General features: G+C 44.3%; 59 protein-coding genes and 2 pseudogenes (1 of these 61 cut by a window edge). 45 read left to right on the forward strand and 16 right to left on the reverse strand.

The window, feature by feature from the left end:
- Together JOJ89_RS08015 and JOJ89_RS08020 are read right to left on the reverse strand one after the other, a co-directional pair.
- Positions 1 to 1023, reverse strand: partial view of an MFS transporter gene (locus JOJ89_RS08015; RefSeq protein WP_203290074.1) — the 5' portion only. Its footprint begins 267 nt before the window's first position; only the first 1023 of its 1290 coding nucleotides appear in the window; it begins with the start codon at positions 1021 to 1023; its stop codon lies beyond the left edge, outside the window.
- A gap of 89 nt (positions 1024 to 1112) precedes the next feature.
- A complete protein-coding gene (locus JOJ89_RS08020; protein WP_203290075.1) occupies positions 1113 to 1607 on the reverse strand; it encodes a L,D-transpeptidase family protein in 495 nt (164 codons plus the stop codon).
- Positions 1608 to 1795: 188 nt separating this feature from the next.
- Between JOJ89_RS08020 and JOJ89_RS08025 the strand changes: the two genes are divergently transcribed.
- The 3 genes from JOJ89_RS08025 to JOJ89_RS08035 all read left to right on the forward strand — a co-directional run bounded on the left by JOJ89_RS08025 (position 1796) and on the right by JOJ89_RS08035 (position 7858).
- Complete coding sequence (locus tag JOJ89_RS08025; RefSeq protein WP_029281580.1) at positions 1796 to 3322, forward strand: Ppx/GppA family phosphatase; 1527 nt, start codon at positions 1796 to 1798, stop codon at positions 3320 to 3322.
- Between the two features lie 156 nt (positions 3323 to 3478).
- A complete protein-coding gene (locus tag JOJ89_RS08030; protein WP_203290076.1) occupies positions 3479 to 5590 on the forward strand; it encodes an RNA degradosome polyphosphate kinase in 2112 nt (703 codons plus the stop codon).
- Between the two features lie 168 nt (positions 5591 to 5758).
- Complete coding sequence (locus tag JOJ89_RS08035; protein WP_203290077.1) at positions 5759 to 7858, forward strand: sensor domain-containing protein; 2100 nt, start codon at positions 5759 to 5761, stop codon at positions 7856 to 7858.
- A gap of 1 nt (position 7859) precedes the next feature.
- On the opposite strand, the gene JOJ89_RS08040 is transcribed toward JOJ89_RS08035, so the two are convergent.
- Entirely contained in the window at positions 7860 to 8672 is an 813-nt protein-coding gene (locus JOJ89_RS08040; RefSeq protein WP_203290078.1) for a metallophosphoesterase, read from the reverse strand.
- A gap of 157 nt (positions 8673 to 8829) precedes the next feature.
- On the opposite strand from JOJ89_RS08040, the gene fadH reads away from it, so the two are divergent.
- From fadH to JOJ89_RS08065, 5 genes and pseudogenes are all read left to right on the forward strand, one after another.
- Positions 8830 to 9636 carry a 2,4-dienoyl-CoA reductase gene (fadH, locus tag JOJ89_RS08045; RefSeq protein WP_203290079.1) on the forward strand — a complete coding sequence of 269 codons (807 nt, stop codon included), beginning with the start codon at positions 8830 to 8832 and terminating at the stop codon, positions 9634 to 9636.
- Between the two features lie 145 nt (positions 9637 to 9781).
- Positions 9782 to 10983: pseudogene (locus JOJ89_RS08050) on the forward strand (EAL-associated domain-containing protein).
- A 56-nt stretch (positions 10984 to 11039) separates the two neighbouring features.
- A complete protein-coding gene (locus JOJ89_RS08055; protein ID WP_029565497.1) occupies positions 11040 to 11279 on the forward strand; it encodes a hypothetical protein in 240 nt (79 codons plus the stop codon).
- Between the two features lie 183 nt (positions 11280 to 11462).
- Positions 11463 to 12122, forward strand: coding sequence for a DUF3993 domain-containing protein (locus JOJ89_RS08060; protein WP_203290080.1), 660 nt, complete (start codon positions 11463 to 11465; stop codon positions 12120 to 12122).
- Positions 12123 to 12219: 97 nt separating this feature from the next.
- On the forward strand, positions 12220 to 13116 hold the full coding sequence (locus JOJ89_RS08065) for a manganese catalase family protein (protein ID WP_203290081.1): 897 nt from the start codon (positions 12220 to 12222) through the stop codon (positions 13114 to 13116).
- Positions 13117 to 13162: 46 nt separating this feature from the next.
- Here JOJ89_RS08065 and JOJ89_RS08070 read toward each other — a convergent pair whose 3' ends face one another.
- Both JOJ89_RS08070 and JOJ89_RS08075 read right to left on the reverse strand, forming a co-directional pair.
- Positions 13163 to 13399 (reverse strand): glutaredoxin domain-containing protein, encoded by a 237-nt coding sequence (locus JOJ89_RS08070; RefSeq protein ID WP_029565500.1) that lies wholly within the window; start codon positions 13397 to 13399, stop codon positions 13163 to 13165.
- Positions 13400 to 13418: 19 nt separating this feature from the next.
- Positions 13419 to 14381 (reverse strand): MBL fold metallo-hydrolase, encoded by a 963-nt coding sequence (locus JOJ89_RS08075; RefSeq protein ID WP_242524678.1) that lies wholly within the window; start codon positions 14379 to 14381, stop codon positions 13419 to 13421.
- Positions 14382 to 14558: 177 nt separating this feature from the next.
- Here JOJ89_RS08075 and JOJ89_RS08080 point away from each other — a divergent pair, with 177 nt between their 5' ends.
- The 6 genes from JOJ89_RS08080 to JOJ89_RS08105 all read left to right on the forward strand — a co-directional run bounded on the left by JOJ89_RS08080 (position 14559) and on the right by JOJ89_RS08105 (position 18275).
- Positions 14559 to 14795, forward strand: a complete 237-nt coding sequence (locus JOJ89_RS08080; RefSeq protein ID WP_029281554.1) for a YkuJ family protein — start codon at positions 14559 to 14561, stop codon at positions 14793 to 14795.
- Between the two features lie 14 nt (positions 14796 to 14809).
- Entirely contained in the window at positions 14810 to 14959 is a 150-nt protein-coding gene (locus JOJ89_RS08085; RefSeq protein WP_087946297.1) for a hypothetical protein, read from the forward strand.
- Between the two features lie 303 nt (positions 14960 to 15262).
- On the forward strand, positions 15263 to 15781 hold the full coding sequence (locus JOJ89_RS08090; protein ID WP_029565503.1) for a ribonuclease H-like YkuK family protein: 519 nt from the start codon (positions 15263 to 15265) through the stop codon (positions 15779 to 15781).
- Positions 15782 to 15854: 73 nt separating this feature from the next.
- On the forward strand, positions 15855 to 16049 hold the full coding sequence (abbA, locus tag JOJ89_RS08095) for an antirepressor AbbA (RefSeq protein WP_029281550.1): 195 nt from the start codon (positions 15855 to 15857) through the stop codon (positions 16047 to 16049).
- 197 nt (positions 16050 to 16246) lie between these two features.
- A complete protein-coding gene (gene cbpB, locus JOJ89_RS08100; RefSeq protein ID WP_029565505.1) occupies positions 16247 to 16681 on the forward strand; it encodes a cyclic-di-AMP-binding protein CbpB in 435 nt (144 codons plus the stop codon).
- Positions 16682 to 16745: 64 nt separating this feature from the next.
- Positions 16746 to 18275: an MDR family MFS transporter gene (locus JOJ89_RS08105; RefSeq protein WP_051865146.1), complete on the forward strand. Its 1530-nt coding sequence runs from the start codon at positions 16746 to 16748 to the stop codon at positions 18273 to 18275.
- Positions 18276 to 18295: 20 nt separating this feature from the next.
- On the opposite strand, the gene JOJ89_RS08110 is transcribed toward JOJ89_RS08105, so the two are convergent.
- Together JOJ89_RS08110 and JOJ89_RS08115 are read right to left on the reverse strand one after the other, a co-directional pair.
- Positions 18296 to 18658, reverse strand: a complete 363-nt coding sequence (locus JOJ89_RS08110; RefSeq protein ID WP_029281544.1) for a VOC family protein — start codon at positions 18656 to 18658, stop codon at positions 18296 to 18298.
- Between the two features lie 11 nt (positions 18659 to 18669).
- Positions 18670 to 19401: a sulfite exporter TauE/SafE family protein gene (locus JOJ89_RS08115; RefSeq protein ID WP_029281542.1), complete on the reverse strand. Its 732-nt coding sequence runs from the start codon at positions 19399 to 19401 to the stop codon at positions 18670 to 18672.
- Between the two features lie 126 nt (positions 19402 to 19527).
- Between JOJ89_RS08115 and JOJ89_RS08120 the strand changes: the two genes are divergently transcribed.
- From JOJ89_RS08120 to JOJ89_RS08135, 4 genes are all read left to right on the forward strand, one after another.
- Positions 19528 to 20400, forward strand: a complete 873-nt coding sequence (locus JOJ89_RS08120; protein WP_029281541.1) for a transcriptional regulator CcpC — start codon at positions 19528 to 19530, stop codon at positions 20398 to 20400.
- Between the two features lie 187 nt (positions 20401 to 20587).
- The gene (gene dapD, locus JOJ89_RS08125) at positions 20588 to 21298 is read left to right on the forward strand and encodes a 2,3,4,5-tetrahydropyridine-2,6-dicarboxylate N-acetyltransferase (protein WP_029281540.1); all 711 of its coding nucleotides are present in this window, start codon (positions 20588 to 20590) and stop codon (positions 21296 to 21298) included.
- 79 nt (positions 21299 to 21377) lie between these two features.
- Entirely contained in the window at positions 21378 to 22508 is a 1131-nt protein-coding gene (locus JOJ89_RS08130; protein ID WP_029281539.1) for an N-acetyldiaminopimelate deacetylase, read from the forward strand.
- Positions 22509 to 22551: 43 nt separating this feature from the next.
- The gene (locus JOJ89_RS08135) at positions 22552 to 22794 is read left to right on the forward strand and encodes a YkuS family protein (RefSeq protein WP_029281537.1); all 243 of its coding nucleotides are present in this window, start codon (positions 22552 to 22554) and stop codon (positions 22792 to 22794) included.
- A 44-nt stretch (positions 22795 to 22838) separates the two neighbouring features.
- Here JOJ89_RS08135 and JOJ89_RS08140 read toward each other — a convergent pair whose 3' ends face one another.
- Positions 22839 to 23681 (reverse strand): mechanosensitive ion channel family protein, encoded by an 843-nt coding sequence (locus tag JOJ89_RS08140; RefSeq protein ID WP_029281535.1) that lies wholly within the window; start codon positions 23679 to 23681, stop codon positions 22839 to 22841.
- Between the two features lie 331 nt (positions 23682 to 24012).
- Between JOJ89_RS08140 and JOJ89_RS08145 the strand changes: the two genes are divergently transcribed.
- The 4 genes from JOJ89_RS08145 (at position 24013) to JOJ89_RS08160 (ending at position 26908) form a co-directional block, all read left to right on the forward strand.
- Positions 24013 to 24555, forward strand: a complete 543-nt coding sequence (locus tag JOJ89_RS08145) for a peroxiredoxin (RefSeq protein WP_029281532.1) — start codon at positions 24013 to 24015, stop codon at positions 24553 to 24555.
- Positions 24556 to 24622: 67 nt separating this feature from the next.
- Complete coding sequence (locus tag JOJ89_RS08150) at positions 24623 to 25078, forward strand: TlpA disulfide reductase family protein (RefSeq protein ID WP_029281531.1); 456 nt, start codon at positions 24623 to 24625, stop codon at positions 25076 to 25078.
- A 460-nt stretch (positions 25079 to 25538) separates the two neighbouring features.
- A complete protein-coding gene (gene cspD / locus JOJ89_RS08155) occupies positions 25539 to 25739 on the forward strand; it encodes a cold-shock protein CspD (RefSeq protein ID WP_029281530.1) in 201 nt (66 codons plus the stop codon).
- 551 nt (positions 25740 to 26290) lie between these two features.
- Positions 26291 to 26908 carry an acetate uptake transporter gene (locus tag JOJ89_RS08160; protein ID WP_029281529.1) on the forward strand — a complete coding sequence of 206 codons (618 nt, stop codon included), beginning with the start codon at positions 26291 to 26293 and terminating at the stop codon, positions 26906 to 26908.
- Positions 26909 to 26952: 44 nt separating this feature from the next.
- Here JOJ89_RS08160 and JOJ89_RS08165 read toward each other — a convergent pair whose 3' ends face one another.
- Positions 26953 to 27243 (reverse strand): DUF6509 family protein, encoded by a 291-nt coding sequence (locus JOJ89_RS08165; protein WP_029281528.1) that lies wholly within the window; start codon positions 27241 to 27243, stop codon positions 26953 to 26955.
- A 254-nt stretch (positions 27244 to 27497) separates the two neighbouring features.
- Here JOJ89_RS08165 and JOJ89_RS08170 point away from each other — a divergent pair, with 254 nt between their 5' ends.
- The 10 genes from JOJ89_RS08170 (at position 27498) to JOJ89_RS08215 (ending at position 40284) form a co-directional block, all read left to right on the forward strand.
- Positions 27498 to 28388, forward strand: a complete 891-nt coding sequence (locus JOJ89_RS08170; protein WP_029281527.1) for a nitrilase-related carbon-nitrogen hydrolase — start codon at positions 27498 to 27500, stop codon at positions 28386 to 28388.
- A gap of 19 nt (positions 28389 to 28407) precedes the next feature.
- A complete protein-coding gene (locus JOJ89_RS08175; RefSeq protein WP_035206488.1) occupies positions 28408 to 29766 on the forward strand; it encodes an NAD(P)-dependent oxidoreductase in 1359 nt (452 codons plus the stop codon).
- Positions 29767 to 29918: 152 nt separating this feature from the next.
- Positions 29919 to 31199: an NAD-dependent dihydropyrimidine dehydrogenase subunit PreA gene (gene preA, locus JOJ89_RS08180; RefSeq protein ID WP_029565509.1), complete on the forward strand. Its 1281-nt coding sequence runs from the start codon at positions 29919 to 29921 to the stop codon at positions 31197 to 31199.
- A 15-nt stretch (positions 31200 to 31214) separates the two neighbouring features.
- Positions 31215 to 32633, forward strand: coding sequence for a dihydropyrimidinase (gene hydA, locus JOJ89_RS08185; protein ID WP_203290082.1), 1419 nt, complete (start codon positions 31215 to 31217; stop codon positions 32631 to 32633).
- Between the two features lie 50 nt (positions 32634 to 32683).
- Positions 32684 to 34159 (forward strand): NCS1 family transporter, encoded by a 1476-nt coding sequence (locus tag JOJ89_RS08190; RefSeq protein ID WP_234703366.1) that lies wholly within the window; start codon positions 32684 to 32686, stop codon positions 34157 to 34159.
- A gap of 13 nt (positions 34160 to 34172) precedes the next feature.
- Complete coding sequence (locus JOJ89_RS08195) at positions 34173 to 34382, forward strand: hypothetical protein (RefSeq protein WP_029281518.1); 210 nt, start codon at positions 34173 to 34175, stop codon at positions 34380 to 34382.
- A gap of 127 nt (positions 34383 to 34509) precedes the next feature.
- Positions 34510 to 36126 carry a PucR family transcriptional regulator gene (locus tag JOJ89_RS08200; protein ID WP_203290083.1) on the forward strand — a complete coding sequence of 539 codons (1617 nt, stop codon included), beginning with the start codon at positions 34510 to 34512 and terminating at the stop codon, positions 36124 to 36126.
- A gap of 638 nt (positions 36127 to 36764) precedes the next feature.
- Complete coding sequence (locus JOJ89_RS08205) at positions 36765 to 38228, forward strand: CoA-acylating methylmalonate-semialdehyde dehydrogenase (protein ID WP_029285285.1); 1464 nt, start codon at positions 36765 to 36767, stop codon at positions 38226 to 38228.
- Positions 38229 to 38246: 18 nt separating this feature from the next.
- Positions 38247 to 39611, forward strand: a complete 1365-nt coding sequence (locus tag JOJ89_RS08210; protein WP_029565510.1) for an aspartate aminotransferase family protein — start codon at positions 38247 to 38249, stop codon at positions 39609 to 39611.
- A 112-nt stretch (positions 39612 to 39723) separates the two neighbouring features.
- On the forward strand, positions 39724 to 40284 hold the full coding sequence (locus tag JOJ89_RS08215) for a maltose acetyltransferase domain-containing protein (protein WP_029565511.1): 561 nt from the start codon (positions 39724 to 39726) through the stop codon (positions 40282 to 40284).
- A gap of 72 nt (positions 40285 to 40356) precedes the next feature.
- Here JOJ89_RS08215 and JOJ89_RS08220 read toward each other — a convergent pair whose 3' ends face one another.
- From JOJ89_RS08220 to JOJ89_RS08240, 5 genes and pseudogenes are all read right to left on the reverse strand, one after another.
- Positions 40357 to 40755: a hypothetical protein gene (locus JOJ89_RS08220; protein WP_051827067.1), complete on the reverse strand. Its 399-nt coding sequence runs from the start codon at positions 40753 to 40755 to the stop codon at positions 40357 to 40359.
- A 12-nt stretch (positions 40756 to 40767) separates the two neighbouring features.
- Entirely contained in the window at positions 40768 to 41211 is a 444-nt protein-coding gene (locus tag JOJ89_RS08225) for an Hsp20/alpha crystallin family protein (RefSeq protein WP_029285277.1), read from the reverse strand.
- A 24-nt stretch (positions 41212 to 41235) separates the two neighbouring features.
- Positions 41236 to 41478, reverse strand: a complete 243-nt coding sequence (locus JOJ89_RS08230; protein WP_029285275.1) for a spore germination protein — start codon at positions 41476 to 41478, stop codon at positions 41236 to 41238.
- Between the two features lie 120 nt (positions 41479 to 41598).
- Positions 41599 to 41859, reverse strand: a pseudogene (locus JOJ89_RS21130) (spore germination protein); the annotation flags it as partial.
- 103 nt (positions 41860 to 41962) lie between these two features.
- Entirely contained in the window at positions 41963 to 42280 is a 318-nt protein-coding gene (locus tag JOJ89_RS08240; protein ID WP_051865481.1) for a hypothetical protein, read from the reverse strand.
- Positions 42281 to 42500: 220 nt separating this feature from the next.
- Between JOJ89_RS08240 and JOJ89_RS08245 the strand changes: the two genes are divergently transcribed.
- The 10 genes from JOJ89_RS08245 (at position 42501) to JOJ89_RS08290 (ending at position 52866) form a co-directional block, all read left to right on the forward strand.
- On the forward strand, positions 42501 to 43094 hold the full coding sequence (locus JOJ89_RS08245) for a GrpB family protein (protein WP_161781194.1): 594 nt from the start codon (positions 42501 to 42503) through the stop codon (positions 43092 to 43094).
- A 2-nt stretch (positions 43095 to 43096) separates the two neighbouring features.
- The gene (locus JOJ89_RS08250) at positions 43097 to 43639 is read left to right on the forward strand and encodes a flavodoxin family protein (RefSeq protein ID WP_087946313.1); all 543 of its coding nucleotides are present in this window, start codon (positions 43097 to 43099) and stop codon (positions 43637 to 43639) included.
- A 223-nt stretch (positions 43640 to 43862) separates the two neighbouring features.
- On the forward strand, positions 43863 to 45617 hold the full coding sequence (locus tag JOJ89_RS08255; RefSeq protein WP_029285266.1) for an ABC transporter ATP-binding protein: 1755 nt from the start codon (positions 43863 to 43865) through the stop codon (positions 45615 to 45617).
- A gap of 8 nt (positions 45618 to 45625) precedes the next feature.
- A complete protein-coding gene (locus JOJ89_RS08260) occupies positions 45626 to 47446 on the forward strand; it encodes an ABC transporter ATP-binding protein (RefSeq protein WP_029285264.1) in 1821 nt (606 codons plus the stop codon).
- Positions 47447 to 47573: 127 nt separating this feature from the next.
- The gene (locus JOJ89_RS08265) at positions 47574 to 48122 is read left to right on the forward strand and encodes a hypothetical protein (protein WP_029285262.1); all 549 of its coding nucleotides are present in this window, start codon (positions 47574 to 47576) and stop codon (positions 48120 to 48122) included.
- A 137-nt stretch (positions 48123 to 48259) separates the two neighbouring features.
- A complete protein-coding gene (yknW, locus tag JOJ89_RS08270; RefSeq protein WP_051827071.1) occupies positions 48260 to 48967 on the forward strand; it encodes a YknW family membrane protein in 708 nt (235 codons plus the stop codon).
- Positions 48964 to 50088: an efflux RND transporter periplasmic adaptor subunit gene (locus JOJ89_RS08275; RefSeq protein ID WP_203290084.1), complete on the forward strand. Its 1125-nt coding sequence runs from the start codon at positions 48964 to 48966 to the stop codon at positions 50086 to 50088. Before yknW ends, JOJ89_RS08275 begins: the two co-directional genes overlap by 4 nt.
- Positions 50085 to 50771: an ABC transporter ATP-binding protein gene (locus tag JOJ89_RS08280; RefSeq protein WP_029285256.1), complete on the forward strand. Its 687-nt coding sequence runs from the start codon at positions 50085 to 50087 to the stop codon at positions 50769 to 50771. The genes JOJ89_RS08275 and JOJ89_RS08280 overlap by 4 nt, the downstream gene beginning before the upstream one ends.
- Positions 50768 to 51961, forward strand: a complete 1194-nt coding sequence (locus tag JOJ89_RS08285) for an ABC transporter permease (protein ID WP_029565517.1) — start codon at positions 50768 to 50770, stop codon at positions 51959 to 51961. Before JOJ89_RS08280 ends, JOJ89_RS08285 begins: the two co-directional genes overlap by 4 nt.
- Before the next feature lie 278 nt (positions 51962 to 52239).
- Positions 52240 to 52866 (forward strand): YdcF family protein, encoded by a 627-nt coding sequence (locus tag JOJ89_RS08290; RefSeq protein ID WP_029285252.1) that lies wholly within the window; start codon positions 52240 to 52242, stop codon positions 52864 to 52866.
- Positions 52867 to 52880: 14 nt separating this feature from the next.
- Here JOJ89_RS08290 and JOJ89_RS08295 read toward each other — a convergent pair whose 3' ends face one another.
- Positions 52881 to 53528: a LysE family transporter gene (locus JOJ89_RS08295; RefSeq protein WP_081870131.1), complete on the reverse strand. Its 648-nt coding sequence runs from the start codon at positions 53526 to 53528 to the stop codon at positions 52881 to 52883.
- Between the two features lie 194 nt (positions 53529 to 53722).
- Between JOJ89_RS08295 and lepB the strand changes: the two genes are divergently transcribed.
- The 3 genes from lepB to JOJ89_RS08310 all read left to right on the forward strand — a co-directional run bounded on the left by lepB (position 53723) and on the right by JOJ89_RS08310 (position 55686).
- Positions 53723 to 54274, forward strand: a complete 552-nt coding sequence (lepB, locus tag JOJ89_RS08300; RefSeq protein WP_203290085.1) for a signal peptidase I — start codon at positions 53723 to 53725, stop codon at positions 54272 to 54274.
- Between the two features lie 69 nt (positions 54275 to 54343).
- The gene (locus JOJ89_RS08305) at positions 54344 to 55267 is read left to right on the forward strand and encodes a DUF4349 domain-containing protein (protein WP_203290086.1); all 924 of its coding nucleotides are present in this window, start codon (positions 54344 to 54346) and stop codon (positions 55265 to 55267) included.
- A gap of 56 nt (positions 55268 to 55323) precedes the next feature.
- A complete protein-coding gene (locus tag JOJ89_RS08310) occupies positions 55324 to 55686 on the forward strand; it encodes a DUF1499 domain-containing protein (protein WP_203290087.1) in 363 nt (120 codons plus the stop codon).
- 25 nt (positions 55687 to 55711) lie between these two features.
- Here the strand turns inward: JOJ89_RS08310 and JOJ89_RS08315 are convergent, their stop codons facing one another.
- Entirely contained in the window at positions 55712 to 55972 is a 261-nt protein-coding gene (locus tag JOJ89_RS08315) for a hypothetical protein (protein ID WP_029285242.1), read from the reverse strand.
- Positions 55973 to 56040: the final 68 nt, after the last annotated feature.

Raw genomic sequence — 56040 nt, forward strand, 5'->3', positions numbered from 1 at the left:
TTTAGGCATCCAGCCTCCAATGGCCACATTAATTGGTCCAATGCATGTCCCAATAATGAACACAGTGGCAAGAAAAATGCCAAGATGATCGGTCAGACCAAGCATAAAAATCAGAATGCCGCTTACGAAAATCGGATAAATCATCATTTGATGCGGCTTAAATCTTGAAGACAGGAATGTACCGATGAGGCTTCCGGCAAGAAGTCCGGCTCCAAGGGAAATGGCGAAAAATGAAGCATACTTTTCGTAATTGTCAGGCGACAGCTCGTACTTCATAGTAAAGATCGGAAGGATGGAAAAAGCACCATTCACAAACCCGAATACAAAGAAACCGAACACGAGCGAAGCGAGCAATTTGTTTTTTACAATATACAGAATGCCGTCTTTAAAGTCACGGTAAGTGGAAGAAAGACTGAAATCCTTCCATTTCGCTTTTCCATTTGGAAGTCTTGTCTCCATGGGGATTTTGCAGCGCCGGATGAGTATTGCTGAGATGACAAAGCTGATAAAGTCGAAAACCACGGCGCCCTTTAGTCCGATTGTCTGATAGGCGATTGCACCGAGCCCCACTCCAAAAACCATGAAGATACTGAACAGAATCTGGTTCAGCCCTGCAGCCTGAGCATACTGCTCTTTACTTAAAATTCCCTGCACGAGGCTTGCTTCTGCAGGATAGAAAAATTTTGTCACTGCACTTCTTAAAAAGAGCAGGAAGAAGATGAGCGGGATGGAATTTAAAAACAGGGAACCAAACAGAATCACAGTCAGAAAGGCTCTGATCCAGTCACAGTTTTCAGCTACTTTTTTTCTGTCAAAACGGTCTGCTACCACCCCGACCAAAAAGAAAACAAACAGCGTTGGAAGTGAATACATCAGTTCTGCCAGTGTCGCATAGGACGGCTGGTGGCTGAAGCGGTCCAATAAGTAAAAGGCAAAGGCCATATTTCCGATTGTAGTGCCCATTTGCGAAGCGAGTGCTGCAAAAAAGAGCTTCACAAAATTTCTGTTTTCAAAGATTTTCATTATGCTGCTCCTTATTTTGCAGGATAGTAGTCACAGTAGTTATTATAATAGAAACATGTTCGTTTTAACATAAAGTTTTTGTAAAAATTTTACTGGCGAATGGATACCCTTGTTCCGTTCGGGACAAGGGACCCGAGCTCAAGGACATCTTTGTTCTGCATGCGGATGCAGCCTCTTGAAACAGCCTTTCCGATTGAGCTTGGATCGTTCGTGCCGTGTATGCCGTAATGAATTTTTGACAGGCTGAGCCAAAGCACTCCAAATGGACCTCCAGGATTCGGCTGTCGGTTGACAATGACAAATTCTCCAATAGGGGTTCTTGAAAGAATCTTCCCGACAGCTATCGGATAGACTTTCATCACTTGTCCTCTATTCAGCAGAGTCAGCTGTCTGCGGCCAATCGATATCATGATGCTGTATGGAATGGAAGAAGGCTCAGGCAGCCCGGGAATAATCAGAGGCTGTCCGGCGGTTAATTTATTTGGATCTGACAGCTGGTTGGCAGTAATGAGAACCGTCGGACTGATGCGGAAGTCCTGGGCAATAGAGGTGAGGGTCTCACCGGGTTTTACAAGATAGATCATCTGTTTTCACCGCTTTATTTGTGATGAATACTTCGTTTCACATGACTAGGCTCCGGTTTCTTGAGGCATTTGCTCAGTTCCGGCGTGTTAAAGCATCATATGTGCACATATGGATTTTGTTTCCGCCCGCTGTGCCACTCCGTTTCTTCGATGTGGTATAATTTTCTATATTCAGAGGAGTTGAGCAGATGATTAAGGAAAAATATGCGATTATTGACATTGGCTCTAACACAATGAGACTGGTTATTTATCAGCGTGATAAAAGCCGGAGACTCAAAGAAATTGAAAATGTAAAGATATCGGCGAGGCTCCGGAACTATCTAACAGATGAGTCTTTCTTAAACGACGAAGGAATCAGCGTTTTAGTTTCATCTCTGCTCAGTTTTCAGGAAGTAACGAGGCATCATGACCTTAAAGATGTGAAGTGTGCAGCAACGGCGACCATCAGACAGGCTGTCAATAAGGACGCCGTATTAGGATTAGTCAAAGAAAAGACAGATTTTACCATCCGCATTCTCTCCGAATATGAAGAGGCTTATTACGGTTTCCTCGCAGCCGTAAATTCCACTCAGATCAGGAGCGGAATCACCATTGATATCGGCGGGGGGAGTACGGAGATTACCTACTTTGAAAACCGCAGCCTCATAAATTATCACAGCTTTCCTTTCGGAGCCCTGTCTTTGAAAAAAGAGTTTGTAAAAGGGGAAAAACCGACAAAGACAGAATTGCATGAGCTCAGGCTATATCTTGAAGAAAACTTCAGAACACTGCCTTGGCTTATGAATAAAGGTCTGCCGGTAGTGGCAATAGGGGGAAGTGCGCGCAATATCGTACAAATCCACCAGGCCATGCAGGAATATCCGCTTGCAGGCGTCCACTTATATGAAATGTCAGGAAACGATCTCCTGGACGTTCAGCAATTTCTTTCCCCCATGACCATGCATGAGCTGCAACGAACGGAGGGACTGTCAAAAGACAGGGCTGATATTATTCTTCCGGCAGCGCAGGTTTTTGTCACGCTGACAGCCATTACGGCTTCAGACCGGTTTATTTTGAGCCGAAAGGGCCTGAGGGACGGCGTTTTTTATGAAGAGCTTACGAGAGGCACAGGAACAGCCATTTTTCCGAGTGTCATTGAAGAAAGCTTTCACGAATTGCTGAGTGATTATGACATTGACCTTGATCACGTGCAGCATGTCACAAAAATTGCCCTTGAGCTGTATTCCGGTTTAGCTGCAGCGGGGAAAATTTCTTATACAGAAGAAGATATCCGCCTGATCAGGAGAGGATCGTTCGTTTATAATCTGGGGCAGTACATTGATTCGGAATCAAGCAGCCAGCATACCTTTTACCTGATTGCCAATCGGACGATAGACGGTCTGTCCCACAGAGACAGACTGAAGCTTGCGCTGATCGCCTCCTTTAAAAGCAAGTCTGCCTACAAACAATATTCAGCTCCTTTCAAACACTGGTTTTCAAAAGTTGAACAGCACAAGATCATGCTGCTTGGAGCCATCATTAAATTTGCCTACAGTCTGAATGCAACAAAAAGAAATGTTGTCCGTTCTGTCAGCCTGCAGGATGAAATTGACCGCACAGTCTGCATCATCACATGTGACGGCAATTATATGCCTGAGGAGTATCAGGCAGAAAAACAAAAAAAGAATCTTGAAAAATTTCTGAAGAAAAACATTCAATTAAAGTTTCAGCAATAGATTAGTAAAAGGAAAAGAAGAGGAGAAGCTCTTCTTTTTTCTGCAGCATTTACATAAACCACATATAATCTTTACACACCATTTACTTTCCTCTAAACCTCAAGTGCTATCATTACAAATGAATCCAAATGACTAATTCAAAAGGGTGACTTTTTTATGAGCACATTGCACACCGATGAAGCAAAACTTGGCAGCCCTCACTATTACAATAACCGGGAGCTCAGCTGGCTTGCCTTTAACAAAAGAGTGCTCGAAGAGGCGATTGACAGCAGAAACCCACTTTTGGAACGCTTGAAGTTCCTTGCGATTTTCAGCTCAAACCTTGATGAGTTTTTTATGGTCAGGGTTGCGGGTCTAAAGGACCAGGTGAAGGCGGGTTTCGGCAAACCTGAGAACAAAGCAGGACTTACCCCGAAACAGCAGCTGAAGCAAATATCAGAACTGAATCATAAACTTGTTGATCTCCAGGCAGGCACCTATAATGACGTGATTCTACCCGCATTGAAGAAGGAAGGGATTGTATTCTTAAGCTTAGAAAGCCTTAAGGAGGACCAGCTTGTCATTATTGAAAAACACTTTGACGAGCACATTTTTCCCGTGCTGACCCCAATGGCTGTTGATGCATACAGGCCATTTCCCATGCTTCTGAATAAGAGCCTCAATTTGGTCGTGAAGCTTGAAGATCATTCTGAAACAGAAGAATTCAGGGCGAAAACGGCCATAGTGCAGGTTCCGGCCGTGCTCGACCGGTTTATTCCCATCCCTTCAGGCGAAAAAGACTGCTCATATGTATTATTGGAAGATGTAATCACCCGCTATATACATAAACTGTTCCACGGCTATCACGTCCAGTCGGTCACACCTTTCCGCATTACCCGAAACGCCGATATGACCATACACGAAGAAGGGGCAAGAGACCTTCTGAAGGAAATAGAAAAAGAACTGAAGAAAAGAAAATGGGGTGCAGCCGTCCGGCTTGAAGTGAGAAAGAACGGCTTTGATTCGCACGTTTTGGATTATCTCCTTGAAGAACTTGAGATCCACAGCGGCGATGTTTATGAAATTGACGGACCGCTCGATTTTACTTTTCTGTTTGGTTTTTACAAAGAGCTGAGTTCTAAATTTGAACATCTGACTTATGAAACGTTTATTCCGCAGCCGCCTAAAGATCTTCTTGCTGATGATGATGTTTTTCAGACCGCAGCCGTCCAGGACCTGTTTTTGCACCATCCCTATGAATCTTTCGAACCTGTGATTGATTTTGTCAGAGACGCTGCAGAAGACCCTGATGTATTAGCCATCAAGCAGACTCTTTATAGGGTAAGCGGCGGATCGCCTGTTATTGAAGCGCTGAAAAAAGCGGCTGAAAATGGCAAGCAGGTAACCGTCCTAGTTGAACTTAAAGCAAGGTTTGATGAAGAGAATAATGTTCAGTGGGCAAAAGAACTGGAAAAAGCGGGATGTCATGTTATTTACGGGATGACCTATTTAAAAACCCACAGCAAAATTACGCTTGTTGTCAGACGGAAAAACAGCCTGATTGAACGGTTTGTTCATCTGGGGACCGGAAATTACAACGATCAGACAGCGAAAATTTACACGGACATGAGTTTGATTACCTCTGACTACCACTTTGGAATTGATGCGACCAATTTCTTCAATTATTTAAGCGGCTACACAGAAAAGCCGGAATTTCATCACATTTCAGTCGCGCCATTCGATATTAGAACCGATTTTTTAAAGCTTGTTGATCAGGAAATTGATTACCACCGTCATTTCGGAAACGGAAGAATTATTGCGAAGATGAATTCACTCACAGATAAAGCGATTATTATGAAGCTTTATGAGGCTTCGATTGCAGGAGTGAAGATTGACTTGATTGTGCGGGGCACATGCTGCCTGAGACCGGGAATTGAGGGAATCAGTGAAAAGATCCGGGTAAGAAGCATTGTCGGCAGGTTTTTGGAGCACAGCCGGATTTACTCTTTTCATCACAACGGCGAAAATAAGATGTTTTTATCCTCAGCAGACATGATGACCAGAAATATGGAAAAGCGGGTTGAAATACTCTTTCCGGTGTTTGATGTGAAAATTAAGACGAGAATCTTTTCAATGCTTGATATTATGCTGTCTGATAATGTCAAAGCCAGAGAACAGGATGCGTCCGGTGATTATCATTATGTATCCCGGCTCCCCCATGAAGAGGAGATTGACAGCCAGGCAATATTGCGAAAATTGTCCTACAGAGTATCAGAGGATGAGGAATGATAAGGAGAGTGCCGTTCAGGTGCTCTTTTTTTGCGTGGAGTAAATAGCAACAGCCCACTTTCACAGAAGGAATCATAGTACAGGCAGTGCAGGATATGATACTATGAAAAAAGACTAATTAAAAACGGTGAAGTGCGTGATAAAGATCATGCTGAGAATGAGGGTATCATGAATAAATTAAAGAAAGCCATTACAGAAGATTTCAGTTCAGAAGAAAACATTGAAAAAATAGAATCCATCATTTTTGCCATCATTCTTGAACATATAAAAGATCTTGTTTTTCTGATGAAGGTTGATGAGGGGCAGCTGCGGTATGTATTTGTCAATGACGAAGGAGTGAGGCATGCCGGTCTTCCTGATCATTACGGGGGTATGGCGCTTTCGGATGTGATGGATAAAAGCACCTCCCTTCTCCTCACGGAAATGTATAGGACCGTCATTGAGTTAAAAGAACCTTATTCCTTCCAGGATCAAGTGCAGTTATCGGATGGATCGGTCATGTTCGGTGAATCGATGCTGACGCCGATTTTAAACGATAGAGGAGACGTCATCTATATTATTTCAGTCACAAGGGATATTTCAGATCGAATGCTTGAAAGGCAAAAGCTCATTGAGAGCGAGCAGAGATACAGGTCCCTGTTCGATCACACGAATGACAGCATCCTCTCACTCAATTTGAACGGCACAATCCTGTCGGCAAATCCCGCTGCAATTAATCTTTTTAAAAGAGTAACGATTTCAATTACAGGAAAGTCCATATTCAAACTGTTTGAACAAAATGCAGCTGAAACTGAAAAGCTGTTATCGGAAGCCTCTGAAGGAAGAACGTTTGAAACAGATGTCAAGCTGACAGTGAAAAGCAAGGAATGGCACCTTCACTTGAAAACATTTCCGATTATCTTAAATGGAAGCGTTCAGGGCATCTATCTGTTTGCTAAAGACGTTTCTGACCAGAAGCGGCATGAGGCCCTGATCAGTCATATGGCTTTTCATGATGCACTTACCGGACTTTTGAACCGGACGGCTCTTGAAAAACATCTTAAAGATTGTCTCAGCAGTGATGCGGGCTCTGTTCATGCGCTCATGTATATTGACCTTGACAGGTTTAAATGGCTGAATGATACAGCAGGCCACTCGGCAGGAGATCTTCTCCTGCAAAAAGTGAGTGATCGCCTGCAGTCCATTGAAGCACCGTCCTTCAGTGTATACCGCCATGGAGGGGACGAATTTATCCTGTTATTCAGAAAAACGGATAAATTGGAGGCAACCTCCTTCGCTAAGCAAATTCTTGATTTGTTTGCCGAACCTTATTATCTCAATGAGCTTGTTTATTTTGTCAGTCCGAGCATCGGAATCAGCCTGTACCCTGAGCATGGAATAAGCGGGGAAGAACTGATTGCGGGGGCCGACCTTGCCCTGTACGAAGCCAAGCATCAGGGAAGGGGACAGTTTCAAGTATTTCACGCCGGGCTCCACCACCGGTCAAAAAGGCTCCTTGATATGGATTCAGGCCTCAGGCAGGCGATTGAAAACGATGAACTTCACCTCGTCTATCAGCCTCAAATTAACCTTGAAACGGGCGAGACAGAGGGTTTTGAAGCTCTTGTCAGGTGGGAAAGCGAGGTGCTTGGAAACGTTTCTCCTGCCGAATTCATTCCTGCTGCAGAAGAATCCGGACTAATTATTCCCATTGGAGAATGGATAATGGAAGAAGCGTTCAGGCAGCTTGCAGAGTGGAGATTTGAGGGATTCGGGAACCAATGCATTTCCATTAACCTGTCTTCCAAACAATTTCAGCAGCGCAACCTTCCTGAAATGATCAGGTCGCTGCTTCGGACCTATCAGATTTTGCCCCGGCAAATTACACTTGAAGTGACTGAAAGCGCGCTTCATCACCAAAAAGAAGCTTCACTTGCCTTAAAGAAGCTGAAAGAAATCGGTGTGAGGATTGCGATTGATGATTTTGGGAGCGGATTAACTTCGCTGCAAAGCCTTAAAACGTATCCTGTGGACCTTTTAAAAATAGACCCGGCATTTATTAAAGGCGGAATCAGCGATGGCAAAGATGCCGCTGTCATTGCTTCAATCGTTCACTTTGCTCAAAGTCTTTCTCTTGAAGTTCTCGCAGAAGGAATTGAGACTGAGAATCAGGCGGAGTGGCTGCTTTCGCTGAATTGCAACAGGGGCCAGGGATTTTATTTTTCAGGCCCGCTTTTACCGTCAGAAATATCGTCCGGGTTCAGCTGCAGCACCAAAAAAGCACCTTAATTCAGGTGCTTTTTTCTTTTGTTCTTAATGTGAAAACAGTGATTTCAGGGACAGAAAGAAATCGGAAAGGAAGCCTCGTCGTACCAAGCCCCCTGTTCACATAAAGGGTCAGCCCATCCTCTTCATACATGCCCTCTGTATAGACAGAAGCAAAGGGAGGAGTTATGAGCGGGCCATAAAGGGGCAGCTGGACCTGTCCGCCGTGGCTGTGGCCTGAAAGCTGCCAGTCTGCAGGGTGCTTTTTCGCTTCCAGTGCAGCATCCGGCTCATGTGCAAGAAGGAGAGTGAAATGACTGCTGTCTGCACCGGCAAGCGCCTGCTCATAATCAGGTTTTCCAAGCATCAAATCATCGATCCCGGCCAAATAGATGAATGAACCATCCAGCAAAGAAATCTTTTTGCCGCTGTTTTTCAGCAGAGAAAAACCGGATTCATCCATTATGGCCTTATAAACGTCTGTCCCGTATCCCCCATGGTCGTGATTTCCATATATGGAGTATTTTCCTAGCGGTGCTTTTAATTTTTTCAGTTCAGGGGCAATTTTGTGCAAATATTCATATTGATTCGGTTTATCGACTAGATCTCCCGTAAATAAAATGATGTCTGGAGAAAGCTGGTTTATTTTACTGACAACTTTGACCAGCTGGGCAATTGAATAATCATGACCCAGATGGGTATCGCTGAATTGAACCAATCTAAGGCCATCAAAGGCCGGAGGGATTTTGCCGTTTTTCATAGTGATTTGAGTCACTTTCATCAATTTTGGCTCAATATAACGTGCATAACCATAGCCGAAAAAAAGAGCAAACAGCATTCCTGCAGCTGCCGATAAAAAAAATTTGAGAAAACTTCTCCTCGAATGGGTGTGTTCCAGACTGCCCGCCCCCTTTCAAAAAAACTGCCCCTACTACTTTTAGAAAGAAGGTCTGTTTTCCTCTTTTTGAGATAATTATTTTAATTGTTAGAAAACTATGGTAAAATATGAATGGTCATTCATTTTGGGGGTGTTTTTGTTGAAGGATAAAGTAATTATAGTTACAGGCGGTTCCAGCGGGATGGGAAAAGCAATGGCGGGTAAGTTTGCGGCACAAGGTGCGAACGTTGTCATTACAGGAAGATCACTTGAAAATTTAGAAGCAGCCAAAGAAGAAATGACAGGTCTTGAAGGGACAATCACTCCATTTCAGATGGATGTGAGAGTGCCTGAAATGTCAGAAGAGCTGATCCGCAAAACCGATGAAGCATTCGGACGCATTGACGGTCTCGTCAACAATGCTGCGGGTAATTTCATCTGTCCGGCTGAACAGCTTTCGGTTAATGGCTGGAACTCCGTTATCAATATTGTCTTGAACGGAACGTTTTACTGCAGCAGTGCAGCAGGGAAGTACTGGATTGAAAAGCAGCAAAAAGGATCGATTTTGAACATGGTTGCTACATATGCTTGGGGAGCAGGAGCGGGTGTCATTCACTCTGCTGCAGCGAAAGCAGGCGTGCTGTCCATGACAAGAACGCTTGCTGTTGAGTGGGGAAGAAAATACGGCATTCGGGTAAATGCCATCGCACCGGGTCCTATTGAGAGAACTGGGGGAGCGGACAAGCTGTTTCAATCTGAGGAAGCAGCTAAAAGAACGCTGAAAAGTGTACCGCTTGGACGTCTTGGAACTCCTGAGGAAATCGCAGCCCTTGCTTCGTTCATCCTTTCTGATGAAGCTTCATACATGAACGGAGAATGCATTACATTAGACGGCGGACAATGGCTGAATCAGCACCCGTTTTAATCACTGACGATACATTCAAAAAGATGCTCGCCTCAGAGCATCTTTTTTCATTTCTTAAGCACCATTAAACCGTCCTCTCACTATGGTATAATCATACAAAACAAAGAGAGAAAGCGGGGAATGGGATTTGGATCCATTGGATATTATGTCAAACCTGGAGGACGCCAGACCGTTCTACCAGGCCATTTTCAGTGCAGACGAACAAAAGGCAATCGGGTATGAGATCGTAGGGAGAATCAACCTAAACAATGAATGGAAGAGCATGGGGCCTTTCTTTAGAGATGATTCCATTCCTGATGAATACAGACTTGAGGCAGACTGCCACATTTTACATAAAGCTCTTGATGATTTTCTAGATCCGGCTGATGATACCCTGATATTTATTAACAGAGATGCAAATCTGCTTATGCTCGATCACGGGGAAAGTCTTCTCGAATTATTGTTTCAATGGCAGGAAAAGGGCGGAAATCTTGAACGGATCGTGATAGAAATTACAGAGCATACATTTACAGGTGATATTCGGCAGCTTACACATGTTTTTACCTATTACCGGACATACGGCATTAAAATGGCGGTTGAAAATGTAGGGAAAGCAAGCAGCAATTTGGACAGAATTGCTCTTCTGATGCCCAATATCCTGAAAATTGATCTGCAGCCACTCAGGTTAACGTCGCCCCTGCAAACGTATCACGATGTTCTGTATTCCATATCCCTGCTTGCAAGAAAAATAGGTGCAGCCATTTTGTACAGCGAAATTGACCTTCACTTCCAATTTCAGTACGCCTGGAAAAATGGCGGCCGCTTTTTTCAGGGGGATTATCTTCAGCCGCCAAGAGAAGGCAAAATAGAACCTTACCTCCTGAAAGAGAAAATGACAGGAGAGTTTCAGGCGTTTATCAGGTATGAAAAGAAAAAACCGCAGCATTTCTATGACCTGTCTGAACAGTTTCATCAAAGAATCAGTCTTCTGTTTGCAAAAGAATCCAAGCATGCTGCAGGTTCATTTGATGAACTCATTAAAAAACTCGCGGAAGAACTGAACGATTGCTGTTTCAGGATCTACGTCTGCGACGGGGACGGTTTTCAGCAAAGCTCGAACTTCCTGAAAAAAGACGATGAATGGAAAATTCAGCCTCATTATAACCAAAAAACTGGAGCTGGCGCCCTTATTTTCTTGAAAATATCATGAAAATGCAGATCAGGAAAAAAGGCTTTTTCAGTGATGTGTACAGCGACATTGAAACAGGTGAATCCATCAGAACATTCTCCTACCCGATTGATCAAAAGCATTACCTGTTCCTCGATCTGCCCTATTCCTATCTTTACGAAAATGAGGGGCTGCTGTAATAAATTTTGTTCATTGCGCCATCCTAGATAGAAAGAACACTCTAAGGGGTGACAATATGGACAAATTCACACTCGCTCTGGCTATTCTGGCATTTATGATTGCTGGAGGCGGACTGCTGTACACAATTGGTGTAGGGCGGCTTGTGGACACTAGAAAGAGCGAACACGATACCCAGATGAATGAGAAAATTCAGGCGCATCCCTATATTAGGAATCCTGTATTTCTGGCCTGCCTGATAGCAGCAGCTTTCATTGCGGTCTACATTTTTTATCTTGCTTTCACACGTACATGGTAAACAGCAGCAATCAGCTGCTGTTTTTGTTTTGACAAGAAATACGATTAACCTTTTTTCAATAGGGTAAGGAATAAAATAAGAGAAATTGTCAGAAAATGATGGTATTTTGTGGATTATCGTTGGATAAAAACGACACAGACTCTGATAAAATTTAAGCACAGATATTAGCGGGAGGGTAATGACATGAAACTTCTTTTAAGCACACTCGTCGCACTTATATTATTTCTGGGTTACGGACATGCAGGTTCTGCTGAGGAACTGCTGACTGAGGAACAGTCGGTTCAGGCAGTGCAGGAGGCATCAGAGGTACAAGCCTCTCTCACCGAAAAGGAACGGCCTTTAAATGAAATAAAGGCTATGATGAAACCTTATTTCACTCATTCCTTTATTGAAACCTACGTAAAAGAGAACGTAAAAGAGACTGAAAACGGCTATATTGTATACGGCAGTGATTTTATCCCGTACAGCATGCCATATTTCAATTATGAGGAAGAGCTGACGTTCGGTGCCGAGAAAAACACGTATAAATTATTTCAGTTTTTTCCTGCTGAAGAGGAAGGACCTGTGAGCTATGATGACCAATATGAGGCTGTCCTGTTTGTGAAGGAGAACGGCGAGTATAAAATTGATGATGTCATCTTTTCAGAAACTGAGCCGAAAACTGAATCTCCCGAAAAGAAACAAAATCTGCTTAATGTCAGCCTGATTTTCAATCAGCCTGAGGGCGTTCTATTTGGAAATGAGGGCGGTTTCAGTTTTGTTTTAAACCCTTATTTTCAGATGAAAACTCTGCTGAGCGCTTACGCCTATGACGTTAAGAGTGCTGCTGTAAATGCAGAGTGATAAGAAAGACATCTTCCAGTTCTCAGTCAGGTAATAAGACAAATTCCGGCCTGCATAACCTCTAAAGGGAACCACTCTTTTAAAGGGGGATTACGGGATGATAAAGCGGTTTAACCGGCTGCTGATTGAGCTGCCAAAGCCGAAGTATGCGGATCCAAATGCGGCAGCTGCCGTTCAGGAGCTGCTCGGCGGAAAATTCGGTGAGATGTCAACGCTTAATAATTATATGTTTCAGTCCTTCAATTTCAGGCAGAAGAAAAAGCTGAAGCCTTTTTATGATCTGGTTTCAAGCATAACGGCCGAGGAGTTTGGCCATGTTGAGCTCGTTTCCAATACGATCAATTTAATCCTGAGCGGCTCCACTTATCCTGCACCTCCTGATGCGACACCTATGCAGGGGGCAAAGGACAAGAGGAACAGCCAGCATTTTATTCAGACGGCACAGACCTCCTATCCCTTTGACTCTATGGGAAAACCATGGACGGGAGAAAATGTATTCAACAGCGGGAACCTGGTCCTTGATCTGCTTCATAACTTTTTCCTTGAATGCGGGGCGAGGACGCATAAAATGAGAGTGTATGAGATGACGGACCACCCGGTAGCCAGAGAGATGATCGGGTACTTGCTCGTCCGTGGCGGGGTGCATGTCGTTGCATATGCAAAAGCTCTTGAAGTCATTACCGGTGTTGATGTCGGAAAAATGCTGCCGATACCTAATCTTGATAATAAAGCCTTTGCCGATGCGAAAAAATTTGAGGACATGGGCATCCATCTGAGGCTTTATACGTTCAGTGATACGGATTATAAAGACATAAATAAAATCTGGAAGGGACAGCATCCGATTGACGGCCAGCCTCTAAAAGTATTTGACGGCATGCCATCAGGAGCGCCGGTGCCGGATCTGGAAGAAATACCAGAAGAATTCGCCCCGGGTATTTCTAAAGAGGATTTTGATGAAATTGCTAAGAGGCTTATGAGGTCAGCAGGTATATAAAAAGGATGTCCCAAAAATAAAACTTTGGGACATCCTTTTTGCTCGTTCAGCCAATTTCAAGCAGTTTTTCAAGCTTCTGCAAATCGAATCCTGCTACTGTTTTCCCGTCTACCGTCACTGTTGGTGTAGAAAAAGAGTTTAATTTTCCTGTCATTCTTTTTCTTGCTTCCGCGTCTTCCGCTACATTGAAAACACTGTATTCAATCCCGTGATGATCTAAATATTGCTTGACAACCTGACACGGCGGACAGTCGGGCTGTGTATAGACATGAACTTCTTTCATTCCTGTCATGCTCCTTTTTTCAGCTCTTTATCTTTTTGGCATATGCATCAACAAGACCCATGGCACAAACGGACAGATCAAGATCGAGTATTCTGTATACGCTGTGTGTTCTTGGAATGCCTTTTTGATCAAGATAAGAATAAATTTCTTTTTGAAGTTCCATTTTAACATGTTCTGCTGCTTTTTCTAAAGACTGAACCCCGGTTTGACCGGCGCCTGTTTCCACTGCCCTGATAAAGACGGGTAGCCATTCCCTGAGTGCAGCCGTAGCGGCTTTTGGATTGCGGCTCACTCCGAAATGACTGAAATGGATTGCATTTAAGTCCAAACTGTCAAATAAATCAGCGGCTTTAAGCATCGCTTCCGGGTTAAACTGATTCGGGGAAGTGGAAGGCAAATAAAATTCAAGCCCCTCAGAAAGCAGTTCCTGATAGTAAATGCCGATTGTATCCCCTGTATACATACTCATGCTTTTATGGTCTAAAATGCTGAAATGATGATTGGCATGCCCCGGTGTATCATAAAAAGTGAGCTTTGAATCCGGTCCGATCCAAATGGATTCACCATCTGACATGGTGAGAATCCTGTCTTCAGGCACTGGTACTATCGGCGAAAAAAGACCGTCAAACTGTTCACCGTACACCGCTTTTGCACCGGCAATAAGTCTGCCGGGATCAATTAAATGCCTGGCCCCTTTTGGATGCACGACAACCTTTGCATTCGGGCAGCTCTCAAGGAGCAGACCCGCTCCGCCTGCATGGTCAAGGTGGACATGGGTAACAATAATATAGGAAATATCTTCAAGCCGGATGCCAAGGTCATTCAACCCATTTTTAATATGTGGAACAGAAGGACTTGATGAAGGCTCAAAGAGTGTGATATTCTCTTCAAGTAATACATAGGAACTTGTACGACCCGTCATCCCTAAATCATGACTGTCGATGATTGCTGAACGTTCATCCATTTTGGTTACAAGCGACACGTTTTTACCCCCTTGTGATCATTTTATTTCTCCCATCATACTCATTTTATGTTTGCCCGGACACGATGTAAAGAATTTTCAGGCAGCTGTAAATCTGATGGATAGAATAAAGAAGGACGCACAAACTAGAGGCGAAGGCGGACCTCAAGTTGACTCACTCTGTTGGAGGTGATACTAATGTCACAGCTTTTAGGTATCATAACAAGACTTCAAAGTCTGCAGGAAAATGCCGTTTCGAATGAACCAAGCCAGCGCTTCTTTGAAGTTGAGGGTGAAAAACGCTGCAGTGTTAAATATTTTGATAAAACGGATACGTTCGAACTTGAAGTATTCCAAAAAGATGAAAAGCCCCAGTCTTATCAATTTGACAACATCGATATGATCGCAATTGAAATTTTTGATTTGCTCCAATAAACGGGAGGGAACCGATGAATACGAAACCAAGCGTCATTTGTCCGAATTGCCATGAGCAGCAGCCGCTAAGTGAAGTGCTGACCGCTCTGTCGAATCAGAATGTCAATTATTCGTGTTCCAGCTGCCATTATCATATGCGTAATATTCAAACGAAAAAAGGGTAAACAGCCAAAATCATTGGCTGTTTTTTTTGCGTTCATTTTCTAGCTATAACCAACATTTGGTTAAATGAAAAAAGTTTTTATAAATTTGTGTGAAAATCCGAAACCTTCATTCAATTTCAATCGTTATATATAGTGACCCGGGAAAAGGAGGAGGATCTGTCCAGCGGAAAACAGCGGACTGTTTAAAAAGAGTGCTTTGAGGAAAAAATATACTATAAAATTTACGCCAATTTGCTCAATACTCTCTTCAGCCAAGCATATAATATCTTGGTTCTGTAATTTCCGCTGAAAAGGAGCTGTCATATGACTGACCATTTTGCCTTTTACAATGTCTCTGAAGGAAACATGTCATTTGAAGCTATGATCCATAAAATTAAATCCTTCCTGAAGAAAGACCCGAGAAGCACCTATCTTCTGTCAATCGGCACAGATTCACAGGTTCATCAGACAGAAACAAAGTTTATCACTGCTGTTCATGTTCACCGTCTTGGAAAAGGAGCGTGGGGCTGCCTGAAGAATACGGTCATCCCGCGGCCAATGACGAGCCTTCATGAGAAAATATCCATGGAAACGACTTTAAGCCAGGAGCTTGCCTATGCGTTTACTTCCGTTTATTTAGCAGAGCTTGCAGAAATTCTTATTCCTTATTCGGATGAAGGAGCAGATCTTACATTTGAAATTCATCTGGATATTGGGAGGAAGGGTGTGACAAAGGACCTTATTCAGGAGATGACCGGAAGAATTCAGGCTATGGGCCTGGAAGCAAAAATCAAGCCTGACTCCTATACTGCATTCAGCTATGCCAATCGGTTCACAAAATAATGAATCTGTCGGAATTTGCGGTTGACGCAGTGCTTTTTCTTTGATTAATCTACCATTAAGGGGGCAATCTATTATGAATTCTGCAGCAGAAATTCTTTCACAGGACGACCAAAAATTTTTAGTTGAGCTTCTTCTTAAACAGCAATATGCTCTGGAACTTGTCAGCAGTGAGATTTATGAAATTGAAAACGGCACAAAACAGTCCGATCATGCAACTTATCAAAAACTGATCCGGCTTTATGACCGAATCCGATTTGAAGTGAAATGATTACATACACCTGGTACTCTTAGCAAGAGTATCTTTTTTTTGCTTTTCATGTTGGAAGATGCAAATAAGAGGATGGCAGAGGGAAGATGAGTCCGCATTTCTTTGCCTCTTTGTGGTAGAATAAAAAGGTGGTTTGAACATTATTAAAGCGGGGTAAATGGGTTCGGTGTGAACTTTTTTAGAGAGGGAGAACAAATGTGATCAGCATACATACAAAGAATGAATCAACGATAGAAGAATATATGATACCTTCAGATAAGGTTGCACATGTACAGATTGGGAATAACCTTGAGCATGCGCTGCTTGTTTTGACAAAAACAGGCTACACGGCGGTGCCGGTTCTTGATCCTTTCTTTAAACTGCATGGACTTCTTGGCACAAACATGATGATGGATGCTATCTTAGGCCTCCAGCGAATCGAATTTGAAAAGCTTGAACATATGAAGGTTGAAGAAGCAATGAATGCGGATATTCCAAGGCTGCATTTGAAAGATCCAATATCAAAAGGGCTGGATTTAGTCATTGATCACTCTTTTGTCTGCGTTGTCGATGATGACGGCATATTTGAGGGAATCTTGACAAGACGCGCCATTTTGAAAGAACTGCAAAAACAAATGACTGAAAACAGATAAATTCCGGGAGAGAAGGAGAGGTATATTTGCTCCTTCTTTTGCTTTTTTAAAGAAAAGGGAGACGATGAAGGTGGCACAGGCTATTCTTGAAAAAGAAGAAATCAAGCAGCAGTCTTCGAATATGAAGCGCCCATTTATCCTGGCTGCGGTTATGCTCGCAATGTTTATGGCTGCCATCGAGGCCACGATTGTATCTACAGCCATGCCTGCGATTGTAGGGGAGCTTGGAGGATTTTCATTATACAGCTGGGTTTTTTCATCCTATTTGCTGATGAATGCTGTTACCGTATTGATTTATGGAAAGTTATCCGATCTATTCGGCAGAAAGCCTGTTCTAATATTCGGCATTTCTGTTTTTCTCGCCGGTTCTGCAATGTGCGGGATGGTCAGCTCGATGGAGTGGCTGATTGCAGCACGTTTTATTCAGGGGTTTGGTGCTGGCGCTGTCATGCCGATTGCATCGACAATTGTCGGGGATATTTATACAAAAGAAGAACGGGCTAAAATTCAGGGATATTTATCAAGCGTATGGGGGATTTCAGCCATTATGGGACCGGCAATCGGCGGGCTGTTAGTCCAGTTTGTGAGCTGGAGATTCGTCTTTTGGGTCAATATTCCGCTTGGGCTTTTAGCGATTGCAGGGCTTGTTTTATATCTCCATGAAAATGTGGAGCGGAAAAAACATGAAATTGATTACAAAGGAGCCCTATTCTTATTTCTTTCCATAAGCACAGCGATGATTGTTCTTGTAGAAGGAGGCATCAGATGGCCATGGATGTCAAGTCCGGTGCTGCTGATCTCATCGGCAGCCATTCTTACTTTTGTCCTATTTATTCGACAGGAAAAACGAGCAAAAGAGCCTATGATGCCGTTTAGTATCTGGAAAGAAAAAAGCATTTTCATCGCAAATATGACCTCATTAACAACAGGTGTCATGCTGATTGGAATCTCTTCTTTTCTGCCGGCATTTGTACAGGCTGTGATGGGACAGACTCCGATTGTAGCGGGATTCACTCTTACCGCTATGTCCATTGGCTGGCCAATCGCATCAACTATATCAGGCCGGCTTCTTTTTAAAATTGGTTTTAGAACCACCTCGGTTATCGGGGGTGCAGCCCTGATTGCCGGAAGTGCTGTTTTCTTCACGCTGACACCTGACGACGGCCCTCTCTGGGCTGCCTTTGGTTCCTTCCTGGTCGGCATAGGGATGGGAATGACCACAACGGCTTTCATTGTCTCTATTCAAAGTACAGTCAGCTGGGAGCAGCGGGGTTCGGCAACAGCGGCAAACATGTTTATGCGAACGCTGGGCAATACGATCGGCGCTGCTCTGCTTGGAGGCATTTTAAATACCCGGCTGCAGTCTTATTTCAGAGAAGAAGGAATTGGCGAAACAATCGATCTAGATTCCGTGAACAGGCTCCTCAGCCCTGAGGAAGCATCAAAGCTTTCTGCTGATGCTATGCAGGCTTTAAAAGAAGGGCTGACCTACTCCCTGCACAGTGTCTATATCATGGTGTTTGTATTTGCTGTTATCAGTTTCGCGCTTATATTGAGGCTTCCGAAAGAAAAGAAAGAGGCGCAGGAGAAATAACTCCCGCGCCTTTTTGCTATTTAATTCAGTTCAAGCAGTTCAATCCGGTTTCCGAACGGATCGTAAAATGAAAATCTGTTAACACCCGGAACCCCAATTTCTTCTTTTATCTCTACAGAAAGCTTAGTCAGAAAATCCCTGGCACCTTCAAGATCTTCTACTTCAAAGGCAGGATGCCGCTTGCTTTTGGTGCCGTCCGTTTCCTCAAGGCCGATATGAAGTTCTATTTCTCCTGCCCGGCACCAGAAACCGCCATTTTTCAGAAGGGCAGGCGGCTTGGGTATCTCTTCAAATCCGAGCTCTTGAATGTAAAACTTTCGGGCATGTTCTTCTTCTGCAGGAGAAACGCACAGCTGCAGATGATGGAGTCTTTTTATTTTCATTAGAAAACCTCCTATACGATAAGGTTATAGAATAACTGCAGAATGAGGAGAACAGTGATCAGGCGTATCAGCCAAGCCGCCTGTTTAAAACTGAGCTTTGCTGCAAAACGTACGGCAATCTGTGCTCCAAGTATGCTTCCTGCAGCAAGGCTCAGCGCAATATTCCAGTTCATGATGCCTGAGAAGGCGTAGGCTGTGAATGCCCCGGTGCAGCTTAAGAAAGTCTGAAAACGTGTAAAGGCAACCGATTTAATATAGGTAAATCCGTTATGCAAAAAAGTGTACATAAGGAGAGTTCCCTGTCCGGGGCCGAACATGCCGTCATACGCTCCAATTCCAAATACAAGCGGGTAAAGCCGTTTCTTCAGCCGGGGTTCGGCCATTTTCTGTTCCTGCGGTTTTTTCAAAAGATTGAGCCCTAAAGCGAAAAGGAGGAGAAAAAGAGCGATGACAGTCATCACTTCCCCGTTCAGCTGACTTGTGAAGTAAGCCCCGAGTATGCCTCCGCCAATCGTAAAAGGCGCAGTTGCCGCCATTTCTTTTACGTTCGCTTCCTTTTTTTTCACAAGGACAGCAAAGCTTGAAAACGAACTTAGCGTATTTGCAAATTTGTTGGAGGAGATAATGGTGTGAATAGGCAGTCCGTACATGAGCATAAGGGGCATGTTAATCATCCCGCCGCTTCCTGCAAGTGTTCCGATGAAGGTTGCTGCAGTACCGATGAAAAAAATCGGCCATTCCATAAAGCATCACATCTTCCTGAGGAGTTAAAGCGCGCTTTTCAACCTTAGTATATTCTTCGAGTGACAATAATGAAATTATGAATAAATTAGCATATAATATAAGGAAAACTTATAGAGGAGGTATTTATGCAGCTGACTGAATTAAAAATGCTCGTAGTTCTATCTGAAGAAATGAATATGAGAAAAGCATCCGAACGGCTTTTTGTTTCCCAGCCTGCGCTGTCACAAAGGCTGCAGTCCATCGAGAAGTCATGGGGCTTTCAAATTTTTATCCGTTCACAAAAAGGGCTGACGCTTACGCCTGCGGGAGAAAAGATTGTAGCATTCGCAAAAGAAGTGACAAAGAAAGAAGAAAAACTGCGTGAAGAAATTTCAGAGCTTGAAGGAGAAGTGCACGGAACGCTGAAAATCGCTGTGGCATCCATCATTGGACAGCACTGGCTGCCTAACATCCTAAAAAAATATGTCAGCAAATATCCTCATGCAAAGATTTCCCTTGTTACGGGGTGGAGCAGCGAGATTTTAAAAAGCATGTATGAAGATCACGTTCACCTTGGCATCATCAGAGGAAATCCGGAGTGGAAAGGGGTCAAGAAGCACTTGCTGACAGACACCCTGTACTTAGTGGATTCAGAAATTCATAAGGTTGAGGATTTAATTGATACCGAGCGGCCCTTTATTCAGTTTAAAAGCGACTCATCCTATTATCAGGAGATTCAGGATTGGTGGCATAAACATTTTCAGAGCAGTCCAAAGCGCACGATTGTTGTCGACCAGATTGAAACGTGCAAACAAATGGCCTACAACGGAATCGGATATGCGATACTTCCGTCAGTCACGCTTGTGGACGACAATCGGGACATTCATAAAATCCCATTATTAAACGAGCACGGAGATCCAATAGTAAGGGATACATGGCTGCTTGGGTTTGAGTCATCGTTTAAATTGAAACAAGTGCAGGCATTTCTCGATATTCTGAACGAAGAAGGGATATCGTAAAAGTGACGATTTTTTTGCAAGCAGCTGATAAAGCTGTTTTTTTATTTCAGCTAATGTTTGCAGATACAGCTGCAGAAGGGAGGCTGCCGGAAAATCAATGATAGGAATGCAGCGCCAGGTTTCAGCTTGTCAACAAACCCGTCCTTTGATACAGTAATGAGGTATATAGTCTGAAGGAGGAATACATATGAAAATGATGGATGCGAATGAGATTATCTCGTTCATTCAAAATAGTACAAAATCGACACCTGTGAAAGTTTATGTGAAAGGTGATCTTGAAGGAATCGATTTTGGATCTTCTTCACAAACATTCATAAACGGCAACAGCGGTGTTGTTTTTGGCGAATGGGCTGAAATTCAAACGGTTCTTTCTCAAAATCAAGCGAAAATAGATGATTTTGTTGTGGAAAATGACCGCCGCAATTCAGCGATTCCGCTTCTTGACATGAAAAACATCAAAGCGCGAATTGAGCCAGGCGCAATTATCCGCGACCAAGTGGAAATCGGCGATAACGCTGTTATTATGATGGGAGCTTCCATCAACATCGGTTCAGTAATCGGCGAAGGCACGATGATTGATATGAACGTTGTTCTTGGCGGCCGTGCTACAGTAGGGAAAAACTGCCATATTGGAGCGGGATCTGTTCTTGCAGGCGTCATCGAACCGCCATCTGCAAAGCCGGTTGTCATCGAAGATGATGTTGTTATCGGAGCCAATGCCGTTGTATTAGAAGGTGTTACTGTAGGTAAAGGCGCTGTCGTTGCTGCAGGCGCAATCGTCATTGATGATGTTGAGCCTTATACAGTTGTAGCAGGTACGCCTGCCCGCAAAATTAAAGAAATCGATGAAAAAACAAAATCAAAAACTGAAATCAAACAAGAGCTTAGACAGCTTTAATACTTGAATGATTGACCGGCGTGGGTGTTTTAGCACCCACGCCTTCTCTATAGAATCAGGGGGGATACGATTGGATCAAATGCACCTATTGTCAAAAATCAGACAGGATCTGCACCGCATTCCTGAGCTTGGCTTCCAGGAGTTTAAAACTCAAGCCTACCTTTTGGAACATCTCGGGCATTTACCGGCAGAAAGACTCGAAATCAAAAAGTGGAAAACCGGTTTGTTTGTAAAAGTGAAAGGAACAGCTCCTTTGAAAACACTTGCTTACCGTGCAGATATTGACGGACTTCCCATCCGGGAGGAAACAGGCTATGAGTTCAAGTCCCATCATCCTGAGCTCATGCACGCTTGCGGCCATGATTTCCATATGACGATTGCGCTTGGAATCATTCAGTATTTCGTCAAGCACCCTGTAAGAGATGATCTGCTGTTTCTTTTTCAGCCTGCAGAGGAAGGTCCCGGAGGAGCTGAACCGATGCTAAGGAGCGAAATAATGAAGGAGTGGAAGCCTGATTTCATTACGGCTCTTCACATTGCCCCTGAATATCCTGTCGGGACAATCGCTACACGTCCCGGTCTTTTATTTGCGAATACATCGGAATTATTCATTGACTTAAAGGGGAAAGGCGGACATGCAGCCTATCCGCATACGGCTCAAGACATGATTGTAGCGGCTGCATCACTTGTCACCCAGCTTCAGACGGTTGTTTCAAGAAACGTTGATCCGCTTGACAGTGCGGTGATTACGTTCGGGAAGATAACAGGAGGCACCGTTCAGAACATTATTGCAGAGAACGCAAGGCTTGAAGGAACAATCCGGACACTGTCCGTAGAGTCGATGGATAAAGTGAAAGAACGGATTGAAGCCCTTGTGAGAGGGCTTGAGGTCGGCTATTCCTGCAGCGCGTCCATTGATTACGGTTCGATGTACCATCAGGTATACAACCATCATGAGCTGACGGAAGAATTCATGGAATTTGCAAAAGTGAACACAGATACTGAGGTTGTACTGTGCAGAGAGGCCATGACGGGCGAAGATTTTGGATATATGCTGGATGAGATTCCGGGATTTATGTTCTGGCTCGGAGTGGACTCCCCGTTTGGACTTCATCATTCAAAGCTTCAGCCTAAAGAGGAAGCAATAGGGGCGGCTGTTGACCTTATGTGCAGATATTTTCTCTACAAAGCGAACGGCTTATCAGAATAAAGGTCCCTCCTATGAGACACATTAGTCTTAGGAGGTGGATGAGATGCCAAAAATCGGTGTTGAACAATCATTATCAGACGTAACAGCTGCACTTCAGTCAAAGGGGTATGATGTTGTAGAACTCCGCAATGAAGAGGATGCAAAAGGCTGTGACTGCTGCATTATTACAGGCCAGGATTCCAACATTATGGGAATCAGCAATGCTGTAACAAGCGGTTCTGTTTTTACAGCAAGCGGTTATACAGCTGATGAAATCTGCCAGCAGGTAGAGAGCAGGCTTCAATAAAAAAGAAATGAGCTGCCGAAGCCGGCAGCTCATTTGCTGTTTTTTTACTGTTTCTTCTCAATATAAACCTGATGAGGAAACGGGATTTCAATTCCGTGTGCATCAAGTGTTTCTTTCACTTTTTTACGAAGATTGCGCTCTACGCCCCATTGCATCATATTCTCTGTCTTGGCGATAATCCGGATCACAACATCCGATGCGCCAAGGCTTTGAACACCGATCACACTTGGTCCTTCAATGATCGATGCATCCTCGGCGGCCATTTCATCACACGCCTTTTGAATAACCGATATAGCCTCATCGATATTATCATCGTATGAAATGCCGATATCAACGAGAGCACGCATGTTGCCTCTTGAATGATTGCTTAAGCTGATGATCTCTCTGTTCGGCACATAATTAAGCGTCCCGTCAAAGCTTCTGATCTGAGTGGTCCGAAGGCCAACCTGCTCAACGATTCCAGAATATCCTGCTGTTGTTACATAATCCTCCACATCAAGCTGTTTTTCAAGGAGCAGGAAGAAGCCTGTCACCACATCGCTGACAAGTCCCTGTGCGCCGAAACCGATGGCAAGTCCTACAACTCCAGCCCCTGCGAGAAGAGCAGTTGCATCGTATTCAAATACTTCAAACACCATCACGACAAAAATAAAGATCAGAATATATGAGAAGAGATTGAGTGTCAGACTCTGCAGCGTTCTGGATCTCCCAATTGAAATGGACTGACGCTCCTGAACCCTCTTAAACGTCTTTTCAACCACTCTTGTGCCAATAGCCCTTACAACCAAAAAAGCAATAAGTATGCCGATCAGCTTGAGTGTGATGACACCGGCTGCAGTCAAAATGCCAACCCAGTTTACTCTGCTGATTAAATCAAAAAATTCCATGAACCAACATCCTTCCTGTACTAATAAAGTAAGACTAATTATTTGGTTACCCCAAGGACATCATGTTAAACTTGATTTTGTAGAATTTAATCAGAAATTGCTGAGATTTGGTGATTGTTTTCAATCTGAAAAGGGAATACCAATACATGTGCTCCTATTTAGGCACAGAGCCTTTTTAAATTAATTATTATTTAACATTGACTAAAAATAGTCGTTGCACTATAATGGTCAATGTGAAATAAACAAGACAACAATTGAGAAAATCGATTTGTGATTCTCAATTAAGCTGATATCGATACCAGATATCAATTACATATTGGAGGGATACATCATGGCAGAACGCATGGTAGGTAAACAAGCACCGCGCTTTGAAATGGATGCGGTAATGGCTGACAAGGAATTTGGAAAAGTAAGCCTTGAAGAAAATATGAAAAACGACAAATGGACAGTGCTGTTCTTTTATCCAATGGACTTCACGTTCGTTTGCCCGACTGAAATTACATCAATGTCAGACCGTTATGATGAGTTTGAAGATCTTGATGCTGAAGTAATCGGCGTTTCTACTGATACAATTCACACTCATCTTGCATGGATCAACACAGACCGCAAAGAAAACGGCCTTGGCGATCTTAAATTCCCGCTTGCAGCGGATACAAACCATATGGTTTCACGCGAATACGGCGTCCTTATTGAAGAAGAAGGCGTAGCTCTTCGCGGACTATTCATCATCAATCCTGACGGCGAACTTCAATACGCTGTTGTTAACCACAACAACATCGGCCGTGACGTAGATGAAACACTTCGTGTGCTTCAGGCTCTTCAAACTGGCGGACTTTGCCCGGCTAACTGGAAACCTGGACAAGCTACACTTTAATAAACGGTTGATGAGAGGTCTAACTATTTGTTAGGCCTTTTTTAAACAAGCAATGGAGGGAAACACAATGAAATTACGTGCACAAATGCCGGAATTAAGCGGCGCGACTGAATGGCTGAACGGCCAGCAGACGAAAGAAGATTTAATTGGAGAAAAACCTACACTGATTCACTTCTGGTCAGTAAGCTGCCACCTCTGCAAAGAAGCAATGCCTCAGGTAAATGAATTCAGAGACCAGTATAAAGACAAACTGAATGTAGTGGCTGTTCACATGCCAAGATCAGAAGACGACCTGAACCTTGAGGACATCAAAAAAGTTGCGGCTGAGCATGATATTACACAGCCAATCTTTGTTGACAGTGAGCATAAGCTTACAGATGCATTCGAAAATCAGTATGTTCCTGCTTATTATGTATTTGACAAAACAGGAGCACTCCGTCACTTCCAGGCAGGCGGAAGCGGCATGAAAATGCTTGAGAAACGTGTAAACCGCGTGCTTGCCGAAACAGAAAACGCAGAATGAAAAAATAGCGCTCCGTTCTGCGGAGCGCTTTCTTTTTTCGACATTTTTAACCATTTATTTGATTTTCTAAACCTTTCCATGTATAATGAAAAAGTTAGTTCATTATGAAATACCCTTCTACCATATTAATAATGAGTCAATCAGTCCTTATATGGACAAATGCTTCAAATTCAAATCCTTTGATTTTTGTTAGCTCAATTCAAGCTGGCGCGGTCATCGGAGCCGCAAGGACGAGAGAGAGGTAGGGCTTTCGTTGCTTTGTGTTCACAGATAATAAATGAATAACCAATAGATTTGTCAAACTATCAAAATCTTTTCATGATTTTATATGGCATTTAGCATTCACATGTTATAAAGACTATCTATTCCTCTAATTGATACTCTTTATAATATGTGAATATTTTATTTACCATGTTGTAAATAGTAGGGCATATTAAAAAATTTTTGGAGGTTTTCTCTCATGACGACTGGAAAAGTAAAATGGTTCAATTCAGAAAAAGGCTTTGGATTTATCGAAGTTGAAGGCGGAAACGACGTATTCGTTCACTTCAGCGCGATCACAGGCGAAGGGTACAAAACATTAGAAGAAGGCCAAGAAGTTGAATTCAACATCGTTGAAGGCAACCGCGGACCTCAAGCTGAGAATGTTGTAAAATTATAATGAACGAAAAAGCCGCTCAGGTCTGAGCGGCTTTTTTTATGCGCTTTTTTCCTGGATTTGCAGCAAAAAAAACCAGGAAATCCAGGTTTAGAACTGAACTGATGGCTGGACCTTTCGCAGTTTCGTGCGATGCAAGCGGGTAATGACCTTTCGCAGAGTCCGTTGATGCATGAGGTGTCATAAGCAACTGGTATATGACCTTCGGCAGATTCAGCTGATGAAGGAAGGGTTATAAGCAAGCAGGTAATGACCTCTCGCAGAGTTCTTCAAAGCCTGAAGGGTCATAAGCAATCAGTTAATGACCTTTCGCAGAGTCCGTCGATGCATGAGGGGTCATAAGCAATAAGGCAATGACCTTTCACAGAACCCATCGATGCATATAGAGTCATAAGATGCTAAAATATGACCTTTCACAAAGTCCGGTGATGAATGAAAGGTCATAAATATCTTTGGAAACGGTTACCTTTATCAGCTCATGAAAAATCCATTGACACGAGTATCTGCATCCTGTATCGTGGTCGAGTATGTGTTAAAAATTTAGGAGGCTCACCATGAATCAACAAAATGTACAGCAAGTAAAAATCACTACTGCAGATCCTTCAGCAATCGGGCTTTTTGGACTCGCTATGGTAACACTAGTGGCTTCGTCACAAAAACTAGGATTAACTGACGGGCTTTCTCTTATATTGCCTTGGGCTATATTCCTCGGAGGTTTTGCCCAGCTTTTTGCAAGTATTCACGACGCAAAGCATAACAACACATTTGGAACAACTGCTTTTGGCGCTTTTGGCCTTTTCTGGCTTGGAGTCGGCGCAACTTGGCTGATTCAAATGGGAGTGTTCGGCGAGAAGCTTGCAGCAGCTGCCGATCCGAAACAGCTTGGCTTTGCCTTTATCGGCTATCTGATCTTCAGTCTGTTCATGACAGTCGGTGCGATGGAAACACATAAGGTATTGTTTTTGATTTTTGTTTTTATCGATTTTTTATTTATCGGACTTTCATTAAGTGCTTTTGATATCATGCATGAGGCAACCCACATGCTTGCTGCTGTATCTGAAATGATCATTGCCCTGCTGTCGTTCTACGGTTCTGCTGCAGCGGTGCTGAATACTCATTTCGGAAAAACAGTGCTGCCTGTTGGAAAACCTTTTGGGATTTTCAAAAAATAAGCAAAAGAAAAACGAGCAGGGTGCTTACCCTGCTCGTTTTTTTTCTATTCTTCTCTGTAATGCTTCTGGCAAAATGCTTTAACCATCATTTCTTCTTCTTCTTCAAGCTCAAAATCAAGGACGGCATTTGTTTCCTGCTCCATCAGATGATAAACAGAAACGGTTCCTTCACCGGTGTCGTTAACAGCAAAAATCACCTTCATGAGAAGACCTTTTTCAGTATAAAGCTCATCCTCTTCATCTACCTCAAGGTCAAGAATAAATTCATACCGGTCTCCGGTGAGAATGCCAAATGGATCCTGCAGTTTTTCAACCGTATAGGCTGCAATGTTCATTATGTATCATTCCAATCTTTCAGGGTATACTCCCTACCTATCCTACCTAAAAAGTGTCCATAAAACAACTTTATAGAAAAGAGTGTCAGATTTACTGACAGCACTCTGCTTATATTTTACATTCTGCAAGACAAATCTCCTTAACCATTTAACAATTTGTACAGTGTAAACCCAATTTGTTAAAAGTAAAATAGAGACAGGTATTATTTTTTTAATATTTAGACTATTTATTTGACGCAGAGGAGGTTTTTTATATGCCGGATAAGGTGGTCATCGGTTTAATTCAGGCAAGCAACGATACAGACGGAAATGAGGCTGTGGATATCCATAAAGAACGGGCGATTGAAAAGCACGTGAAGCTTGTGAGGGAAGCAAGCAGCAGGGGTGCGCAGATTGTCTGTCTTCAGGAGATATTCTACGGCCCTTATTTCTGCACGGAACAGAATACGAAATGGTACGATGCAGCAGAGGAAATTCCAAACGGGCCGACCACAAAACGGTTTCAGGAGCTTGCCCGGGAGCTTGGAACGGTGATCGTGCTGCCGATCTATGAAAGGGAAGGAATAGCAACCTATTATAATACAGCTGCTGTCATTGACGCGGATGGAACGTATTTAGGGAAATACCGCAAACATCATATCCCTCATGTCGGAGTCGGAAAAGACGGCGGCGGTTTTTGGGAGAAGTTCTACTTTAAGCCAGGCAATCTAGGCTACCCTGTTTTTGATACAGCGTTTGCGAAGATCGGTGTCTATATTTGCTATGACAGGCACTTTCCTGAGGGAGCAAGGCTTCTCGGGCTGAACGGTGCGGAAATTGTTTTTAATCCTTCAGCAACAGTTGCAGGCCTGTCTGAATACCTTTGGAAGCTTGAACAGCCTGCACATGCTGTCGCAAATGGCTATTATATTGGCGCCATCAACAGGGTGGGATATGAGGGGCCTTGGAATATGGGTGAATTTTACGGACAATCCTATCTCGCCGATCCAAGGGGCAGATTTGTTGCGGAAGGAAGCCGTGACAGAGATGAAGTGGTCATTGGAGAGATGGATAAAAAAGTGATCCGCGAAGTCCGGGATACCTGGCAATTTTACCGTGACAGACGCCCTGAAACGTATCAGGAAATGACGGCCCTGCTGCCTTAAAAAGGAGGTAATGAGCTTGATGAGAGAGATTACGGCCCATGAACTTGAACAAAATTTCATGGAAGTAGAACCGCCCCTGTCTGCCAGGGAAGCACTTGAGGAAGCAAACCGGTGCTTGTACTGCTATGATGCACCGTGCATTAAAGCCTGTCCGACCGGCATCGATATTCCTTCTTTTATTAAGAAAATCGCTTCAGGAAATTTGAAAGGATCAGCTAAAACCATTATGTCGGCAAATCCCGTCGGCGCAAGCTGCTCCCGTGTTTGTCCGACTGAGGAACTTTGCGAGGGAGCCTGTGTGCTGAATTCTTCCACGAAACCGATTATGATCGGCAACCTTCAGCGCTATGCAACCGACTGGGCGATTCATAATGAGCAGGTCCTGTTTAAAGCAGGGGAGAAGAACGGAAAAAACGTTGCCGTTGTAGGCGGCGGTCCTGCAGGTCTCTCGGCTGCAAGAGAACTTGCCCTGCTTGGATATGAAGTCACCATTTTTGAAGCGGAAAGTCAGGCAGGCGGCTTAAACACATACGGCATTGTTTCATTCAGGCTGCCGCAGGCCATTTCGTTTTGGGAAGTCGATCAGGTGAAGAGCCTAGATGTGAAGATCAGAACGAATACCAAAGTTGGAAGAGACATTTTGCCTTCAGAGCTGCTTGAGGAGTATGATGCCGTGATTCTTGCCGCAGGCATGGCTGCTGTGCCAAAGCTTGGCATAGAAGGCGAGGATGCAGATGGTGTCTATGATGCGATTGAATTTGTCAAAGAAACAAAAACGGAAAAAACGCTTAAGCTTGCGGGGAAAAAAGCGGTCGTAATTGGTGCAGGGAATACGGCAATCGATGCTGCAACCTGCTCAGTCCGCCTTGGTGCAGAGGATGTGAGCATTCTTTACAGACGAACAAGAGCTGAAATGACAGCCTACGAGTTTGAGTATGAATTTGCCAAACAGGATGGCGTCGTCTTCAGATGGCTGACGGCACCAAAGCGGATTATTAAAAATGAAGAAAATAAAGTGACTGGCCTTGAATGCATCAAAATGGAGCTTGTTTCAGCAAGAGAAGGAGAACGTCCGCGTCCGGTGCCTGTTGAAGGATCTGAATTCATCATTGAAACAGATGCAGTAATCCGGGCAATCGGCCAATCAAGATATGTATCTCTCATAGAGAGTTTTGGGCTCGACCATGCAGACGGAGTCGTAAAGCTCTCATCAGGGACTTATCAGACCTCGAATGATAAAGTGTTTGCCTGCGGTGACGTAATCTTCGGAAAGGGCCAGGGCGAAGCCATGGTCGTCTCTGCAGCCCAGCAGGGGAAACTGACAGCTTATCAGATTCACAAAAAACTAATATCAGAGGCGCTCAACCCTGCTTTGTGATTTCAATTTGTCATTAGGAACTGCCCACCGCCTAGCTCCTCGGCCAGAACGGCTCAGCCATAAAAAGCAAACCCGGCTTTTTCTGGCTGATCCTTTTCTGTCCTTCGGAGCTGATCGAGGCGGTTCCACTTTTCTATAAAGGAGGATTCACTATGGCTGATTTAAAGATTGATCTTGCCGGGATACGGTCTCCGAATCCGTTCTGGCTTGCTTCAGCCCCGCCGACAAACTCGGGCTACCAGGTTCAGAGGGCATTTGAAGCAGGCTGGGGGGGAGCTGTCTGGAAAACACTCGGTGATCCGATCCTGAATGTTTCTTCACGGTTTGCAGCAGTCAGTTTTAATGGACAGCGCGTTGCAGGCTTTAACAATATTGAGCTTATTACAGACCGGCCGCTTGAAGTGAACCTTAAGGAAATTTATGAAACGAAAAAAAGGTTTCCGAATCATGCCATTATCGCTTCCTTAATGGTTGAGCCAAAACAGGAAAAGTGGCATGAAATTGTTAAGCGTGTTGAAGATGTCGGAGTTGACGGGCTTGAACTGAATTTCGGCTGTCCTCACGGTATGGCAGAGCGAGGAATGGGCGCGGCCTCAGGTCAAGTGCCTGACCTTGTCGAAAGGCAGACATACTGGGCGAAAGAAGCTGCGAAAACGCCTGTTATCGTGAAGCTGACACCAAATATTACCGATATCACCGTGACCGCAGAAGCTGCAGTGGCAGGCGGAGCTGATGCGATCTCGATGATCAATACGATCAACAGCCTTGCAGGAGTAGACATCGATACATGGAATACGATTCCGCATGTAGCAGGAAAAGGGGCTCACGGCGGATATTGCGGTCCTGCTGTTAAGCCGATTGCGCTGAACATGGTCGCTGAATGTGCGAGGAATCCCCGCATCAATGTTCCGATATCAGGAATAGGAGGGATTTCAAACTGGAAGGACACCGTTGAATTCATGCTGATGGGAGCAACCGGCGTGCAGGTATGCACAGCTGCCATGCATCACGGCTTCCGTATAGTTGAAGACATGATTGAAGGTCTTTCAAACTACTTGGATGAAAAGGGTCTTGCGTCCGTTATGGACCTTGTCGGGAAATCGGTTGAAAGGTATTCAGATTGGGGCGAGCTTGATCTGAATTATAAAATTGCTGCAAGAATTAATGAAGACGTCTGCATTAACTGCAATAAATGCCATATTGCTTGCGAAGACACGTCCCATCAGTGCATTGATATGCTGATGACGTCTGACGGAAAACCATACTTAAAAGTAAGGGAAGAAGATTGCGTCGGCTGCAATCTCTGTTCTATCGTCTGTCCTGTTGACGGGGCTATCGACATGGTTGAACTTGCAAATGAGCTGCCGCCAATGACGTGGAACGAGCGTCAGTCAGCGATTGCTTCTCTTGGAACGTCCAATGCTGTGAAATAGGAAAGGGGGATACACATGAAAAAACTCATTAAAAACGGAACGATTGTGACGGCTTCTGATACCTTTCAGGGAGATATTCTCATTATCGGAGAACAGATTGCTGCCATTGGCCTCAATCTGACAGAAAACGGTGCAGAAATCATTGATGCAAACGGATGCTACATTTTCCCGGGAGGAATTGACCCTCATACACACCTTGATATGCCGTTTGGAGGAACCGTTACTAAAGATGATTTTGAAACAGGGACAACCGCAGCAGCCTTTGGAGGCACAACGACCATCATCGATTTCTGCCTGACGGAAAAAGGAAAGCCATTAAAGGATGCCATCCAGACCTGGCATAAGAAATCCAAAGACAAAGCCGTAATTGATTACAGCTTCCACTTAATGATTTCAGAAATCAATGATCATGTCCTTGATGAATTGCCTTCTGTCATTGAAGAAGAAGGAATTTCTTCCTTTAAAGTCTTTATGGCCTACAAAAATGTTTTTCAGGCAGATGATGAAACCCTTTTCCGGACACTGCTCACCGCAAAAGAGCTCGGCGGTCTTGTCATGGTTCACGCAGAAAACGGGGACGTGATTGATTATTTAACAAAAAAGGCACTCCAAGAAGGCAAAACAGATCCGGTTTATCATGCTCTTACACGTCCGCCTGAAGTAGAAGGCGAAGCAACAGGAAGAGCAGCCCAGCTCACAGGTCTTGCGGGATCACAGCTGTATGTCGTTCATGTTTCCTGTGCAGAGGCTGTAGAAAAAATAGCCGAAGCAAGAAGCAGAGGCTTTGATGTCTGGGGAGAAACATGCCCGCAATATCTTGTGCTTGATCAGTCTTATTTAGAAAAGCCTGAGTTCGAAGGGGCCAAGTACGTCTGGTCACCGCCGCTGCGCGAGAAAAAGCACCAGGATGTTTTGTGGAACGCCATGAAAACAGGCGTGCTGCAGACACTTGGTTCTGATCAGTGCTCGTTTGATTTTAATGGCCAAAAGGATCTTGGCAAGGGGGACTTTACGAAAATTCCTAACGGCGGGCCGATTATTGAGGACCGTTTCAGCATTCTCTTTTCTGAAGGGGTAAGTAAAGGCAGGATCAGTTTAAATCAGTTCGTTGATTTAACGAGCACCAAGGCTGCGAAGCTGTTCGGCCTGTATCCGAAAAAAGGAACCATTGCCGTTGGCTCTGATGCCGATCTTGTGCTGTTTGACCCGTCAGCAGAGAGAACGATTTCTGCTTCAACCCACCACATGGCTGTGGACTATAATGCGTTTGAAGGCATGGAGGTGAAAGGAGTGCCCGTTTCTGTTCTTTCAAAAGGGGAATTTGTCGTGCGCGACAGACAGTTTGCAGGAAAAGCAGGGACCGGGCAATATATAAAACGGGCCAAATACGGGGAACAGCTTGGAACAGCCGGCTCTTCAAAAGTCTCAATATAAGAGTAAGGCTTTGAAAATTTAAATGTTTCATGCGGAAGGGGACATGTATTGTGGCGAAAGGTTATTTGAAATCTCCGGATTTGCTGCCGATTCCTCATCATAAGAAAAACATTGGTTCACTTGGTTTTGGCCTGATTTGGGTAGGGATGGCTGTTGTTCTTGCTGCATTTGCCATTGGGGGTTCCGGGGTTCAGTCTCTTCCGCTTGGATGGGTCGTGGCCGCCACCATAGTTGGATCCGTTGCCCTTGGTTTTATTATGACGCTAACAGGAGACATTGGTGTTGAGCACGGTTTAAGTTTTCCAGTTTACATGAGAGCGCCGTTTGGTACGGTTGGAACACACATTCCGTCTGTAGTGAGGGGATTTGTGGCTTCCTGCTGGTTTGGAGTCAATACGTTTTTCGGAGCAAGCGCGATGAATGCGATTCTTGCAACTTTATTTGGATTTGATAATTGGATGGTCTGCTTTTTCATCTTTGCCATTTTGCAAGTTGTCAACACGGCTCTTGGCATGAAAGCGATCGAGCGCTTTGCAGATCTCGCGGCACCCGTTATTATTCTTATTTCCGGATGGATGTATTTTACGCTGTCAGATCAGGCTCTTGCGCAGGGAAGAAGCGTCTGGTCGTGGGTAGAGAGTCCGGCAGCCGGAGGGGCAGCTGTCACCGCTTTTATGGTTGTCATCATGGCGAACATGGGATTTTGGGGAACGCTTGCGGCAGATATGCCCTCCCTTTCCAGGTTTGTAAAGGCGCCTAAAATGGAGCGTAATTGGTTTAAGCGAAACAGGAGCCAAATCGCAGGAAATCTGATCGCCTATCCAATTGTTCAAACGTTTATGGTCGTCATTGGTGCTGTGTCCTATATCGCTGTGACGAACTATGATCCTGTTGTTGCCCTGCAGCAGTCTGCAACAGGCATCATTCTCGGCATATTGCTCATTATGATCGTCCTGGCCCAGTGGTCGACAAATACGTCCGCTAACCTCATACCGGCCGCGACCATTTTTTCAAATGTCGGCGGTCCGAAAGTTCCTTTTTGGGCAGGGGTTGCGGTTGCGGGCATAATCGGAATTGTCGTGCAGCCGTGGAGTCTGTTTGGGGTCATTATTGAAATTCTGCTCGTTGTCGGAGGCATTCTTTCTGCCATCTGCGGCATTTTAATTTCAGACTACTATCTTCTCAGAAAGCGGAGAGTGAATGTAAAAGATCTTTACGAAGCTGAAGGGCAGTACAAATACTATAAAGGCATCAATGCAGCGGGCTACATTGCCTGGATTGCCGGGGGAGCAGCTGCAGTAATCTTTAAAGACTACTCTTTTATCATAGGTTTTGCAGCCGGAGGGGCAAGCTACTATCTTCTTGCAAAATACTGGTGGTTTAAAAAATATGCACAGGCTGAGATCAATGACCCGGATGATTCCAAGTATCTTGGCATAACTGCGGGTAACGACTGGATCATTGACCTTGAAGAGGAATATGAACCGAACATCGCAATCACAGCTGCTCCAACAGAACATATTTAATAGGAGGAGAAGGATGTCAGATTATCAGGAGTATCTTGCTGAACGGGACAAAATGGATTACTATCTCGGAAAAGGGTGGAAGATTTCTTCCGTTACGGAAAACCTGAGCGGAGCATTCCTTGTCTTCAAAGATCAGGATGATACTGAGGCGGAGATGCATGTGAAAACGGCTGACGGTCGAAAATACTTTTCGGCCATGCTGATTGCACAAGCTAAAAATTGACATGGTTCGACGCGGATAGGGCAGATTTTGTCCTATCTTTTTTGTGAGAAAAGCTGACAAACGTATAGTGTTCACCCTGTGCCTCTTTTATAATGAAAGGAAGCGACATCAAAAAAGGGGTGTGCGGATGAAATCATACATAACGATTGACGAGATTTTAAATCGAAAGCATTTTTCCCGGACTGAAGTCATCGCAGGAGTAAATGGCCTGCGGCGGCAGCTGAAATGGGTGCATATTGTCGAATCGATACAAATCAGCAATCTTTTAAATGGTCATGAACTGATTCTGACTACCGGTCTTGGTTTCAAGGATCATCCCGGACAACTTGTTTCTTTTCTTCAGCAATTAATCGACAGGCAGGCTGCCGGACTGTGCATTGAGCTCGGCACCCATATCCACACCATACCTGAAGAGGTGATTGCACTTGCAGATTCCCGCCATTTTCCCATCATTCTGTTTCATCACGAAGTGCCTTTTGTTGAAATTACACAAGATGTGCATTCCCTCATCATCAATAAACAATATCAACTGTTATCTGAACTTGAAACCTATTCTCAGCAGCTGAACAAGATGCTTCTTGAAATTGAAGATTACAAGCAAATCCTCAAATTTATGCAGTCCTATCTGGAAGTACAGGTGGCGGCTGCTCTCGGAGGGAATAAAACCGATTTTTTCCCGGAACCTGACAGCAGCGAAAAGGAAGCATTGCTCTTTTCATTAAGAAGTGAGGAAAAGAAAGCAGGGGCGGCCAGCCAGCCCGTCCAAATACTCGGCGAAACGTATGCAGAATTGCATATATGGACCGAGTGCAGAGAACTGAACGAATTTGATCTTCTCGTATTAGACCGAACGGCAAATGCATTTGCCCAGCATTTGCTCAGGGATCTCTATGTAAAAGAGAAAAAAATGGCAGAAGAAAGTGAGTGGCTGACCAACTGGCTTGAGGGGGAATATACCGATGAAGTGATCAAAGAGCAGCTTGCTTTTCAAGATCCCATGCTGAGGCTTAACGGAGGCGCGGTGTGCATCTGCAAATTATCCCCTGATGCAGCAGGCCAGACACAAAATGCAGACAGCACGTATTTTAAGTTATTATTCAGAACCGTTTTTGAACAATTCGGCTTTCACCTGTTTACCGTGGAAGTGCGCCATCACCTGATTTTCATTGCAGGAAACAAACGGAACAGGCAGGACTGGAAAGACCGCATGAGCGGTGCGATTTCAAGAATATATTCAGGAAGCGGAACAGAGAGGCAGAGAGCCTCCTCCCTCACAATCGGTGTGGGAAAATTTGCGGACAGACTGGGGAATATTCCATACAGCTATCAGACGGCCAAAGAAACACTGGCCCTTCAGGACTCTCTCTCAGCAGAAGGGAAAAGCTGCTTTTATCAGGATCTTCATATGTACAGAATGATGTCTCTTTTAAAAAAACACGGTGACCTAGAAGAGACAATCAATGAATACCTCGGTCCCGTTCTTGAATACGACCGCAAGTACAACGGTGATATGCTGATTACGCTGAAAACCTATCTTGCCTGCAGCGGGTCGAAGCAGGAAACCTCCAAAAAGCTCTTTATAGTCAGGCAGACCCTGTACCACCGAATTGAAAAACTTGAGCTTCTTCTTGGGGAGAACTTCATGAATTCAGACAAGCGCCTCGCCCTGGAGTTTATGCTGATGGCCTATGATTTTGTCCGAAATACAGAAGGCACCATCCCGCTGCAGCATAAAATTGAATAGTAGATTAGGAGCACTTCTATACGGAGGTGCTCTTTTTGCTGTGAGGGAGGGGAGTTTCTTACCCTGCAAAACTGAAATTCGATATGTGAGGGTAAGCAAACAGGACTTTTTGCCGTTTCCTTATCTGACTCCAGGAGCTAAACGAGCGATTCCGCTTTTCTTGTGTCCAGCTGCGCCTCCTAGTCCTTCTGTCAGAACAAAATCCCCGAAAAAGTCAAAACCGGACTTTTCCGATGATTTCTTATCTGACTGCCAGGCCTAAACAGTCGGCTCCGCTTTTCTTGTGTCCAGCTCCATCAGCCAGCTCCTCTGTCAGAACAAAATTGCCCAAAAAGGCAAACCCGGCCTTTCTGGTCAATTTCTTTTCTGCCTATCGGAGCTAAACGGCTGATTCCGCTTTTCTCATTGTCCAGCTCCATCGCTCAGCTCCTCTGTCAGAACGGAACTGTCGGCAAAGGCAAAAAGCGCCTTTACCGCCAATTCCTTATCTGACTCCCGGAGCTAAACGAGCGATTCCGCTTTTCTTGTCACTATGTAGCATTCTTCCTTTCTTTTGTTTTACAGTGTGTCTAATGAACGCGGGGGTGTTGTGGGGGATAATGAGTTTATAGAATTTTCAGTATTCAGGAGGGATGAGAATGACAGTTGCTAATGAGGCAGCGGTTATAAAGAATTTTATTAACGGGAAATGGGTGAGTGCTGCTGGAAGTGAGATGCAGGATGTCATTAATCCTGCGACAGGAAAGAAAATAGCTTCTGTGCCGATCTCAACTGAAGAGGATGTGCATGCAGCTGCGATGGCAGCCGCAGAAGCTTTTAAGACCTGGAAGCGCGTGCCTGTTCCAAAGCGGGCCAGGATTCTTTTTGCCTATCATCACTTATTGTCCAAAAACCATGAGGAACTTGCGAAACTGATTGTTTCAGAGAATGGCAAGGCATATAAAGAAGCTTACGGGGAAGTTCAAAGGGGAATTGAGTGTGTGGAGTTTGCTGCCGGGGCTCCAAGTCTGATGATGGGCGAGTCGCTTTCTGGCATTGCTGAAGAGATGGACTCTGAAATGTTCCGTTACCCGCTTGGGGCAGTCGGAGGCATTACGCCTTTTAATTTTCCGATGATGGTGCCGCTTTGGATGTTCCCTCTTGCAGTAGCATGCGGAAATACTTTTGTGCTGAAGCCTTCAGAACGGACTCCGCTCCTGTCAAACAGACTTGCGGAGATGTTTACGGAAGCGGGGGCTCCGGCCGGTGTGCTGAACATTGTTCACGGAAGCCGCGATGTGGTTAACGGCCTGCTCGCACATCCGGAAATAAAAGCGATTTCATTTGTCGGCTCACAGCCTGTCGCCAAATATGTCTATGAAAAAGCTGCTGCTAATGGAAAGAGGGTGCAGGCGTTATCGGGAGCGAAAAATCATCATGTCGTCATGCCGGACGCTGACTTTGAAAAAGCAGCCCAGCATATTGTCAGTTCTGCATTCGGCAGCGCGGGCCAGAGGTGCATGGCATGCAGTGCTGTTGTCACGGTCGGAGACGGAACCGAGTTCATGAACATCCTTAAGCGAAAAGCGGATGAACTTGTGATGGGAAATGGCCTGGATGATGAGGTTTTACTGACGCCGGTTATTCGTGATTCTCATTTGAAAAAAGTGATCGGCTATATAGAAAAAGGCATGGAGGAGGGTGCGGCGCTTGTAAGGGATGGCCGGAGAGATATGGATGGCAACAAAGAAGGCTATTTCCTAGGTGCGACGATCTTCGATGAAGTCACACCGGACATGACCCTTGCAAAAGAAGAAATCTTTGCGCCGGTACTCAGTGTTCTTAGAGCATCAGACCTTGACGAGGCCCTTGAATATATCCGCAAATCCCGTTATGGAAACGGTGCAACCATTTATACGAAGGATGCGCAGGCTATCCGCACGTTCAGAGAAGAAGCGGATGCCGGAATGCTCGGCATCAATGTAGGGGTGCCTGCGACGATGGCCTTCTTCCCGTTTTCTGGCTGGAAGGATTCTTTTTACGGGGATCTACATGTTAACGGAAAAGACGGCGTAAACTTCTATACGCGGAAAAAAATGATTACATCCCGTTTTGATTTTTAACAGACAGGGAGGATGAGTATGCAAAAGAGTACAGATGTAAAAGATGCCCTGCAAAAAGATGAAGCGCATCTGTGGCATTCGATGAAGCCGTTTAATCCCGAGGCAACCATTATCGCACAAGAGGCTAAGGGAGCTTGGGTGACAGATGCCGGCGGAAAGAGGTACCTTGATGCCATGGCCGGATTATGGTGCGTCAATGCAGGATACGGAAGAACAGAGCTTGCAGAAGCAGCCTATGAACAGCTGAAGAAGCTTGCTTATTTTCCGCTGACACAGAGTCATCTGCCTGCCATTGAGCTTTCAGAGAAACTGAATGACATGCTTGGCGGGGACTATGTCATCTTTTTTTCAAACAGCGGATCTGAGGCGAATGAAACAGCATTTAAAATAGCCCGTCAATACCATCAGCAGACAGGAAGCAGTGAGCGGTATAAGATTATTTCAAGGTACAGAGCCTATCACGGCAACACTCTTGGTTCACTGGCTGCAACCGGGCAGGCGCAGAGGAAGTACAAATACGAACCGCTTGCTCCGGGCTTTATCCATGTGGCGCCGCCCGATCAGTACCGTTTTCCTGAAGAAGAAGGCATAAAGCCTGCCGAGCTTAAATCGGTTCAGGCGGTTGATCAGGCCATGACGTGGGAGCTCAGCGAGACAGTCGCTGCGGTTATTATGGAGCCGATTATTACCGGAGGCGGCATTCTGATGCCGCCTGAGCAGTACATGCAGGGTGTGAAGGAATCATGTGAAAAGCATGGCGCACTCCTGATTGTGGATGAAGTCATCTGCGGATTCGGCCGGACCGGGAAAGCATTCGGTTTCATGAACTATGGTGTGAAGCCGGATATCATTACCATGGCAAAGGGAATTACGAGCGCCTATCTTCCTCTGTCTGCGACGGCTGTGAAAAAAGAAATCTATGAAGCCTTTAAAGGGACGGAGGAATACGATTATTTCCGCCATGTGAATACCTTTGGAGGAAATCCTGCAGCCTGTGCCCTGGCCCTTAAAAACATTGAAATCTTTGAAAAAGAAAAGTTGTTCGAGCGGTCGGCTGAGCTTGGCGCAAAAATAAAATCTGAACTAACGTCAAGGCTGCAGAAAAATCCTCTGGTCGGCAATGTGAGAGGGAAAGGTCTTCTTATTGGAGTCGAGCTTGTCGAAAACAAAGAAACAAAAGCCCCGTTAAATGCCGGCCTTGTCAATAAAGTCATGGCTGTCTGCAAGGAAAAAGGGCTGCTGATCGGAAAGAACGGGGCAACAGTGGCAGGCTTCAACAACGTGCTGGCCATCTCGCCGCCTCTGAATATCGAGGATGAGGATGCAGCATTCATTGTAGAAACACTGATTTCTGAATTGAATGCCATAGCGGACCTGTCATAAATACATCCAGCAGTGCAGAGAAATCTGTGCTGCTTTTTATTTTGTAACACTTAACAAAACGTGAAAAAAGGAGTAAGATTTTAGGTATTAAAAATCAGAAGGAGCGACAACTATGAGAACGGAAAAAGAAATCATGCTGGCAGGAGAAATGTACGACCCTCAAGACAAAACGCTCGCAGAGGAACGAATCAGAGCAAGGAAACTTGTCCGTCATTTTAACGAAACAACTGAAACAGACCCTGAACGTGTGAGCCTTCTGAAAGAGCTCTTAGGTTCAACTGGCGACCATGTCTACATTGAGCCGACCTTCCGCTGTGATTACGGCTCGAATATCCATGTCGGTGAAAACTTTTTCGCCAACTTTGACTGTGTCATTCTGGATGTATGCGAGGTAAGATTCGGAGACAACTGCATGCTTGCACCTGGTGTTCACATCTATACGGCAACTCATCCTTTAAATGCGAAAGAACGCAACAGCGGCAAAGAGTTTGGAAAGCCGGTTACCATTGGGAACAATGTTTGGATCGGTGGAGCTGCTGTCATCAATCCCGGCGTAACGATTGGCGACAATGCCGTGATTGCTTCCGGTGCCGTCGTGACAAAGGACGTGCCTGCAAACACAGTTGTCGGAGGAAATCCGGCAAAGGTACTGAAAGTGATTGAAAATGACTAACGCCAAAAGCTGAAATCTAACGTGATTTCAGCTTTACTATTATGTAATGAATGAGGAACTTTCCGCAGGTTCCTATTCATCCCGCCTTTTTCGAATGGTTGTCTTCGGCCCTGCTTCCCCGGAATGTCCGGACAGTCTGTTCGTTTTTTCCGGAATCTTATCCGAAAGTTTTGATTGATACGTTGTGCCGATGTTCAGCTGGCCGCTCAATTCGTTGATGCCAAGCTGCCCAAAATTGCTGCTGAGATCCGCCTGATCAATGTTCAGGTTTTCAATGGTTACGTTCTCAATAATGATCGAACGGGATTCATTCTGCCAAACATCTTTCACCTGTTCTTTAGCCAAATGCTTAACAAGAATGCCGATTTCGTTTTCAAGAGATTCAATTTTTTTCACCAGCTGATCCCGTTCAATCATTGTCTGATCTTTAAGGTCTGCCAGCAGTTTCCTTTTAAAATAAGAAAATAGCATAGTATCACACACTTAAGTTAGATTGTTGTGACCTTCTATTGGCTGAATGGGTTCCGCTCTCGAAACAGGGTAGGCAGCATAAACAAGACCATGATCGAAATGGAGGCTGATTTGATTGGCGTGGGCAGGTTCAGGAAGCCGGATGACCCACTCGAAATCCCCGTAGGAACGATGTATTTCAACTTCCATTTCCTTAGGATAAAGAGCCCTTTTATGGCCTTTTACAATCAAATCGATATTGGATTTAAGTGCAAAGGTGACATCATCCCGTCCAACCCCGGGGAGCTCTATAACTGCACATACATGAGTATCGCTTTTATACAGGTCATAAAGGGGCTTATGGTCTTCCTCAAAAACCCGTTCAGGCTTTTGCTGATCAAAAATATTCTGCCAGAAATCATTTTTCTGATTGGCATTCGTAAATTCCAGCCATTTTTGAACCTTGTGAATATCCATAAAGCTCCTCCTTTAATCCCATTTTTATATCTGGCTGACGACCGGCATCGAGGGATTCGCGATTTGATCCTGATCGCTTACGTCCGGATCAATTGTACATGTGTTCATTTGTGAAAAAGTTGGAGAAAAATTGCCAAGAGAAAAATTAACGCCAAAAAATTTGCTGTTTGCGGTATGACTGTTATGGACAGTAGGACCCAAGTCAACATTCCCGTTCTGGGTAACACCGTTGACCTGAAAGTTAAACACATTTATCTGAAAGGGCATATCTTTAACTCCTTACTTTTTAGTAATCGGAACGTATACCTCAGGAGGTAAATCCATATTTGAACCTGGACCAGCCATTGCAGGCACCGGAAATGGAAACCCGTTCACAGGCGGATTTGGTATAGGAACAGGAACCGGCGCCGGAACACCTATGCTGATAGGATCAGAGTTGGCAATATCGGTTTGATCATTTACATCCGGATCAATATAAACGTTTTCCATTAATGCCTCTGCAGGGGAAGTGTCACCGTAAGAAGAGTTAAGTCCCTGAGATTTATTGTTGGATGTATGACTGTTGTGAATCGCTTCCCCAATTGTTACGGATCCGTTGCCGGAAATACTGTTAACCTTTAAGCAGTAGAGATTAACAACTGTAGGCATTGCTTCACCTTCTATTCATCTTTACGTTATCCATATGCAGAAAAGGGCTCATCGGTTCTTGCCCGGAAAAAATAAGAAACGGGAAGAGAAATTCTTCCCGTTTTCAATAATAGCCGTAATATGGGTAATAAGGATATCCGTAACCGTAATAATATGGATTGTAGAGCGAGCTCAGCGCAAGTCCTCCAAGTAATCCTCCAAAGAATGGAAAACCAAATCCAAACGGATAAAATCCAAACGGCCTGCCAAAGCCAAAGCCAAACGGGCGTCCGAATCCAAAACCGAATCCTGGTCTGCCAAAGCCAAATCCCGGTCTCCCGAAACCAAATCCCGGTCTCCCGAAACCAAATCCCGGTCTTCCAAATCCAAACCCAGGTCTTCCAAACCCGCCAAATCCAAACGGTCTTCTGACATCATTCATATCAAGCAGTTCCTGCTGATTTTCCATAGTAACATCTCCTTGAACAGGGATAAGCATTTCATCAATGCCTGCACAAAAAAAGTATATGCAGGGAAAAGCTTTGCCGGGTGGGCGTCTTTGGAGAAAATTCGTTCGCAGCGAAGTCATGCAAAATACTTTTAAAAACCTTACAGGAAATGGTACGATGGTCAAGGTTAATTTTAATGAAGGAGTCCTGCAAATGAAAATTGAGCTTGCAGCATATAATCCGGCTTGGAAAATACAGTTCCAGCAGCATAAGAGAAAGCTTGAAAACTGCTTTAAAAATGCGGATATTAAAATTGAACATATCGGAAGCACGTCTGTTGAAGGTCTGTCTGCCAAGCCGATTATCGATATTCTGATTGGTGTACCAGATGAAGAAGACTTGCCCGATGTCGTTTCAGCTCTTTCAGGAGAGCCGTACATATACAAGAAAGTTTACGATCAGGCACTGCCATTCCGGCGGTTTTTTATTGGGGTAAGGGAGGATGTACTTGACCTCTATCCAAATCCTGTTGAAGTTGAGGGGCTGACGGTTTCCCGGGAGCACAGAATCGCTCATATTCATGCTGTGCCTGTAACTCATCAGTGGTGGGAGGATCATCTTTTGTTCCGTGACCATCTTCGGGCGAATCCAGATGATCTTAACTATTATGAAGAAACCAAAATAGTCCTCTCTGAAAAAGAGTGGGAAAGCGGCAATGATTATGCATCTGCAAAATCAGATTGTGTCATGCACATACTAAACAAAGCAAAACAGCTGAAAACAAATCAAGAGGAAGTGTCAGAATGAGTATTTTAGCCATCTACGGAAGCAGCCGGGAAAACGGCAATTCAGAAAAATTGGCAGATTGGGTGCTGGAGGGAACAGAGCATACGGCTATCCATCTCCGTAAAAAGACGATCCTGCCTATTGCAGATAAGCGTCATGAGGAAGGGGGCTTTCAGCCGGTCGAAGATGATTTTCATTCTGTGATTGACGCCTTTTTGAAGGCAGACACTGTTGTCTTCTCAACACCGCTGTACTGGTACGGAATGTCTGGTTCCATGAAAGACTTTTTCGACAGATGGTCACAGGCATTACGGGATGAAACATTATCTTTTAAAGAATCAGTCAAAGGGAAAAAAGCCTATGTAGTCATTGCAGGCGGAGACTCCCCGAAAATAAAGGCATTGCCGCTGATCCAGCAGTTTCAATATATCTTTGATTTCGTTGGCATGGAATTTTGCGGTTACATTATTGGGGAAGCCAATGCGCCTGGCGATATGGAAAAAGACAAAAAAGCAGCTGCAGAAGCAGGAGTCATGAACGAGCAGATTAAGCATATGAATAGATAATGTTGAGAAAACATGGATGAGTGTATCCATGTTTTTTTCATGTAAGCCTTAGAACGGAGGCGTTTCAATATAAAGTTTTAAACCTGTTTCATTAATTAGCATTAATTTTTAAAAAATTGAGTAAAATGACTAGAAATATATTTCGAAACCCGATATATTAAGTAATACGTTGTAAATTTTAAACAGTTGAGGAAAACGGTTAAGGCCGGAGGAGGGATAAGAAGTGGAAACATTCAAGAAGCTTAAGGCCTTCTATATGCCTTACAAAAATGACTTTTTATGGTCAATGGCTTTTTTGCTCATTATGACGGGGATTACTGTTGTGTATCCAATGGTCCTTCAGTTTACGATTGACGATGTGGTGCTGAAAGAGCAATTTTCGCTTGTGCCGTGGATCGCCCTTGGCTTTGTCGGAATAATGGTGATCAAAGGAGTTGCTACATACTTTCATCAGTATCTTGGCGACATGTTCGGCATCAAATCTGTCTACAGATTAAGAAATGAACTTTATGAGAAGCTGCAGAGGCTGCCGTTCCGCTACTATGATAATGCGAAAACAGGCGACTTGATGTCACGGCTCACAGCAGATGTAGAAGGATTCCGGTTTTTTCTTTCATTCGGGATTGCTGAACTTATCCGCTTCATTATTCTTATTGCCATCAGTCTTTGCGTCATGTTCTATTACTCTGTGCCGCTCACATTTGTCACGATTGCGGCGCTTCCGTTTCTTGCAGTTGCCGTCTACCGTTTTGACAAACGGGTTCATCCGGCTTTCAGAAGCATCAGGAAATCGTTTGGAAAACTGAACACGAACGTGCAGGAAAACATCAGCGGCATTCATACTGTAAAATCACTATCAAGAGAAGATTTTGAAATTTCAAAGTTTAATTCCTCCAATAACGAGTATCGTCAAAAATATTTGGATACATCAGATGTCTGGGCAAAATATTTTCCGCTTATGGAGTTTATCGGAAACATCTCCGTTGTTGCTCTATTGGGTTTTGGAGGATATATGGTGATAAACGGCACTCTTAAGCCTGGGGAACTTGTAGCCTTTTACAGTCTCGTCTGGTACATCATGTGGCCGATTATGAACCTTGGCTTTGTCATCAACTTATTTTCACAGTCAAAGGCATCCGGTGAAAGACTGCTCGAAATTCTGGAAGCAGATGAAGAAATTACGGACAGGGATGAACAGCTTTCCAGAGAAAAGCTGTCAGGGCATGTTACGTTCAAGAATGTCTCCTTATCATACAATGATGAAGATGTTCCTGCCCTTACAAATGTGTCGTTTGATGCGCCTCCAGGGAAAACAATCGGGCTGATAGGCGCGACAGGATCAGGAAAGACGACGGTCACCCAGCTGATGACACGTTTTTACGAAGCCACTTCGGGACAGATCCTATTAGACGGCAAAGATATTAAAGATCATACGATTAAAACACTGCGGGGAAGCATTGGAGTTGTGCTCCAGGAATCATTCCTTTTTTCTACGACCATCAAATCTAATATAGCTTACGGGAATCCGAATGCCACGATGGATGAGATTGTGAATGCGGCAAAACGGGCACAGGCGCATGATTTTATCATGGAGCTTCCTGAAGGGTACGACACGATGCTCGGTGAGCGGGGAATGGGACTGTCAGGCGGTCAAAAACAGCGGATTTCGATAGCACGCGCTATATGTGTTGACCCGAGCATTCTGATTCTGGATGACTCAACGAGTGCTGTTGACATGGAAACAGAATTCAGGATTCAAAAGGATTTAAAAATGGTGATGAAGGACCGTACAACGATCATCATTGCCCACCGCATTTCTTCACTAAAGCATGCAGACGAAATTATCGTCCTTGAAGACGGCGGGGTCGCAGAGAGAGGGACGCATGAACAGCTCCTTCAGGCTGAAGGCCCATACAAACGAATCTATGATATTCAGTACAAAGACCAGCAAGCCGTAGTTCAGTCAAACGCAGGGTAGGTGGGAACATGAAAACGGATGAAAAACAAAATTTGATTAAACAGAGGTTCTATTATTCAACGGACCAGATTATCGAAAAACCTTTTAACTGGAAGCAGATGGGGCGGCTGATGGGCTATATCAAGCCTTATTCAAAGAATCTTCTGCCCCTGTCTTTTTTGACGGTCATTCTGACAACGATCGTCAGGCTGATTGTGCCGATTCTGATTGGCGTCTATACCCTCGACAAAGCGATCGTCCAAAAAGACCTTGATCTGCTGTGGGTGCTTGTCGGGTCGATTTTCGGACTGTATCTCGTTTCCTATGTTGCGAATACTCTCCGGATCAGATGGATGAATATGCTCGGGCAAAACGTGATCTATGATTTGCGCAAGCATTTGTTTACCCATGTACAGTCCCTTTCCCACCGTTTCTTTGACTCAAGGTCGGCGGGGTCGATTCTGGTAAGGATTATGAATGACATCAATTCTCTTCAGGAATTGTTCACTAGCGGGGTTATCAATCTATTAATGGATTTCCTGCTTCTGATCGGCGTTATCGTTATTCTCTTTACTATCAGTCCGCCGCTTGCCCTTGCAATCATGATAATACTGCCTGTGATGTTTTTTATCTCAACAAGCCTGCGGAAAAAAATCAGAAGGTCCTGGCAGACAGTAAGGCTTAAGCAATCAATGCTGAATTCGCATTTGAACGAGAGTATTCAGGGAATTCGCGTGACGCAGGCGTATACTCAGGAAAAAGAGAACATCGAGTTCTTTGATGGAATCAACACAGAGAACTTCAGCAGCTGGCAGGATGCGACCCAGAAGAATGCCGTATTCCGTCCTTTCGTTGAAATGACTAATGCGATCGGAACAGCGATTTTGATTTGGTTTGGCGCTTCTCTCATTGCAAATGAATCGATTACAATCGGAGAATTTGTTTCCTTTGCTTTTTATCTGGGCATGTTCTGGGAGCCGATTTCAAGACTCGGTCAGGTGTACAATCAGCTGCTGATGGGGATGGCTTCCTCTGAACGGATTTTTGAATTTCTTGATGAAAAGCCGATTGTATCTGAAAAGGATGACCCGGTTGTCCTGCCGGATATGAAAGGAGACATCGAATTTGATGGAGTCGAATTTTCCTATGACGGCACCCGAAAGGCATTAAACAGCGTTTCTCTTGAAATCAAGTCCGGCCAGACTGTAGCACTTGTCGGACATACCGGCTCAGGAAAAACCACGATTGCGAGTCTGATCAGCAGGTTCTACGATGCTACCGGAGGCGAAGTGAAAATCGACGGCTATAACATCAAGGATCTTTCAATAGGAAGTCTCCGTTCGCAAATCAGTGTTGTTCTCCAGGATACGTTTATTTTTTCCGGAACGATTATGGAGAATATCAGGTTCGGCAGACCGTCCGCATCAGATGAAGAGGTCATTGCTGCAGCTGAAGCGGTTGGAGCTGATGAATTTATAAAAGATTTGGCGAACGGCTACGCGACAGAAGTGGAAGAGCGGGGAAATGTTCTATCTGTCGGTGAGCGCCAGCTTCTTTCTTTCGCAAGAGCCATTCTTGCAGATCCGAAAATTCTCATTCTTGATGAAGCAACAGCAAGCATTGACACGGAGTCTGAAATGAAAATTCAGCAGGCTCTGAAAACGCTGCTGAAGGGCAGAACCGCCATTATGATCGCCCATCGCCTGTCAACCATCCGCGAGGCAGACAACATCATCGTCCTCGATCACGGAAACATTATGGAGCAGGGCAATCATGATGCTTTAATGAAACATCAGGGGATTTATTTCGAACTGGTAAAGTCACAGTTTAAAATGCTGGATGCAGGTTAACAGCAATGAGTCAGCCATTTAGGCTGGCTCATTTTTTGCGTCCAATGGCTCATTCTGCAAGCTAATGCTGCAAAATTGAAACTATAAGTGATTTGAACCGTAATGATAAAAAAGGGGGAGTGATTATATGTTACAGAGAAAATGGGTATTGGCAGGCGTGATCATCATTTTAGCAGCACTTTTTACAGCAGCATGCAGCGGGGAAGAAGAAAGGAAGCAGGAAGAGACAGCAGTCAACGAAGTGTTGAACCGTCTTTTCACAGGTCCTGATGAGACCTTTGCAGACTTAATGCTGAATCCTGAATACAAGAAAGTTGTAAATGGAGTAGAAGTGAACAAGGAACTGGATGCATTTATAAAAAAAGAATATGGGCCTTATATGACAGAAGATTATTTCAATACGTTCCTGTCAACGATTGGTGCTCAATATACAATACTGGCATATGAAAATGAATACACGCTGAGTCTTAAAAATTTGACGGTTAAAAAGGAAGAAAACCAATCCGCGCTCTATAAGTTCAGCGCAGAGGTCGTCTATCAGCATAAGAATGGAGAAGATAAAACGGCAAAAGTAGAAGGGGAAGCGCTATTCTCAACGAAGGAGAATGGAAAGATCCAGGGGTTTCAGAACATAGACGACGATGGACTGGCAGAGGATTTAAGAGAGGCCGAATAAGAAAGCCCGGTCATGCATCAGCCATATCGAAACTCATCAGCAGAAAAATAGTTTGGGATTTTTATAGAAAAACTGAAACCTTCTTCTAATTCGCTCGTATTACTTACAGAATACATAAAAAATGGAGGTATATGGATATGGAACATCAAACGAATCCTGTTTTGGAAGGAAGCACACCGCCGCCGAAAAAACCATCATTATTCGGTATGATCATGAACCCGGGTGAACAATTCGAACGCATCCGCCAAAACCCTAAAGTACTTGCAGGTTTTCTTCTTGTTACGCTGATGATTTTAATTGGGACGGTGCTTACCGTTTTTCATACGCCGGCACTCACGGAAGATATGACAGGTGAAATCGGAATGTCATCTGAAGAAGCGGCCATGTTCACTACGGTGATGAGCGTTGTCGGCATAGTAGTAGCAGCTATAGGAAGCATTGTTGTTTTAATTATTATGGCTGCCATTACGCTGGCGATTGTGAAAATGGCCGGTTCAGCGGTTAAGTTTAAGCAAATTCTTTCTATGACAATCTATATTTCTTTTGTTACGTCAATCGGTACCCTGTTAAACGGACTTATTGCATTTTTCATTAAAGATGAGAATTATGTCAATCCTTATACAAGTGTCAACAGCATTGTCGGTGCTGAAGGCGGTCTTGGCGGTCTTTTAATGACAGTAGAAGTGTTTACAATCTGGGGTGTTGTTCTGACGGCGCTTGGACTTCAGAAAGTCGCAGGTCTTTCTAAAGCAGCTTCATGGACAATCGCCATTATCTTCTTTGCACTTGGAGCTGTGCTTGCTGTAGCCGGCGGAGTGCTGCAAGGACTGGTACCGGCAGCATGAAGAAAAAAGTCTGGATATCCATCGGAGTTGCAGCCATTATCGTATTGCTTGCAGGTGTGAATGTATACCGTGCCATGAATACAGAAGAGGTTAAAGTCAGCACAGTGAATCTATCAGACCGGGAGATCGTTTCAAATGTAATGGTTCCCGGCACACTTAAGTTTCAAAGCGAGCAATACATTTATCAGGAGCCTGAAAAAGGCCGGATTGCCGAAGTCCTGGTGAAAGAAGGGGATGCAGTTAAAGAAGGAACGCCTCTTCTTCGTTATGAAAATGAACAGGCAGCACTTGAAAAAGAACAAAATATGCTGTCTATAGAATCAAGCTATCTTAAAATCAGCCAGCTGAAAAATCAGTTGGAGGATCTTGATGAAAAAGAAAAAGAGTTAGCAAATCAGACAGGTAAAAAAGAAGCAGAAAAAACCGTTGAAGCAGAGCGGGATCAGCTGAAGATGGAGCTTAAAATGGCAGACATCGAACTGCGCCAGCTGAATCTTCAGAAAGAAACAGTCCAAAAGCAGCTTGAGAATCTTGAAGTGAAAAGCGAGATGGCCGGCACTGTTATTGCGGTTGAAGATCAGCATGCACAGTCTGCAGACGGTACGCTGAAAGCGGTCATACATATTGCCAAAACAGATTCCTATATTGTCAGCGGAGTTCTGTCGGAATATGATTCTCTTAAAGTTGCCAAAGACCAGCCTGTAACCCTTCGTTCTGATGTGGTGACAGATGCTAAATGGAAGGGGAAAGTCAGTAAAATCGGCCTTCTGCCGGAAGTTGCAGCGGGAACGATGGGAACGGAAAATACAGCCGTTCAATACCCTGTTGAAGTCATCATTGAAGGCAGTGAAATGAAGGCAAAACCCGGTTTTAAGCTGATTATGGAAATTGAAACTGAAAAGCGGAACGTACAGACAGTGCCTGTAGATGCGGTCAAACAGGACGGTGAAGATTATTACGTCTATACAGTAGAAGACGGCAAAACAAAGAAGAAAACAGTTGAAATCGGTACGGCTTCCTCTGATTATATGGAAATCAAAGAAGGGCTGACAGATAAAGATCAAGTGGTGGCAAAACCCGAAGACAATCTTCTGAGCGGGACGGAAGTGACGGTCAAATGATCAGGCTCTCAGGCATCACAAAGAGCTACAAGGTCGGAAAAGAATCCTTCGACGTTCTGAAGAACATCAACCTTTTCATTGAAGAGGGGGAATTCATCTCGATCATGGGGCCGTCCGGTTCAGGCAAGTCAACGCTGATGAACATCATCGGCTGTCTGGACCGGCCGTCAGAAGGCCAATACTTCCTCGACGGGACAGATGTGGCAGGCTATCAGGATTCAGAGCTTGCAGGCGTGCGCAATCTCTCCATCGGATTTGTCTTTCAGCAGTTTCAGCTTCTTCCGAGACTTACAGCCCTTAAAAACGTTGAATTGCCCATGGTTTATGCCGGCGTTAAAAAGAAGGAGCGGGAGGAAAGAGCAAGACTTGCGCTTGAAAAGGTCGGTCTTTCAGAGCGGATCAATCATCTACCGAATGAACTGTCAGGGGGGCAAAAACAGCGTGTTGCCATCGCCCGTTCCATCGTCAATCAGCCCCGTCTGATTCTTGCTGACGAACCGACAGGCGCTTTAGATACGAAAACGAGTGTATCGATCATGGAGCAATTTGCCGCCCTTAATCTGGAAGGCACGACTGTCATAATCGTCACCCATGAACAGGAAGTAGCCGACTATACAAAGAGGGTCATTATGGTCAGAGACGGTGAAATTACCTCTCACGGAGCAGAAAGGAGAAACGCATGAGCTTTATTGAAAACATAAGAATGGCGTTCTCCTCTGTTCTCGCTCATAAACTCCGGTCGATCTTAACAATGCTTGGCATCATTATCGGGGTTGCATCTGTTATTTTAGTTGTAGCCATCGGCCAGGGCGGCGAGCAAATGCTTAAATCACAGTTCACCGGTACCAGCAATACGATCGAAGTCTTTTACCAGCCAAGTGAAGAAGAAATGCAATCAGACCCAAACGCGTATATGAAGTCCGCTTTTGACCAGTCAGATATTAATGACATGGCCAGCATTCCGGAAGTTGAAAAGGTTGTTGCTTCAAGCTCTGAGTTCATGCCGGTGCGTCATAAAGAGGAAACGGCCGATACGTCGATTTTCAGCATTAATCAGGCCTATATTGAAGTAAATCAGCTGAAGATCGAATCTGGAAGAAATCTGATGGAAGCTGATTTTATCGGAGGCGAAAGGGCCGGAATTATCAGCCAGGAGACGAAAAAAGAGCTCTTCAAAGACACTGACCCGATTGGGGAAATTGTCTGGATCAGCGGTCAGCCGTTTGAAATTGTCGGAGTGCTTGAAAAACCGGAGGGGCTGTTTTCGTTCGGTTCAATGGAAATCTACATCCCGTCCAATACATATCGCGCTTCTTTCGGCAAATCTGATTTTAATCAGGTGACGCTGCAGGCAAAAGACGCAGAAAGCCTGCAGGAAGCAGGAAAAAAAGCCACCTCCATGCTCAATCAAAAACATGATACGGAAGATTCCTACCAAGTGTTTAATATGGAAGAGATTGCAGAAGGAATTGGTCAGGTAACCAGAATCATGACCCTGATCATTGGTTCAATCGCAGGCATCTCACTGTTTGTCGGCGGAATTGGCGTCATGAACATCATGCTCGTATCCGTCACAGAGAGAACCCGGGAAATCGGCATAAGAAAAGCGCTTGGGGCAACAAAGCGTCAGATCCTGACCCAGTTTCTCATCGAATCCATCACACTGACCCTCATTGGAGGCATCATTGGCATCCTCCTCGGTGCAGGAGGAGCTTCACTCGTCTCCGTATTCGCCGGATGGCCGTCACTCGTATCCTGGCAAGTCGTCCTGGGAGGACTCGCATTCTCAATGGTCATAGGCATCATATTCGGCATGCTGCCCGCAAACAAAGCAGCAAGGCTTGATCCTATCGATTCCCTGCGTTATGAATAAACAAATTTTCTGGACGGATTTTGTTCAGGAATACTGAGAAAGTTTTAAGACACACCGACGAGCTCAAGCAATCGGTGTGTTTTTTTGAGTGCTTAAGCAGTCCAAATGACTGCTAGTGGACTGCAGCGGAAAGCAAGTGACTGGAGCGAAAGGGAACGGTGTTACAGCTGCTAAGCATCATCCATAAACAGGAAAATCCCAGAAAACCCTTGCTACGCGGTTGTGATGATGGTACAAAGGGAATAGAGATTTTATGTGCCACGAGATTGGAATGATGTATGATGAAACTTGCAGGAGCACTGCTAAAACTGACAATGATAGCGGTTATCGGACTGTTTCTTTATTCTTCAGCTAGCATATGGTTCTATGGAAACAAACACGATTCAGTCAAAACAGATGCAGCGGTAGTTCTTGGAGCAGCCGCCTGGGGAGAAGAACCGTCTCCTGTTTTTAAAGAACGCATCAATCATGCCATTAAACTGTACAAGGAAAAAAAGGTAGAGAAAATTATCTTTACTGGCGGCAAAGCGATTCAGACCGATCTGCCTGAATCTGTAGTCGGTAAAAACTATGCAGTCGATCAGGGTGTCCGCGAATCAGATATTTTAGTTGAGACAAGTTCCAGACTGACAGAAGACAATTTGAAATTCGCCTATGAAAAAGGGCAAAAAGCAGGCATTGAATCATATACCATCGTGAGTGATCCCTACCACATGAAGAGATCGGTGCTGCTTGCAGAAAAAATCGGGATGAACGTTTACTCATCTCCAACCACCACATCCGCATACAGAACATGGGAAACGAAACTTCCCGTTTACTCAAAGGAAGTGCTGTTCTATGCAGGATATCTTGTTACGCTTCCATTTGAAATGATAAACAAAAAAGAGGAATTGCCCAGCGGGTAATTCCTCTTTTTTGTTTAAATAAGCAGCGCGAATAAATGTGAAAGCAAATAAAAACTGTAGCCAAGGAGATAAGCTCCGGCAGCAAATGTTACAGCTTTAAGAATCCATTCTTTCAAATAGTTTCTTAGAAAATGAACCGTCATTGCCACGTTGATATTCCATAAAATGATGCCTGCAATAATCAGCATGCTGTAGAGGAAGAGATACATGAAGGAGTGGCCGGGGCCAAGAGTTGTTAAACTTGAACCGTAAACACCGAGCCAGAAAATAAAAATAAACGGATTGGCGAGAGCAATCAATAATCCTGTCCAGTATGAACTTTTTTCGCCGGAAATCTCATCAGCATGTCTCAGCAGTTTTTTTTCAGACAGCGCGCTCATCATGCTATTAATGCCTAGCCTGGCCAATAGCAGAAAACCAGCCGCGCAAAGAAGATATGAAAAAAAAGGATGGGTAAGATAAACAGCAAGTCCGAGAAAAATAAGAAACATAAGGACCAGATCAATTGTGACCGCACCGAGTCCTACAAGCATGGAAGGCCAAAACCCCCCTTTAATTCCCCTCCGGATCATCTCAAGTTTAACAGGGCCGACCGGGGCAGCCAGACTGATGCCGAGTACAAGCGGTTTAATAATGAATAAAATCATCTCCAATTTGTTCATCTGCCTTTCAAGCCTTGTCCATAAAGTGTATTCAGAAGGCCGTCTTTTTCGTCCTTCATTTTTATAAAGACAGGAATTTTTTTACTTTAGAGGAATTTCACTTGCTTTCGGCAAACTTAACTGTTAATTACTTGCTTGTGTAGAATGTGTCTATTTAGAGGGCTTTAAGAGGACTGCAGAGGAGGTTATCGGTGATGAATTCAGTGAAGAAAAGGCATTTCATGATGGAATGGGGCAAGGCACTCCTTTTTGCAGCAGGAATAGCTCTTTTAATCAGACTGTTCTTGTTTGAGCCCTACATGGTGGAGGGTTCTTCGATGGATCCGACGCTTCATGACGGGGAGAGGCTGTTTGTTAACAAAGCGGTATATGTTTCTGGAGGAATAAGGCATGGAGATATTGTCATTATCAGCGGACAAGAGAAGGGTCTGCATTATGTGAAAAGGGTGATTGGATTACCGGGTGACACAGTGGAAGTGAGAGATCACAAGGTGCGTGTTAATGGACACCCCTCAGATGAACCGTATATTAAAATGAACGAGGAGAAGGCAGCGCAGCTTGGCACATACATTATGGAGGACTTTCCGCCAGTCAAAGTTCCAAAAGACGAGGTGTTTGTCATGGGCGATAACCGCGCGAACAGCATGGATTCACGAAATGGCCTCGGCAGCATTAAAATCAGCCGCATCGAAGGAAAAGCGGCATTCATTTTTTATCCTTTTGAAAAAATAAGGTCAACAAAATAATAGAAAGAATGTAACGAAATGGAAAACACTCTCGTCTAATCGTTTAAAGAAAAAGGGGAGTGTCAATCCATGAGAAAATTCTCGGTGTCTTTATTTATGATTATTTTAATTCTGATCGTCTCAGCCTGCAGCAGTTCAGAGGAATCAAAAATGGACAGCTCAGGAAGTTCATCAAAAGAAATGTCCAATGCCGACTTTGCGGAGAAATCCGAAAATCCTGCTCCTGAAGAAAAAACGGTGCAAAATGACAGCAAAACAGCCGCACCTGTTCCGCAGAACCGCAAAGTGATCTACACGGCTGACATGGCCGTGAGGGTGAAAAGCTATCAGGAAGCTGTGTCATCCATTCAGAAAACACTTGCTTCACTGGGCGGGTATGTGATGGAATCAAATACATATTCAGGGGAAGAAGACCAGCCGCAGGAAGGCATGCTGACCGTAAAAGTCCCTCAGGAAGCCTTTCAGTCATTCCTGAATACGATTGAAAAGGGAAGCATCAAGGTTGAAAACCAAACGGTTTCAGGGCAGGATGTAACGGAGGAATATGTGGATTTAGAATCAAGGCTGAAATCAAAAAAGACCGTTGAGGAGAGGCTGCTGAGCTTTATGAAAGAAGCTCAAAAAACGGAGGATCTCCTGAAAATTTCAAATGATTTAAGTGCTGTTCAGGAAGAAATTGAACAGCTGACAGGCAGAATCAATTACTTGAACAATCAAACGGCATTCGCCACCGTTTCCATTCATCTCTCAGAAAATAAAATCAATGTGCCGGGCCTTGAGAATGAAAACCTGAATACGTGGCAGAAAACAAAACAGCAGTTCATGGAAAGCATAAATACCCTTCTGTCAGCAGGTTCAGCCATCATCGTCTTTACAGCCGGAAACTTGCCTGTCCTTGCCGTTCTCTTCCTTGCAGGCTTTGCCATATGGCTCGCTGTTAAAAAACGCATGAACAGGAACAATCCGGCACCTCCGGCTGATATGGGCGACTGATTAGGCGTTTTCTTTTTTCTCAGATTGGGAAAAAGAAGGAAAAGGCGGGATGAATAATGACAATAAAAGCATGTTCAAAGCTGACAAAAAATTGTGTGTCAACGGTAAATGAAAAAGGCGGGAGCAGCATGAATCCCATTTCGTATTCATGCAGTGCGTCTGAAGCGATGAATCACCTGCGCAATGTTCTTTTTTCCATGAAAGGCGCTGAGATTGCAGAGCAGAGCGGTACGCGGCTGCATGCAGTATTCACGTCAGATAAGCTGAAATTTAAAGACGATGTACATTTTGAATTGGACGATAAAGCGAAAAGCATTCATTTTAAATCGTCCTCCAGAACAGGCTACTATGACTTTGGCGTTAACCGCAGGCGCATGGAGGAGATTGAGGAGAGATTTAAAAAAGAATCCGGAACATAAAAAATCAGACAGCTGTCTGATTTTTTTACGTATAGATGAGAGTTAAGATCAGCATGGTGATAAAAACAGAACCGATAATCCCAAGGATTGTTTTTGGAAACGATACTCTGTCATCTATTTTTCCAAGCCGGGTGAGAATCTTTTTGCTGAAAAAATGCACAAGCAGATAAATGATCACAAGACCAATGAAAAAGGTCATATTGCTTGTTTTGAATCCCGTATATGCGAGGAAGAGCCCCGTAAAGAAGATATACAGAGAATATTCCATAAGAGTCAGTAATTTCATAGCAAATACCTCCGTGATGTACTGAACATAATCCTACCATAAAAAACGGAAATTCAACATGTCAGGAC

Source organism: Metabacillus sp. cB07 (assembly GCF_016839225.1).
GTDB classification, from domain to species: domain Bacteria; phylum Bacillota; class Bacilli; order Bacillales; family Bacillaceae; genus Bacillus_P; species Bacillus_P indicus.

Excerpts from the sequence above, each read along its gene's own strand:
- abbA (WP_029281550.1), top strand. The coding sequence starts at position 15,855 with ATGAATTCTGCAGCAGAAATTCTTTCACAGGACGACCAAAAATTTTTA.
- JOJ89_RS08285 (WP_029565517.1), top strand. The coding sequence starts at position 50,768 with ATGAGCTTTATTGAAAACATAAGAATGGCGTTCTCCTCTGTTCTCGCT.
- JOJ89_RS08265 (WP_029285262.1), top strand. The coding sequence starts at position 47,574 with ATGTTACAGAGAAAATGGGTATTGGCAGGCGTGATCATCATTTTAGCA.
- JOJ89_RS08195 (WP_029281518.1), top strand. The coding sequence starts at position 34,173 with ATGTCAGATTATCAGGAGTATCTTGCTGAACGGGACAAAATGGATTAC.
- JOJ89_RS08275 (WP_203290084.1), top strand. The coding sequence starts at position 48,964 with ATGAAGAAAAAAGTCTGGATATCCATCGGAGTTGCAGCCATTATCGTA.
- JOJ89_RS08150 (WP_029281531.1), top strand. The coding sequence starts at position 24,623 with ATGAAATTACGTGCACAAATGCCGGAATTAAGCGGCGCGACTGAATGG.
- JOJ89_RS08305 (WP_203290086.1), top strand. The coding sequence starts at position 54,344 with ATGAGAAAATTCTCGGTGTCTTTATTTATGATTATTTTAATTCTGATC.
- cspD (WP_029281530.1), top strand. The coding sequence starts at position 25,539 with ATGACGACTGGAAAAGTAAAATGGTTCAATTCAGAAAAAGGCTTTGGA.
- JOJ89_RS08260 (WP_029285264.1), top strand. The coding sequence starts at position 45,626 with ATGAAAACGGATGAAAAACAAAATTTGATTAAACAGAGGTTCTATTAT.
- preA (WP_029565509.1), top strand. The coding sequence starts at position 29,919 with ATGGCTGATTTAAAGATTGATCTTGCCGGGATACGGTCTCCGAATCCG.
- JOJ89_RS08215 (WP_029565511.1), top strand. The coding sequence starts at position 39,724 with ATGAGAACGGAAAAAGAAATCATGCTGGCAGGAGAAATGTACGACCCT.
- JOJ89_RS08170 (WP_029281527.1), top strand. The coding sequence starts at position 27,498 with ATGCCGGATAAGGTGGTCATCGGTTTAATTCAGGCAAGCAACGATACA.
- JOJ89_RS08230 (WP_029285275.1), bottom strand. The coding sequence starts at position 41,478 with ATGCCCTTTCAGATAAATGTGTTTAACTTTCAGGTCAACGGTGTTACC.
- JOJ89_RS08245 (WP_161781194.1), top strand. The coding sequence starts at position 42,501 with ATGAAAATTGAGCTTGCAGCATATAATCCGGCTTGGAAAATACAGTTC.
- hydA (WP_203290082.1), top strand. The coding sequence starts at position 31,215 with ATGAAAAAACTCATTAAAAACGGAACGATTGTGACGGCTTCTGATACC.
- JOJ89_RS08295 (WP_081870131.1), bottom strand. The coding sequence starts at position 53,528 with ATGAACAAATTGGAGATGATTTTATTCATTATTAAACCGCTTGTACTC.
- yknW (WP_051827071.1), top strand. The coding sequence starts at position 48,260 with ATGGAACATCAAACGAATCCTGTTTTGGAAGGAAGCACACCGCCGCCG.
- JOJ89_RS08065 (WP_203290081.1), top strand. The coding sequence starts at position 12,220 with ATGATAAAGCGGTTTAACCGGCTGCTGATTGAGCTGCCAAAGCCGAAG.
- JOJ89_RS08200 (WP_203290083.1), top strand. The coding sequence starts at position 34,510 with ATGAAATCATACATAACGATTGACGAGATTTTAAATCGAAAGCATTTT.
- JOJ89_RS08030 (WP_203290076.1), top strand. The coding sequence starts at position 3,479 with ATGAGCACATTGCACACCGATGAAGCAAAACTTGGCAGCCCTCACTAT.
- JOJ89_RS08205 (WP_029285285.1), top strand. The coding sequence starts at position 36,765 with ATGACAGTTGCTAATGAGGCAGCGGTTATAAAGAATTTTATTAACGGG.
- JOJ89_RS08085 (WP_087946297.1), top strand. The coding sequence starts at position 14,810 with ATGAATACGAAACCAAGCGTCATTTGTCCGAATTGCCATGAGCAGCAG.
- JOJ89_RS08025 (WP_029281580.1), top strand. The coding sequence starts at position 1,796 with ATGATTAAGGAAAAATATGCGATTATTGACATTGGCTCTAACACAATG.
- JOJ89_RS08220 (WP_051827067.1), bottom strand. The coding sequence starts at position 40,755 with ATGCTATTTTCTTATTTTAAAAGGAAACTGCTGGCAGACCTTAAAGAT.
- JOJ89_RS08130 (WP_029281539.1), top strand. The coding sequence starts at position 21,378 with ATGCACCTATTGTCAAAAATCAGACAGGATCTGCACCGCATTCCTGAG.
- JOJ89_RS08165 (WP_029281528.1), bottom strand. The coding sequence starts at position 27,243 with ATGAACATTGCAGCCTATACGGTTGAAAAACTGCAGGATCCATTTGGC.
- JOJ89_RS08070 (WP_029565500.1), bottom strand. The coding sequence starts at position 13,399 with ATGAAAGAAGTTCATGTCTATACACAGCCCGACTGTCCGCCGTGTCAG.
- lepB (WP_203290085.1), top strand. The coding sequence starts at position 53,723 with ATGAATTCAGTGAAGAAAAGGCATTTCATGATGGAATGGGGCAAGGCA.
- JOJ89_RS08105 (WP_051865146.1), top strand. The coding sequence starts at position 16,746 with ATGAAGGTGGCACAGGCTATTCTTGAAAAAGAAGAAATCAAGCAGCAG.
- dapD (WP_029281540.1), top strand. The coding sequence starts at position 20,588 with ATGAAAATGATGGATGCGAATGAGATTATCTCGTTCATTCAAAATAGT.
- JOJ89_RS08240 (WP_051865481.1), bottom strand. The coding sequence starts at position 42,280 with ATGAATGATGTCAGAAGACCGTTTGGATTTGGCGGGTTTGGAAGACCT.
- JOJ89_RS08120 (WP_029281541.1), top strand. The coding sequence starts at position 19,528 with ATGCAGCTGACTGAATTAAAAATGCTCGTAGTTCTATCTGAAGAAATG.
- JOJ89_RS08020 (WP_203290075.1), bottom strand. The coding sequence starts at position 1,607 with ATGATCTATCTTGTAAAACCCGGTGAGACCCTCACCTCTATTGCCCAG.
- fadH (WP_203290079.1), top strand. The coding sequence starts at position 8,830 with ATGGTAAAATATGAATGGTCATTCATTTTGGGGGTGTTTTTGTTGAAG.
- JOJ89_RS08080 (WP_029281554.1), top strand. The coding sequence starts at position 14,559 with ATGTCACAGCTTTTAGGTATCATAACAAGACTTCAAAGTCTGCAGGAA.
- JOJ89_RS08145 (WP_029281532.1), top strand. The coding sequence starts at position 24,013 with ATGGCAGAACGCATGGTAGGTAAACAAGCACCGCGCTTTGAAATGGAT.
- JOJ89_RS08225 (WP_029285277.1), bottom strand. The coding sequence starts at position 41,211 with ATGGATATTCACAAGGTTCAAAAATGGCTGGAATTTACGAATGCCAAT.
- JOJ89_RS08110 (WP_029281544.1), bottom strand. The coding sequence starts at position 18,658 with ATGAAAATAAAAAGACTCCATCATCTGCAGCTGTGCGTTTCTCCTGCA.
- JOJ89_RS08175 (WP_035206488.1), top strand. The coding sequence starts at position 28,408 with ATGAGAGAGATTACGGCCCATGAACTTGAACAAAATTTCATGGAAGTA.
- JOJ89_RS08310 (WP_203290087.1), top strand. The coding sequence starts at position 55,324 with ATGACAATAAAAGCATGTTCAAAGCTGACAAAAAATTGTGTGTCAACG.
- JOJ89_RS08090 (WP_029565503.1), top strand. The coding sequence starts at position 15,263 with ATGACTGACCATTTTGCCTTTTACAATGTCTCTGAAGGAAACATGTCA.
- JOJ89_RS08055 (WP_029565497.1), top strand. The coding sequence starts at position 11,040 with ATGGACAAATTCACACTCGCTCTGGCTATTCTGGCATTTATGATTGCT.
- JOJ89_RS08280 (WP_029285256.1), top strand. The coding sequence starts at position 50,085 with ATGATCAGGCTCTCAGGCATCACAAAGAGCTACAAGGTCGGAAAAGAA.
- JOJ89_RS08290 (WP_029285252.1), top strand. The coding sequence starts at position 52,240 with ATGATGAAACTTGCAGGAGCACTGCTAAAACTGACAATGATAGCGGTT.
- JOJ89_RS08210 (WP_029565510.1), top strand. The coding sequence starts at position 38,247 with ATGCAAAAGAGTACAGATGTAAAAGATGCCCTGCAAAAAGATGAAGCG.
- JOJ89_RS08135 (WP_029281537.1), top strand. The coding sequence starts at position 22,552 with ATGCCAAAAATCGGTGTTGAACAATCATTATCAGACGTAACAGCTGCA.
- JOJ89_RS08115 (WP_029281542.1), bottom strand. The coding sequence starts at position 19,401 with ATGGAATGGCCGATTTTTTTCATCGGTACTGCAGCAACCTTCATCGGA.
- JOJ89_RS08160 (WP_029281529.1), top strand. The coding sequence starts at position 26,291 with ATGAATCAACAAAATGTACAGCAAGTAAAAATCACTACTGCAGATCCT.
- JOJ89_RS08035 (WP_203290077.1), top strand. The coding sequence starts at position 5,759 with ATGAATAAATTAAAGAAAGCCATTACAGAAGATTTCAGTTCAGAAGAA.
- JOJ89_RS08315 (WP_029285242.1), bottom strand. The coding sequence starts at position 55,972 with ATGAAATTACTGACTCTTATGGAATATTCTCTGTATATCTTCTTTACG.
- JOJ89_RS08060 (WP_203290080.1), top strand. The coding sequence starts at position 11,463 with ATGAAACTTCTTTTAAGCACACTCGTCGCACTTATATTATTTCTGGGT.
- JOJ89_RS08140 (WP_029281535.1), bottom strand. The coding sequence starts at position 23,681 with ATGGAATTTTTTGATTTAATCAGCAGAGTAAACTGGGTTGGCATTTTG.
- JOJ89_RS08040 (WP_203290078.1), bottom strand. The coding sequence starts at position 8,672 with ATGCTGTTTGCTCTTTTTTTCGGCTATGGTTATGCACGTTATATTGAG.